General features: G+C 63.5%; 42 protein-coding genes and 2 pseudogenes (1 of these 44 running past the window's edge). 24 read left to right on the forward strand and 20 right to left on the reverse strand.

Annotated elements, in window-relative coordinates:
- Both A5782_RS11820 and A5782_RS11825 read left to right on the forward strand, forming a co-directional pair.
- Positions 1 to 1,189, forward strand: the 3' portion of a protein-coding gene (locus tag A5782_RS11820) for a M24 family metallopeptidase (RefSeq protein WP_067099742.1). 89 nt of this gene lie to the left of the window's left edge; the window shows 1,189 of its 1,278 coding nt (coding positions 90–1,278); its start codon lies off the left edge, out of view; it ends in the stop codon at positions 1,187 to 1,189.
- A gap of 169 nt (positions 1,190 to 1,358) precedes the next feature.
- Entirely contained in the window at positions 1,359 to 2,324 is a 966-nt protein-coding gene (locus tag A5782_RS11825) for an SDR family NAD(P)-dependent oxidoreductase (protein WP_197694197.1), read from the forward strand.
- Between the two features lie 238 nt (positions 2,325 to 2,562).
- On the opposite strand, the gene A5782_RS11830 is transcribed toward A5782_RS11825, so the two are convergent.
- From A5782_RS11830 to A5782_RS11850, 5 genes are all read right to left on the reverse strand, one after another.
- Positions 2,563 to 3,519: an NAD(P)/FAD-dependent oxidoreductase gene (locus A5782_RS11830; protein WP_067099616.1), complete on the reverse strand. Its 957-nt coding sequence runs from the start codon at positions 3,517 to 3,519 to the stop codon at positions 2,563 to 2,565.
- 132 nt (positions 3,520 to 3,651) lie between these two features.
- Positions 3,652 to 4,020: a YciI family protein gene (locus tag A5782_RS11835; RefSeq protein ID WP_067099618.1), complete on the reverse strand. Its 369-nt coding sequence runs from the start codon at positions 4,018 to 4,020 to the stop codon at positions 3,652 to 3,654.
- A 27-nt stretch (positions 4,021 to 4,047) separates the two neighbouring features.
- Complete coding sequence (locus A5782_RS11840; protein ID WP_082942886.1) at positions 4,048 to 4,593, reverse strand: DUF1772 domain-containing protein; 546 nt, start codon at positions 4,591 to 4,593, stop codon at positions 4,048 to 4,050.
- A complete protein-coding gene (locus A5782_RS11845; RefSeq protein ID WP_067099622.1) occupies positions 4,590 to 4,817 on the reverse strand; it encodes a hypothetical protein in 228 nt (75 codons plus the stop codon). The genes A5782_RS11840 and A5782_RS11845 overlap by 4 nt, the downstream gene beginning before the upstream one ends.
- Before the next feature lie 61 nt (positions 4,818 to 4,878).
- A complete protein-coding gene (locus A5782_RS11850) occupies positions 4,879 to 5,601 on the reverse strand; it encodes an NAD(P)-dependent oxidoreductase (protein WP_067099624.1) in 723 nt (240 codons plus the stop codon).
- A gap of 41 nt (positions 5,602 to 5,642) precedes the next feature.
- On the opposite strand from A5782_RS11850, the gene A5782_RS11855 reads away from it, so the two are divergent.
- The 3 genes from A5782_RS11855 (at position 5,643) to A5782_RS11865 (ending at position 7,696) form a co-directional block, all read left to right on the forward strand.
- Positions 5,643 to 6,167 (forward strand): MarR family winged helix-turn-helix transcriptional regulator, encoded by a 525-nt coding sequence (locus A5782_RS11855; protein WP_231986656.1) that lies wholly within the window; start codon positions 5,643 to 5,645, stop codon positions 6,165 to 6,167.
- 243 nt (positions 6,168 to 6,410) lie between these two features.
- A complete protein-coding gene (locus A5782_RS11860; protein ID WP_067099628.1) occupies positions 6,411 to 7,067 on the forward strand; it encodes a TetR/AcrR family transcriptional regulator in 657 nt (218 codons plus the stop codon).
- Positions 7,064 to 7,696, forward strand: a complete 633-nt coding sequence (locus tag A5782_RS11865) for an HXXEE domain-containing protein (protein WP_067099630.1) — start codon at positions 7,064 to 7,066, stop codon at positions 7,694 to 7,696. The genes A5782_RS11860 and A5782_RS11865 overlap by 4 nt, the downstream gene beginning before the upstream one ends.
- A gap of 183 nt (positions 7,697 to 7,879) precedes the next feature.
- On the opposite strand, the gene A5782_RS11870 is transcribed toward A5782_RS11865, so the two are convergent.
- A complete protein-coding gene (locus A5782_RS11870) occupies positions 7,880 to 8,584 on the reverse strand; it encodes a GAF and ANTAR domain-containing protein (protein WP_067099632.1) in 705 nt (234 codons plus the stop codon).
- 256 nt (positions 8,585 to 8,840) lie between these two features.
- Here A5782_RS11870 and A5782_RS11875 point away from each other — a divergent pair, with 256 nt between their 5' ends.
- Positions 8,841 to 9,581, forward strand: a complete 741-nt coding sequence (locus A5782_RS11875) for a cutinase family protein (protein ID WP_067099633.1) — start codon at positions 8,841 to 8,843, stop codon at positions 9,579 to 9,581.
- A gap of 143 nt (positions 9,582 to 9,724) precedes the next feature.
- Here A5782_RS11875 and A5782_RS11880 read toward each other — a convergent pair whose 3' ends face one another.
- Complete coding sequence (locus tag A5782_RS11880; protein ID WP_067099635.1) at positions 9,725 to 10,324, reverse strand: chemotaxis protein CheB; 600 nt, start codon at positions 10,322 to 10,324, stop codon at positions 9,725 to 9,727.
- Between the two features lie 417 nt (positions 10,325 to 10,741).
- Between A5782_RS11880 and A5782_RS11885 the strand changes: the two genes are divergently transcribed.
- From A5782_RS11885 to A5782_RS11895, 3 genes are all read left to right on the forward strand, one after another.
- Positions 10,742 to 11,527, forward strand: coding sequence for a 2OG-Fe dioxygenase family protein (locus A5782_RS11885; protein WP_082942887.1), 786 nt, complete (start codon positions 10,742 to 10,744; stop codon positions 11,525 to 11,527).
- 126 nt (positions 11,528 to 11,653) lie between these two features.
- Entirely contained in the window at positions 11,654 to 12,097 is a 444-nt protein-coding gene (locus A5782_RS25460) for a nitroreductase/quinone reductase family protein (protein ID WP_082942888.1), read from the forward strand.
- 412 nt (positions 12,098 to 12,509) lie between these two features.
- Positions 12,510 to 15,272 carry a LuxR family transcriptional regulator gene (locus A5782_RS11895; RefSeq protein WP_067099638.1) on the forward strand — a complete coding sequence of 921 codons (2,763 nt, stop codon included), beginning with the start codon at positions 12,510 to 12,512 and terminating at the stop codon, positions 15,270 to 15,272.
- 150 nt (positions 15,273 to 15,422) lie between these two features.
- Here the strand turns inward: A5782_RS11895 and A5782_RS11900 are convergent, their stop codons facing one another.
- The 4 genes from A5782_RS11900 to A5782_RS11915 all read right to left on the reverse strand — a co-directional run bounded on the left by A5782_RS11900 (position 15,423) and on the right by A5782_RS11915 (position 18,992).
- Positions 15,423 to 16,049, reverse strand: a complete 627-nt coding sequence (locus tag A5782_RS11900; protein WP_156623890.1) for a hypothetical protein — start codon at positions 16,047 to 16,049, stop codon at positions 15,423 to 15,425.
- 89 nt (positions 16,050 to 16,138) lie between these two features.
- The gene (locus A5782_RS11905) at positions 16,139 to 16,654 is read right to left on the reverse strand and encodes a hypothetical protein (protein WP_156623891.1); all 516 of its coding nucleotides are present in this window, start codon (positions 16,652 to 16,654) and stop codon (positions 16,139 to 16,141) included.
- 770 nt (positions 16,655 to 17,424) lie between these two features.
- Positions 17,425 to 17,997 carry a hypothetical protein gene (locus A5782_RS26145; RefSeq protein ID WP_156623892.1) on the reverse strand — a complete coding sequence of 191 codons (573 nt, stop codon included), beginning with the start codon at positions 17,995 to 17,997 and terminating at the stop codon, positions 17,425 to 17,427.
- Between the two features lie 77 nt (positions 17,998 to 18,074).
- Entirely contained in the window at positions 18,075 to 18,992 is a 918-nt protein-coding gene (locus A5782_RS11915; RefSeq protein WP_067099642.1) for an AraC family transcriptional regulator, read from the reverse strand.
- 89 nt (positions 18,993 to 19,081) lie between these two features.
- Between A5782_RS11915 and A5782_RS11920 the strand changes: the two genes are divergently transcribed.
- Both A5782_RS11920 and A5782_RS25465 read left to right on the forward strand, forming a co-directional pair.
- Positions 19,082 to 20,110 carry a saccharopine dehydrogenase NADP-binding domain-containing protein gene (locus A5782_RS11920; RefSeq protein ID WP_067099644.1) on the forward strand — a complete coding sequence of 343 codons (1,029 nt, stop codon included), beginning with the start codon at positions 19,082 to 19,084 and terminating at the stop codon, positions 20,108 to 20,110.
- Positions 20,111 to 20,127: 17 nt separating this feature from the next.
- Positions 20,128 to 20,322, forward strand: a complete 195-nt coding sequence (locus A5782_RS25465) for a PhzF family phenazine biosynthesis protein (RefSeq protein ID WP_231986665.1) — start codon at positions 20,128 to 20,130, stop codon at positions 20,320 to 20,322.
- A gap of 301 nt (positions 20,323 to 20,623) precedes the next feature.
- On the opposite strand, the gene A5782_RS11925 is transcribed toward A5782_RS25465, so the two are convergent.
- Both A5782_RS11925 and A5782_RS11930 read right to left on the reverse strand, forming a co-directional pair.
- A complete protein-coding gene (locus tag A5782_RS11925) occupies positions 20,624 to 21,079 on the reverse strand; it encodes a DUF1942 domain-containing protein (RefSeq protein ID WP_067099646.1) in 456 nt (151 codons plus the stop codon).
- A gap of 568 nt (positions 21,080 to 21,647) precedes the next feature.
- Positions 21,648 to 22,298, reverse strand: coding sequence for a TetR/AcrR family transcriptional regulator (locus A5782_RS11930; RefSeq protein WP_067099649.1), 651 nt, complete (start codon positions 22,296 to 22,298; stop codon positions 21,648 to 21,650).
- A 124-nt stretch (positions 22,299 to 22,422) separates the two neighbouring features.
- On the opposite strand from A5782_RS11930, the gene A5782_RS11935 reads away from it, so the two are divergent.
- Both A5782_RS11935 and A5782_RS11940 read left to right on the forward strand, forming a co-directional pair.
- The gene (locus A5782_RS11935; protein WP_067099750.1) at positions 22,423 to 23,157 is read left to right on the forward strand and encodes an SDR family NAD(P)-dependent oxidoreductase; all 735 of its coding nucleotides are present in this window, start codon (positions 22,423 to 22,425) and stop codon (positions 23,155 to 23,157) included.
- A gap of 80 nt (positions 23,158 to 23,237) precedes the next feature.
- Positions 23,238 to 23,663 (forward strand): nuclear transport factor 2 family protein, encoded by a 426-nt coding sequence (locus A5782_RS11940; protein WP_067099651.1) that lies wholly within the window; start codon positions 23,238 to 23,240, stop codon positions 23,661 to 23,663.
- 795 nt (positions 23,664 to 24,458) lie between these two features.
- Here the strand turns inward: A5782_RS11940 and A5782_RS25470 are convergent.
- Both A5782_RS25470 and A5782_RS11945 read right to left on the reverse strand, forming a co-directional pair.
- Positions 24,459 to 24,536, reverse strand: a pseudogene (locus A5782_RS25470) (metallopeptidase family protein); the annotation flags it as partial.
- 243 nt (positions 24,537 to 24,779) lie between these two features.
- The gene (locus A5782_RS11945; protein WP_067099752.1) at positions 24,780 to 25,346 is read right to left on the reverse strand and encodes a dihydrofolate reductase family protein; all 567 of its coding nucleotides are present in this window, start codon (positions 25,344 to 25,346) and stop codon (positions 24,780 to 24,782) included.
- A gap of 486 nt (positions 25,347 to 25,832) precedes the next feature.
- Between A5782_RS11945 and A5782_RS11950 the strand changes: the two genes are divergently transcribed.
- Both A5782_RS11950 and A5782_RS11955 read left to right on the forward strand, forming a co-directional pair.
- Positions 25,833 to 26,441, forward strand: a complete 609-nt coding sequence (locus A5782_RS11950) for an LGFP repeat-containing protein (protein ID WP_067099653.1) — start codon at positions 25,833 to 25,835, stop codon at positions 26,439 to 26,441.
- A gap of 363 nt (positions 26,442 to 26,804) precedes the next feature.
- Entirely contained in the window at positions 26,805 to 27,140 is a 336-nt protein-coding gene (locus A5782_RS11955; protein ID WP_231986658.1) for a hypothetical protein, read from the forward strand.
- A gap of 242 nt (positions 27,141 to 27,382) precedes the next feature.
- Here the strand turns inward: A5782_RS11955 and A5782_RS11960 are convergent, their stop codons facing one another.
- Positions 27,383 to 28,588: a cytochrome P450 gene (locus A5782_RS11960; RefSeq protein ID WP_067099655.1), complete on the reverse strand. Its 1,206-nt coding sequence runs from the start codon at positions 28,586 to 28,588 to the stop codon at positions 27,383 to 27,385.
- A pseudogene (locus tag A5782_RS11965) lies at positions 28,575 to 29,938 on the reverse strand (ABC1 kinase family protein). The gene A5782_RS11960 and the pseudogene A5782_RS11965 overlap by 14 nt, the downstream one beginning before the upstream one ends.
- A 120-nt stretch (positions 29,939 to 30,058) precedes the next feature.
- On the opposite strand from A5782_RS11965, the gene A5782_RS11970 reads away from it, so the two are divergent.
- The 3 genes from A5782_RS11970 to A5782_RS11980 all read left to right on the forward strand — a co-directional run bounded on the left by A5782_RS11970 (position 30,059) and on the right by A5782_RS11980 (position 33,874).
- Positions 30,059 to 30,658 carry a TetR/AcrR family transcriptional regulator gene (locus A5782_RS11970; protein WP_067099657.1) on the forward strand — a complete coding sequence of 200 codons (600 nt, stop codon included), beginning with the start codon at positions 30,059 to 30,061 and terminating at the stop codon, positions 30,656 to 30,658.
- A 344-nt stretch (positions 30,659 to 31,002) separates the two neighbouring features.
- Positions 31,003 to 31,962 (forward strand): MEDS domain-containing protein, encoded by a 960-nt coding sequence (locus tag A5782_RS26800; protein ID WP_067099659.1) that lies wholly within the window; start codon positions 31,003 to 31,005, stop codon positions 31,960 to 31,962.
- Positions 31,963 to 32,167: 205 nt separating this feature from the next.
- Positions 32,168 to 33,874, forward strand: a complete 1,707-nt coding sequence (locus tag A5782_RS11980) for an FAD-dependent monooxygenase (protein WP_197694198.1) — start codon at positions 32,168 to 32,170, stop codon at positions 33,872 to 33,874.
- Between the two features lie 1,061 nt (positions 33,875 to 34,935).
- Here A5782_RS11980 and A5782_RS11985 read toward each other — a convergent pair.
- From A5782_RS11985 to A5782_RS11995, 3 genes are all read right to left on the reverse strand, one after another.
- The gene (locus A5782_RS11985) at positions 34,936 to 35,166 is read right to left on the reverse strand and encodes a DUF6400 family protein (protein WP_231986659.1); all 231 of its coding nucleotides are present in this window, start codon (positions 35,164 to 35,166) and stop codon (positions 34,936 to 34,938) included.
- 304 nt (positions 35,167 to 35,470) lie between these two features.
- The gene (locus A5782_RS11990; protein ID WP_067099665.1) at positions 35,471 to 36,298 is read right to left on the reverse strand and encodes an acyl-CoA thioesterase II; all 828 of its coding nucleotides are present in this window, start codon (positions 36,296 to 36,298) and stop codon (positions 35,471 to 35,473) included.
- A gap of 26 nt (positions 36,299 to 36,324) precedes the next feature.
- Positions 36,325 to 37,332 (reverse strand): GTP-binding protein, encoded by a 1,008-nt coding sequence (locus A5782_RS11995; protein WP_067099756.1) that lies wholly within the window; start codon positions 37,330 to 37,332, stop codon positions 36,325 to 36,327.
- 421 nt (positions 37,333 to 37,753) lie between these two features.
- On the opposite strand from A5782_RS11995, the gene A5782_RS12000 reads away from it, so the two are divergent.
- The 6 genes from A5782_RS12000 to A5782_RS25480 form a co-directional block, all read left to right on the forward strand.
- On the forward strand, positions 37,754 to 39,400 hold the full coding sequence (locus A5782_RS12000; protein WP_067099667.1) for a PPE domain-containing protein: 1,647 nt from the start codon (positions 37,754 to 37,756) through the stop codon (positions 39,398 to 39,400).
- 81 nt (positions 39,401 to 39,481) lie between these two features.
- Positions 39,482 to 40,111 carry a TetR/AcrR family transcriptional regulator gene (locus A5782_RS12005; protein ID WP_067099669.1) on the forward strand — a complete coding sequence of 210 codons (630 nt, stop codon included), beginning with the start codon at positions 39,482 to 39,484 and terminating at the stop codon, positions 40,109 to 40,111.
- A gap of 43 nt (positions 40,112 to 40,154) precedes the next feature.
- Complete coding sequence (locus A5782_RS12010) at positions 40,155 to 40,826, forward strand: enoyl-CoA hydratase-related protein (protein ID WP_067099671.1); 672 nt, start codon at positions 40,155 to 40,157, stop codon at positions 40,824 to 40,826.
- A gap of 74 nt (positions 40,827 to 40,900) precedes the next feature.
- Entirely contained in the window at positions 40,901 to 41,827 is a 927-nt protein-coding gene (locus A5782_RS12015; protein ID WP_067099673.1) for an alpha/beta hydrolase, read from the forward strand.
- A 209-nt stretch (positions 41,828 to 42,036) separates the two neighbouring features.
- Positions 42,037 to 42,645: a TetR/AcrR family transcriptional regulator gene (locus A5782_RS12020; RefSeq protein WP_067099675.1), complete on the forward strand. Its 609-nt coding sequence runs from the start codon at positions 42,037 to 42,039 to the stop codon at positions 42,643 to 42,645.
- Between the two features lie 302 nt (positions 42,646 to 42,947).
- A partial coding sequence (locus A5782_RS25480; RefSeq protein ID WP_231986667.1) for an MmpS family transport accessory protein occupies positions 42,948 to 43,123 on the forward strand: 176 nt, incomplete at its 3' end.

Genomic DNA, 43,123 nt, shown 5'->3' on the forward strand with positions numbered 1-43,123 from the left:
TGATGCGCTGCTCGTCTTCGGTGAGCATGAAGACGCCGGCCCCGCGCCGTTCGCGTTCGACACCTGGTTCACCAACGCCAGGCCTGGCACGACGGTCGTTTTTCCCGGTGACGGCGAACCGCTGTCGCTGTTGCCGATGGAGATGTTCTGGAGGGACTATCTCGAATGCGGGCGCCGGGGTAACGCCCTTTGGATCTCGCCCAAGAACATCCGAGCGTCTCGCGACTCTGCAGCGATCGCTGACACGCTCATTGCACTTGGGCTGTCGACGGCAACGATCGGCGTCATTGGTCTGGAACCGTATGCGCCGTGGCACCCCGAAGGGGTGGTGCCCTATCGGCAGTGGAACAACGTGCTGAACAGGTTTCCGGACGTGGACTTCAAACCTGTCGCGCAGACGCTGTCACGTCTCATCATGCCGCTGAGCGGCGAGGAGATCGCCGTTGCACGCCGCGCGGCGAGCATCGGCGACGCCATGGTGGCGGCCATGGTAGGCACCGCCGCTGCCGGCGTCTCGGAGAGCGAGGTCTACGCAGCTGGGATGGCTGCCGGATATGCAAGCGGCACAACCCCAGCCGCCATGCATCTCTATTCGGGACCCGACCCACTGGCTCGAGCTTTGCCGCCATGGAGCTACCGACCGCAGGCACCCCGCATCCTGGCCGACGGTGACGTTGTGTCCGCGGAGGTGTTCTCCAACCTGGGCGGACGCCACACACAGCACCAGGCCACGATCACGGTCGGCGAGCCTCACCCGGATCTGGCGCGCGCCGCCGACGTTGCGCGCTCCACCTACGACGCGGGTCTGCAGGCTCTGCGCCCCGGCCGGACATTCGGGGACGTCGTCGATGTCATGCGCGAGGTGTTGGACGCCGCTGACGGCTGGGAGTTCGGCCCTTCGCTGCACGCGCTCAACCCGATGATCGCGTTGAGCGGCTTCCCAGCAGACGCCACGAAACGGATTCCCGGCGCCCAGGCCTACCCGCCCGAGCCCGACCATCCCACCATCGGTGCCGACATGGAACTGGTGCCTGGCATGACCTTCGCCATGGAACCCAATTACGTCTTCGGCCAGCACCTGGCCTACCTTGGCGGCACCGTCATCGTCGGCGACCCCGATCCGATCGAACTTAACCCGTACACAGCGCAAATCCTTCGCGCCCAAGGCAACACGACCATATCGAAGTAGTCGCTGCGTTCTTTATTCGTCCCACCGGGACCGGGTGAACCGAGATACACGACATCCCGCAACGAAGATAAAACGAAGTTTGGCGTCGGGATGGTCGCGCACAGCGACCACCGCCGGGACCCGGGCCGTGTTCAGCGCATATTCACGGGCTGTCAATCAAGGAGGAAGTGTGACAACGGTTTTCATCACTGGCGGTCATTCCGGCATCGGGCTCGAATGCTCCAGGCAGCTCGCCGCCAGGGAGGTCAATATCATTCTCGCGGGTCGTAGCCCGGCAAGGATGCAGTCAGTTGCCGACGAACTGCGAGCGGTGCGCAATATCGACGTGGCCACGGTCGAACTCGACATCTCCTCCCTGGCGTCGGTTCGCAGCGCGGCCGTCAGCTGCGGTGCGATGATCGCGCGCGGGGAGATCGAACCGCTGCAGGCGGTGATCTGCAACGCCGGTGGTCGTTTCGACTGGGCAAAGAAATACAGCCCGGAGGGCTACGAGCTGACGTTCGCGACGAACTGCCTTGGTCATTTCCTCCTCGTCGAGCTGCTCCTTCCGATGATGTCGCTCGACGGTCGTGTCGTGTTCACGGCGAGCGGCACGCACGACCCCGACACGATGGACGGCAAGATGGTCGGCGCCGCCGTTGAGCCGAACGCCATCGCGCTCGCAAACGACGGGAAGGACGGGGCGAAGCCGTTGTCGGCCGGCAGGCGATATTCGACGTCCAAGCTCTGCACCGTCATGTACGCCTACGAGCTCGCCAGGAGGCTCGACCGTGCGGGCAGCTCGATCGCGTCGATCGCGTTCGACCCCGGTTCTGTTCCCGAGACGGGCTTTCTGCGCGACATGCCGAAAGTGGTGCAGTGGTTGGCGAAAACTTCGTTGATGAATTGGGTTTCCAAGCGCCTCGGCGGCACGACGTCGACGCTCGCGTTTTCCGGCGCCGCACTCGCGGACCTGGCCGTCGACCCGCAGCACGCGGGCGGCTCTGGCGGCTACTTCCAAGCGAAGGAGGGAAAACTCTCGAAGGTACGGTCCTCGAAGGTTTCCTACGACGAGCAGCGCGCGCTGGCGTTGTGGAACGATTCGAAACGGCTCGTCGGGCTCCTCCCGGACGAGGAACCTGCGCAACTGCAATAACGACGGATGAGCACTGTAGTGATCAAAACCATTGGGGTCAGAGGCATTCGGTGGCGCGGCGCGAAGTCACGACATCGACCGCCACCGCACAAAGCTGTTCGCCTGGCCCGATCGCTCGCGTGTCTCGGCCCTCAGCGCTCGCGTGCAGAGGTAGGCGTGTGGCGGCTAACCCCAGTGGGCCAAATACATACGGGCCGCGGTTCGCTCGTGAAGGACACGACCTTGTCGCCGTCCATGATTAAGTGTGGACATCATGGCTCCATTCCGGCACCGGCAGGCCGACATCGTCGGCCAGCAGGCTCTGCACCACCGCGGTAGCCGCCAACGATCCGGATGCGATCGCGGCCGCCACTTGGGGCATCTGGGCGCTCGGGTCGCCCGCGACGAAAACGCCTGGCACGGAGGTGCGGCACAGGGCGTCGACACCGATCCGCTCCGCTGTGACCGACGTCGGCTCGGCAAACTCGACACCGAGCTGCTCGGCCAGTGACGAGCGCTGATGCATCGTCGTGCCCACCAGCAACCCATGACGTTCCAACCGCCCACCGTCGGAGAACGCGATCGCCGCCAATTCGCCGTCTGTGCTGACGATTTCGGTCACCGGCCGCTCGTCGATGCGAACACCGGCGGCGGCCAGCCGCGCGACATCGTCGGCGCCGAGATCGGCAGGCCCGTCTGTCAGCAGCACGATATCGCTGCTCCAGCCGCGCAACAACAACGACGCATGCACCGCCTGTTCTCCACGCGCCAACACCGCCAAAGGCTGATCGCGCACCTCCCATCCGTGGCAGAACGGGCAATGGAAAACCGACTTGCCCCACAGCGGCGCGAGCCCACGAATTGACGGCGGTCGATATTGCATACCGGTGGCCAGCAGTACTCGCCGGGTCCGCTCGCGCCGACCGTCGAGCAAGGTGAGTTCGAAAAGACCATTTGCGCGTAACCCGGCGACGACTTCGCCGGTGCGGTATTCGACGCTGGGATACGATGCGATTTCGCGCTTACCCGCAGCGTAGAGCTCGGCCGGAGGCCGGCCGTCATGTCCAAGCAGACCACCGATTCCGTGCGAGGCGAGGTTACTTTGTTCACCTGCGTCGACAAGCAGCGTGCGGCGACGGGCCCGGCCCAGCACCAAGCCCGCGCTCAGTCCGGCCGCGCCGCCGCCGACAATGACACAGTCCCAGATGTCGTCCATGCCTTCAGCTTGCCCAGGCCAGTCACCGATGCCAAACTTATTTGCTATACAGGCAAACAGCGGTCCGCGTCGACGATCGCAACCGTCGGCTACCGCGCAAGGACTTCAGAATGGCGCGTCCGCCGTCCGTTTTCAGGAAGACCACGGCCGCTCGCCTGGCCCGGGCAGCGTTGACCAGTCTTTCTTACGGTTCCAACGATTGACGCGCGGGATGCGGATTCCCGACTGGTGCAGGGGATCTCGGGCGACGATCTGCTCCGCAGCGGCCAGTGATTCTGCCCGCACCACGTAGATTCCGTTTCCTGAGTTCGCTCCTTCCGCCGTTTCCAGCGGCCCGCCCATGACAAGGATTCCGTCACTAGAAAGCTGGGACAAGAATTTCAGGTGATCGTCAAGGCGCGCGAAGATCGCGTCCGGCTCCTGGCCGGCGAGCTCACTGAAAACGAAGTACAGCACTTCGTGGCCGACGCCTAAGGCGGATTGATGTGCGCTGGTGGACATTTGGGCTCCTATGCGAAACAGTGGTCGTCAGGGGGCGATGGTTGCGGAGCGCTGTGACGGTCTTACCGCCATGAGCATGAGGAACGCCAGCAGGGCAGTGGTGGTACGTGCTGCGTGGGCCAGCTGCCAGCGGTCGCGGACGCCGGCCCAGTTGGCGGGTGGAGCTGCCGCAGACCATCCATGCTGCATCGTGTTGATCGGCAAGCTGATGGACACGCTGACCAGCACGGTCGCCAGCAGGAACAGCAGGGCGGTGACGGCCAACCACCGCCGGGCAGTGCCGCGGCGGAATGAGGTGATAGCCAGCACCGAGACGGCAAGGAGGGCAGGGATGAGCAGCGCAGTCGCGAGATCATCTAGGTGTTTGAGTTCGATGAGCCGGACCTGGGTGTAGACCGCGGCGTCCTCGCTTCGCAGGCTGAACTCCACGACCAGCACGGTAATTAGGAAGCCGGAGAACAGCCCGCTCAGCAGCAAGGCACAGTAGGCCGACGTCGTGTGTAGCGCAGGGCTCCGGCCCGCTCGTGCGGTGTCGCTGTGCGCGGGTGTGCTGGGGCGGGGTGTGATGGTCATCGGTGCCTCTCCAGTTGTGGCTCGTCCGAGGATGAGTGGGCGAGTCGCGGGTAGTCGGTGTTTCCGCGTTCGCCACGGCCGGAGAAGGTGCCGCGGCCGGGAACATTGAACGGGTCGCCGTTGGCCAGCCGTTGCGGGAGGTCGGGATTGGCGAGAAAGAGCGCGCCGTAGGAGACCATGTCGCCGGTCTCCCTCGAGTCGAACGGCTTGGCGTGAGATCTCATGGCTTACTTCCTTCGGTCATCGGCTGATCACTGGCCGACGGTTTCTGGCGACCGGGCATGCTCAGTGCGTGGGCACCGACTGGGTGCTGGAGTCGTTACCCGACCCCGCTTCGCGCCGGATCATCTGCCACAGGCTCGGAGTGTTGGCGGTGGTCGAGACGATCACGGTCTGGCGGACCGCGGCCGCATCAGCGGCTACCGCCACCAAATAGTCGGCGAGATCGACGCGCGCCGTGAAAGCGCCCACGGGATCGACATCTCCGCGCACGTAATCGGTCGGCACCGGCAGATCGAACAGCCCCGAGGGGCGAACGACCGTCCAATCCAGTCCGCTGCCACGCACGATCGTCTCCATCCGCCGGATGTCGTCATAGACGGTCTTGCCAATGGTGCGAGTCAGAATCGGTTCGATGAGCCGCAACGAGAACGGGACTCGCCGCCGACGCATCGGAAATGCGGCTGTCGAGCTGACCACCACGAGCCGGCGGGCGCCCGAGTCGTGCATGGCGGTCACGATGTTTCTGGTTCCGACCGAATACGTATCGACTGCATCCCTGGTGAACGTGACACCTAACGTCGACACCACGGCATCGACGCCCTCGACGAGCGGACGGACTACCGCCCCATCCCGCACGTCAGCCTCGGCGACCGTCAACCTTGGCCCTGCCAGCGGGAACTCACGGGGCCGGCGAGTCACCGCGACCACGTCATGGCCGGCGTCCAGGGCGATCGCAGTCGCCAGCCGACCGGTCTGGCCGTTGGCCCCGAAGATGACGAGCTTCATGTCTACTCCCAACTAGTCACTGGTAATGATCATCACTATAGGTGACTATCACCCCCGATGCTAGACTACTGTTTATGACTGAAGTCACAGACGGCATCGCGAGCCTCGATGAGCGCATTCCATTTCTGTTGTCGCAGTTGGGATCCCATATGGCCAGCGAATTTCAGCGCCAGCTGATCGACAGCAATGTGCAACCGCGCAGCTATGCGGTGCTGATGGCGCTTGCCACCCGAAATGGTCAGTCGCAGCGTCAGTTGTCGGCTCGGCTGGGCATCCACCGCAACGTCATGGTCAATATCATCGACACGCTCGAGGCCGACGGCCTCGTGCAACGTAAGCCGCACCCGGACGACCGTCGAGCATTCGCCATCACGCTCACCGGGCGGGCCCGCCGACTTTTGCCCCAGCTCGATCAGGCGGCCCGGGCACTCGAAGACGCTGTCACGGCTGAGCTTTCGGCAAGTGAACGCGAAGCCCTACGCAACTTGCTGCAGCGGATCGCTGGTGGCGCCGGTCTGATACCGGGTGTGCACCCGGGATTGGCCGATGACGATGCCGTCTGCTGAGTTGCCCGTCATGGCAACGAATGAAATGCAGATGCTACCCCGCCCCCGGATACCTTAGGCGCGAAAGACATTGGTGCACAGATGGATGTAGGCCGGGGGAGCGGAAGCGCAGGCTTCGACAACGCCTTGCGCCACGAACAGCCATAGTCCTGCGCATCCGCGAAGGGCCGACGAGCGCGCGACCTGGCCGAAGGTGCCGGCAATGGCTTGACAACTAAGTAAGTGCTCACTTAGTTTAATAAGATGACGAGCAAGCCGAAGGCGCGTATCGGTCGTCCCCCTGCTTCTGACGCTCAACCCACTGCGGAGCGCATCTTGTCGGCGGCGCTGCGGTTGTTCGCCGAGCAGGGGTTCGCAGCCACCTCGGTGCGCCAAATCGCCGCGGCGGTAGGAGTCACAGATGCCGCCCTCTACTCACACTTCCCGAGCAAGCAAAAGATATTCGACCGCCTAGTCGAGACGATGGGCCCACCCACCCCCACGCTTCTGGGTCTTGACTCAGCGGCGATGAGCGACGTCGCTCCAGAGGTTGCCGTTCCCGCCGCGGTCGAGATGCTCCTGGCTCACTGGAGCGACCCCGACGTGCGCATGTTCACGGCTGTGCTGTTGCGTGAAGGCAGTCGAGGAGACGCTGCCGCAGACTTGACGGCCGGCATCGAAGCCGCCCGCACCGCCCTGACACCAGTTTTTGAGGCGTGGCAGCAGAAGGGCCACCTGCGTGCGGACGTGTCCGCCCGACAGATCGTGTGGGAGCTGTTGGCCCCGCTCAACGTGATCCGCTTCCTCTACCTCGGCCACAACGCTGCCCCATCGGAACTCGCCCACGCCCGTCAAATGGCCGCCGAGCACCTCGACTACTTCCGCGCCTGCACATTCATCGCCGATGGGAGCACGACATGACGAGTCTGGAGTTCGGCATCGGAACCGCGATCGCCGTACTGATGGCCATCGGTTTCACCCGAATCAGTTCCGGCCGGTCGTTGATCGTCACGTTTGTGCCGGGCGTGGTCATCAGCTGGCTGGTCACATTGTGGATGTTCGTCCAACACGTCGCCCTGCCCGCGGCCGACCATTTCCTGCCCTACTTTTTCACCGCGTTGATCGTGCAGTTTCTGCACTTCGCAGAAGAATTCAGGACCGACTTCAAGACATTCTTTCCGGTCCTCTACGGCGGTACCGCGTATAGCGACAACCTGTTCGTCACATTCAACATGGCCGCCTACGCCGTCTTCACCACCTGCGCACTATCTGTGTTTTACCTCGACGCGCGTTACCTACTGATGCCGGCGCTGTTCTTCATCGTCTACGGTGCGATCGGCAATGCGATCTCACATACGGTATGGAGTGCGACCGCCCGCGCCTACCGTCCGGGTCTCATTACGGCCCAGGCGTACTGGATCATCGGGCCGTTGGCGTTGTACAAGCTGACGGGCAGCGCGGTCGCGACCGCAGTCACCTGCGTGGGCTTCGCCGTCGTCCTGCTGATCACCCTCAACATCCCCGTCAAACGGGTTCGGCGCCAGACATGAGCAGCTGCGGTCCAGTGGGGAGCCCTATGGATCCGCCACGGTGGTTGAGAGAGGGCCGATGCATCTGATGAAAACGACAGAGTTCATCGGTAATCCGCCATATTCGATCCCGGCATATTGCGGTAGAAGGAGCGAAAGGTATTGGCTGAGCCGGTTTCCCGGCGGCATTGGCCGCAGATGGTTTTAGCCTGGCGGTGGGTCCGCCGTGGTGCGGTCGACGAGTTCTTGGGCGATCTGCCGCACGGGTGCGTTGCGGTCTTGGGAGAGGCGGGTGAGTAGCTCGAAGGCGCGCACCGCATCAACATGGAATCGTTCCATGATGATGCCCTTGGCTTGGCCGATGACGTCGCGGCTGGTCAGCGCCGACTGGAACTGGTGTTCGCGGTTGGCGGAGATGATCAAAGCGGCCGCGTGGGTGGCTAGCATGGCACCGATCGTTTCTACTTCGGGATCAAAAGTTCCGGTGCCGCGGCTGAACAGATTCAGCGCCCCAGAACCTTTGGAGTAGGTGTAGAGCTGATACGACAGCACACGATGCACCCCGGCCTCGGCCGCCGCCGCGCCAAACCGCGGCCAGCGTGGGTCGTTTCTGATGTCAGGGCTGCGGATCACCGCATCCACGGACGCCGCCTCCAAACATGGACCTTCCTGAAGTTCGCATTGGGCGGTGTCGAGTTGGGTCATGATTGGTGAGGTCGGCTCCAGCGAGCGATACTGCCCGTCCTCGACCAACAACACGTCGGCGTAATCGACGCCCGCCATCAACTCCACCGCAGCGGTGGTCAGCCGGCCCAGCGCGTCGCCGACCGCATTTGGCTCGGCAAAACTGGCGGTCAACTCCCGCATTGTGGAGCTCAGCACCTCGTCATAGCTGATCGCGTCGTCCATCAGCGCCTCCTTTCTGGGCACCCCAGGGGTCGGCGCCAAAGCAACAGTTGTTAACACGGCTATACCCACAATGCATGGGGGATCACTGGCACGGTCAGGTTAATCGGCTGGCGATCGCCAGAGATACCAATAGCCGACTATTCGAACCCCGCCTCCTCCACACGAATGACAGCGCTTGCTAGGCATGCAGGAGCCGCTCAGGAAACGCCCTGTAAACACACAGATTGCCGGTGCGTGGCATGGGCACCACTGCGCCATGATCGCACCTCACTTCACTCGATTCCTTGCTCCTGCAGTTCTGGCAGCATCGGGCCTTAGCGCCTCGGTGCTTGCACCTGCAATCCCCTCCGCCTCGGCCCAATGCCCGGACGTGCAGGTGGTCTTTGCCCGCGGCACCGGGGAACCTCCCGGGGTCGGGGGCACCGGACAGGCATTCATCGATGACCTGCACTCACGGGTGGGCGCAAAGTCGTTCGACGTCTATCCGGTCAACTATCCAGCCAGCAATGACTGGGACACCGGCCTGGACGGCATCAGGGACGCCGGCGCTCATATCCGGTCCATGGCCAAGCAGTGCCCCAACACCAAGATGGTGCTCGGCGGTTACTCCCAGGGCGCGGCGGTGATGGGGTTTGTCACCTCGGCCGCGGTCCCCGACGGAATCGACCCCGCCACCGTGCCCAAACCGCTGGACCCCGCGGTGGCCAACCATGTTTCCTCGGTCGTGCTCTTCGGGATGCCCAACGTGCGGGCGATGAACTTCCTCGGCGAACCACCGGTCGTCATCGGCCCGGCCTATGAGGCCAAGACCATCAAGGTCTGCGCCACCGAGGACCCAGTCTGCTCGGACGGGCTGAACTTCGCCGCCCACAACACCTACGCCGACGACGCCAGCATGGTTGACAAGGGCGCAGCCTTTGCCGCCGGGCGCCTGGGCGGAAACTCCCAAGGGCCAGCCAGCATGGTCGATGCCCCGAGCGAAGGCTTTGGCGCCTGAAGTGGAGACTTACCTGGTCCCTGCGCAAGCCCACGAACACAGCAGCAATACTTGATCCGTACACCGATCACTGGCCGCGTGGGGTGAAACCGCATCCGGGACAAGGGTGTTGGTGCGCTGGCCTGGCGAGCAAGCGGATCGATTCATGCCTTGTGCCCGGTCAGGGCATCGACGTGGGCTTGGATCGCGTTCGCAATCTGATCCAGGGGCAGGACGGCGTGTACTACGCCGGTATCAATGGCTGCGCTGGGCATGCCGAAATACGCGGCGCTGATCTGATCCTGAGCGAATACGGTGCCTCCGCAATGGCGGATCGCGCGGATACCGGCTTGGGCATCAGTGCCCGTGCCGGTAAGGACAACGGCTAGCGCTCGCGGACCGCAGGTAACGGCAAGCGTGACCAACAGGAGGTCAGCGGAGGGTCGCGCCGGCGGGAATTCACCGGACTCGATGAGCCCGATCCTTGCTTCGGAAGTCACGAGCAAATGATGGGCTGCCGGTGCGATGAGCACTGTGCCCGCTGCGAGCGAGTCACCATCCCCGGCGGTGTGGACCGGCAGGGCGGTTCGTTGACCGAGGATGTGCGCCAGCGAGCTGGGACGCTCCGGCGAAATGTGCTGCACAATGAGGATCGCGGCGGACAAGTCGGCCGGTAGCGGAGTGAGCACCCGTGTCAGCGCGTTCAGGCCGCCAGCCGAAGCCACCAGTGCGATCACCGGAAACTTGATCGGCAGCGCGTCCACTTTGTCGATGCCATCGTCCTTGAGTGTCTGCCGGCCAGTTTGTCCGGCCTGCGGGAAATACTAGTGCAATCTAGGGACAAAAGATGGGGGAGTCCGGGGACGTCGCGCGCGATCGCCGAGTGCGACGCGATCCTGGCTGCGACTCTCCCGACTCGATCGCTTGCGCGAGAACGTAATTCGGAATTGCGGATAGGGTGCTCAACCCACAGCTCGAATTATGTTATGACACACCGCACTACGCATCTAGAGGCATTTACCAATGACGCCCCATATCCGATTCGGCCGAATCGGCGAATGACAGGAGAAAGATTAAACGCATGCGCGCCCCGTTCCGGGTTGAGTAGGACGACCAACGAACCAGATACCAACCGGCGACTCGTCCGCGTGGTGCCCGAGGCGCATCGGTAAAGCGGGGACATGTTTAGCGACACGCAATTGCGGTACTCCGGCGCGGTGACGGGGATTCTCTGCACGAAGCGGTCGGCCGCCGACCCGGTGGACGCCGCGCCCCAGGCGGTTGCCGCGACGGGCGTCGCGGTGCTCCCCTCGTTCGATGTGAGGCGAAGTCTGGGCGTGGGCCGAGAAGAGTGGATGCGGTTTGCCAGGCATTGGCGGCATTTGGCGCCTGACCCCTACGCGGCGCAGCTGGGGGTGCAGCGCCTGCGCCGTTACGGCCAATTCTCTTTTCGCGATGGGATCCTGCATCCGATGCCCAACGGCACGTTCCTGCAGCCGGAGGACTCCAATCCTCTCTACATCGGCAAGGGTCGTGACTTCGAGCCGCTGACCGACGCGTTCGCTGCAGATCCCTTGCTGCATAAGGTGATCAAACTGCTGGCACGGGTGGCCGCGGCCCTGGACGACATCACCGACTGGAACGTCAAGGTGCATCCGTTCCGCATCCGATCCTACGACTCCAAAGCCGGGGGCGGCCGGCCGACACCTGAGGGCATGCACCGTGACGGTGTCACCCTGGTCAGCTCACTTTTGGTGGGACGGCGCAATACCCTCGGCGGCCAGAGCTTGGTGTGCGACCTGGATGGCCGGCAGTTGCTGACGACGACGCTGACCGAGCCCGGCACGTTGCTGGTGGGCGACGATCGCCGCACTATCCACGGCGTTTCCTCGATCCGCCCGATCGACTGCTACGGACCGGCGCAGCGCGACGTCCTGGTGATCACTTTCGCGTCCCGCTGGCCTTGATCGCCTCGATCGTGGAAAGTGTTGTGGTAGAGCAGGAATAGGACGGGCCACCGCACAGGGCTGGCGCGTGGCGCGCCACGTCGAACAAACCCTCGTCGTGATGAATTCTGTTGCACACTAATTCACATGGCATCCCAAGGCTCAATTCAGCGTCGGTTAGAGAGATTGGTCTTCAATCCCTTGTTCAGGGCCGTGCTGCGACTCGGCATTGCGCCGCGCGCGTTTGCGCTCTTGGAGACCACTGGACGGCGCAGTGGTCAGCGGCGCCTGACTCCGGTCGGCAACGGACTCGACGATGATGTGTTCTGGTTGGTTTCCGAGCACGGAAGGGCCTGTGACTACGTGAAAAATCTCGTCGTGGATCCGAGTGTGCGTGTCAAAGTGGGCCGGCGCTGGTACAGCGGCTCTGCCACCGTTCTCGACGATGATGATGCTCATGCTCGGCGGCGACGACTTGATGAAGCCAACGGATTTAGTGGCCGTGCTGACGGCTTCATTTTCCGTGTCTCAGCCAGCGTTCCGGTCACTGTCCGAATCGACCTCGAGCGTGACTTACCTAGTGATGGCTAGGGCGTGGCGGCTCCGTCAGGTGATTGATCCGATATTTCCCGACACTGCGATGGATCACAGCGAGGCGATAGCGGCCGGCCTGGGGTGGGCCCGGTTGCATGCCAGCCGGTATCACCTAGGCCCATCGACCGGGTCGTAGGGAGAACGGCGGCGGATTTCGGCTTCCACGCGAAAGGGTCGGATTGCGGCCCCAAACTCGGCGCGCTGTCTTAGGCTGTTTAGACGACAATTGTGCCCGTGACGACGATCGACTTGAGTCCCCAACGCCCATGGCGGGGTTGCCGCGACGCGCGCCGGTAAGCAGAAGGATGCGAGGAATATGGGTGTCGAGCGGCTAGAACGACAGCCGTTGTCGCGACCTACCTGTGCCCGTACAGGCCTATCCGTCTAACAGCCGGACCGAGGACTCGATATGGCGGAGCAGTTCGTCAGCCGGCGACCGGAAAGGCAAGTCCTTGCTGAGTTTATTGACTCGGTGCCGCGACAGCCTTGTGCCCTGGTTCTCGAAGGAGAACCGGGCATCGGTAAGACGACGCTGTGGCTTGAGGCCCTGGACCAGGCCCGGGCACGTGGCTTTCGAGCGCTGAGCTGCCGGGCGGCCGCCGCCGAGTCGGTACTGGCTTACACCCTGTTGGCCGACCTGCTCAGCGAGGTCGATGACTCAATCTGGGCGGACCTGCCGACGCCGCAGCGGCGGGCCCTGGATGGCGCGCTGTTGCGGCACCGTGTCGACGCCCATGAGATCGATCCCAGGGCAGTGGCGGCGGGGTTTGTGGCCGTCGTCTCCCGGTTGGCCGCTGAAGGCCCGGTGCTGATCGCAATCGATGACCTGCAGTGGGTGGATACCTCCAGCGCCCACGTGGTGTCGTTCGCGGCGCGACGGCTTCCGGTCGGTGCGGCCTTGGTGTGCACAAGCCGTACCGCCGAGGCTGCATCGCGGCTGCAGCTGCCCACCCCAGATGAAGTGCGTCGAATTCGGTTGCAGCCGTTGAGCTTTGCCGAATTGCATCAGGTTCTGTTGACGCGACTGGGTAGGTCCGTCTCGCGTCCCACCCTCCTGCGTATTCATGAGATGGCGGGCGGGAACCCCTTTTTCGCGCTGGAATTGACCCGGGAACTCGGCGCCGAAGGCCGCGCCTCCGGATTGAGCCTGCCGAGTAGCCTCAATGACCTAGTCCGTTCGAGGATCAGCCGGGTCGGCGCCGAGGACGTCCTCCTTGCAATGGCCAGCCTTCCCGATCCGACGGTGTGGGTGGTTGCGCGGGCCACCGACTCGACTCCGGACCAGGTGGTGGAGTCGCTCGGAGATGCCGAGACCCAAGCGGTGGTGGCCATCGACGGAAACCAGCTGCGCTTCACCCACCCGATTCTGGCGCACGGCGTCTACAGCGCAGCGCCACCTCGCCGCCGCCGCGAAATGCACCGGCGTCTGGCCGAACTCGTCACCGAACCGGAGTTGCGCGCCCGACACCTCGCTCTGTCCGACGCGACAGGCGAGCCTCAGACTGTGGAAGCCCTTGATGCCGCAGCAGAGATGGCGCGGGCCAGGGGCGCGCCCGCCGCCGCCGCCGAGTTGCTCGAGCTGGCGATTGGCCTCGGCGGTGATACCGCGGAGCGCCGAATCAAGTCAGCGACCTACCACTTCAACGCCGGCGATGCCGGGCGCGCCCGGGCCGTACTGGAGCAAACCGTCGAACGGCCTGCGCCGGCACGACTTCGGGCGGCGGCATTGCGGCTGCTGGGGCAATGGAGTTTGCTCGATGGCAGTTCACGTGAGGCCGCCGACCTACTGGACCGCGCGCTCGCCGATGTGGGGAACGATCTCGCGTTACGTACCCTGATCTTGGTCCCGCTGTCATTCGCGCTACTCAACGTCGGCCAACGCACTCGTGCCGCACAAAGCGTTGACGACGCCGTCGCCAGTGCTGAGGCACACGGCCAACCAGGCCTTCTCAGCCAGGCTTTGGGCATGCAAGTGCTGGTGCAATTCCTGCTCGGCGGGGGCCTCGACGAATCCCGCCTGCAGCGCGCACTTGAGTTAGACGACTCCGAAGCGCCCGTCTCGGCGCAGCTGCGCCCTAGGATGCACAGCGCGATACTGGTGGCCGCAACAGGTCGTCTCGAGCAGGCGCGAGTGGAATTGCGCGCCATCAGGCGCAGCTACATCGAGCGCGGCGAGGAAAGCGAACTGATCCTGTTCGCATTCCACAGCGGTCTCAACGAGATTTGGCGCGGTGACTTCGCTGAGGCAACTCGGACCGCCGACGACGCCATGGAGCGTGCGCAACAACTGGGCCGGGACTTGCCGCTATCGGTGGCCCTCATGCTGCGTGCCGCGGCCGCGGCGTACACCGGTCTTGAGCACGACTCCCGGCGAGACGCCGGCCAAGCCCTCGCAGTCGGCGAGCGGTGTGACTCTCCGGGCTTGGTGATGGTGTGGCCGGTCACCACGTTGGCCTTTCTTGATGTCTCCGTGGGTAACTACGATGCCGCGCTGCACACACTCGAGCCTCTGTTGCGTGCCTTCAACGAGGCGTCGGACGGAACCGAGATCTTTGTCGCACCATTTCTTCCCGATGCCATCGAAGCGATGATCGGTCTCGGCCGCTTCGACGGGGCGGAGCCGCTGATCGAAGCCCTCGAGCGCAATGGCCGCCGGCTTGATCGCCCCTGGATGTTGGCCATCGGCGCACGCGGTCGAGCGATGTTGCAGGCCGGGCGCGGCGACCTGAGTGCCGCCACCATAACCGCCGATCTCGCCATGGCAGAACACCAACGCCTTCCGATGCCGTTCGAGCGCGCTCGCACGCAACTCCTGCTAGGCCAGCTGCAACGTCGACAGCGCCACCGCGACACAGCCAAGGCGACATTACGAGACGCCCTGCAGACCTTTGAACAGCTCGGCGCCAAGTTGTGGGTGGATCGCCTGAAAACCGAACTGACACGTGGCGTTTCGGGAAAACGGAGCTCCGACGGGCTCACCCCGCAGCAACAGCGCGTCGCCGAGCTGGCTGTCTCAGGAATGACCAACCGCGACATCGCCGCCACGCTGTTCATCAGCGTCAAAACCGTCGAAGTCAACCTCAGCCACATCTACCGCAAACTCAACATCCGCTCCCGAACGCAGCTCTATCAAGAACTTCAAGCCTCGAAATCAGAATCCGATACGGATTAAGGTCCCTTACGGGGACGACACCGGTAATGGGCCAATCACTGACACCGGACCCAGATCAGTCGCGGTAAACGGAACTGTCAGAAGGTCGTTGTGTTCAAAGTCGAGGTTGGCGACCGAGTAGGGTTGTGCGGCAGTCCGATTTGCGCGATCCTACAGATACGCGATTGTGGCGGCGGCGATTCCGATAGTGATGAGCAGCGGTATCAACCTCCACAGCTGTGTTCGCGGCAACGTATCCGCCGCGGTCACGACGTCGCTGTCGGCGTTGGCGCGCAACGACTCCACGTGTTGAGTCAGGTGGTCCCTCCGGTACCTGAGCCAAGCGTAGTAGGCCGCGATGTACAGCGCGCCCCCAACCCGGAACGTGGCTTGCCGAATGTCATTGCCTACAAAGGCCACAACCCCGGCCAGGAGCAATAGTGCAGGCACCAACCATGCGCTCGGCCTCGCCCTCCATCCGCGCAGCGCGCGGCGCACGTAGGCCAGCTTGAGCGTGCCTATCCTGACGGCAGCGGCAAGCACGCGCGGATCAGAAGGAATCTCACCGCGGTGCAATGCCATACCGATTTGGGCGCGCTGCTCGGCGCTGAGCCCCATCAGTGCCGCAGCGTAAGCCTGGCGCATCGGGCGCTGAACGAAAACCACCGACGCAGCAATGAGTAGGCCAAACCCCGCCACCGTGAGCAGTCCCCACAACGACCCAGTCACGGTGAAAAAGCTTGGGGACCGTAGCGCCGCGATCGCGGCGAGCGTGGCTGCGGCCAGCGCAGCACTCACCAGCCAGCTCACCCACCACGGCGCGAGAACACTTCGGGCCGATACAGGTTGAACGTCGGCTCTCTCAAAACCAGGTCGCGTCATTCTTCTCAGCTCTCGCTTACTCGGGGAAGCTCGCGCGCCGTCGGACTCAGCGCCTCGCGCCACTGCAGTCGCTCGCTCATCATCAAGAAGTCGTAGACCGCGAACCATGACTCGCGTTCGTAGTCTCGCGGCATGCCGAAGGACACGATCCACGGGGGCGACGAGGGTTCGCTGATCTCGAAGAGAGTCCCCGCGCCGAGCTTCGGCCACTTGATGTGGTACGCGCCGCGAGGAAATTCGAAAACCGTCACCTCCTCGCCGGCTTTGACGCGCTCCGCGAGATCGGGGATTTGCAGTCGCCGTGCCAGCCAACCGCCATGTTTCAATTTGTGTCCCCTCACCAGGGTGCAGCGCACCGTCCGGTCGGTGAGTTCCAGTCGCGCTAACGGGCGCTCAATCAGATCGCCGATGAAGAAGGGATTGAGACTCGCGAACACCCCAAGCCATGGGCCGCGACGCAGCAGAAAGAGCTCCGTTTGTGGGGGTGGAGTTGTCCGCAAGAACCATTCGTTTATACCCATGCCGTTCTCTCCTGTCGATGTAGGTGATGCGACGCGCGTCGCGCCCGATGGCTCGCAGTCGCACTCGGCTCAGGCGCCATCAACGGGCCGTGACCATCAGGTACGCCGACCGGCCGGGGGAGGTCGGGCAACCCGCCATCATAAGGGCGACCACTGCGACCGCCGCCAAGGAGGCCGACGATCGGCCGAGTTGCGCATTTGGTCGATGGGATGGCTGCTTCAGCTGCCGAACCCATGGTGGTCGTCGTCGGACCGCCCCAATCTTCGAAACGATTCGTCATGGGTCCCCTTTAGATTCGCAACCCGCGGTTTCACGGGCAGGACCGTCGCTTCCGACAGATCGACGCTAGCCGGGTGTAGAACCTCGACGAATCAGGGTTTTCCCTACATTTTTGGTGGAGCCTCACATCGACGACGAATTGACACCGAGCATGAGCCCTGGCCTCACCAGACGGCTGTGCGTCACCAATGAGACGGCCCGTTTCACATGTTTCACATGCGTACTTGGTTGACGAGACCAGTGCCGAACTTCTTGCTGGTCGGATACAAGTAGTCGGAGTCGACAGTGCAACAGTTATTGATCGAAAGTTGCACTAGGACAGACAATCTGACAGAACGCCCCACGGACCGAGTTGGTTGGATCGGGGCCGACCTGATTCATCAGATATAGACGGCGACTTCTACGGGTAACCCGCCGTATTCGATCCAGCCGTATTGATATCCCCGATGCGGCGCCGCGAGTCCGGCGGAGGGCCCTGCATGGGTCTGCCTCAAATCGCCCGATGGCCCGGTGGAGTCGCGTCCTCATTGAGGCCGACCCGTCGCACGCGATATCGCAGATCCGGGTGAGCCAGCAACGCGTCCACCAGCAGAACTGGCCCACCGACGCAGGTCCAGTCGTCGTCCCACAGTGTTGAGACCAGCCAGGACCGATCCGCAGGAAACATCAGGTCGGGCAACAGGTATGGACGAATTGGAGTGGCGCCGGTTCGACGCCAGCTGGCGGCTTCTTGGGGGCCGGCCTGCACTAGCACGTACGGCCATCCGGAGTACAAGCTAACCGGCGGGGCGTCGGGGAAGACGATGTCACTTCCGCCACGTTCGAGATACCCGAGCCACCATCGCTGATCCGGCGACTGGCTTTTGAGGACAGCCATGACGGCCCGATCATGGTGCGGCTGCTCTGCGGCGTTTTTGGGCAGCACGACAGTTGCGTAGTCATCGAAGACTGGCGGGATCGCTGAGATGATCGTCAAGCCGGCAGATGTCCCCGTATTGATCCAGTCGACGTCCGAAGCTATGCCGATCCGCCAGCCGTAACCGTCTCGAATGACTTCCTCCATGACTCAAGGATGAACCAACCGCGGTGGTGGGGCGCTGGTGTCAACCGGTGATGGCCGAGCACCTTCGTTCGGAACGCTCACAAGGCGCCCAACGCTGGCATCGATCTGCTGGACCGATATCGGCCAGGAGCGGTCCCGTACTCGCGCTTAAACGCGTTGGCGAAGGCGTATTCCGAGGTGTACCCGACTTGTTTGGCGATGCTTGCCAAAGGTGCGTCGCCACTCGTCAGCAGACGGGCGGCGGTGGTGAGACGCCACCAGGTCACGTACGCCATCGGGGGCTGCGCTACCAGCTCGGTGAACCGGCGGGCGAATGCGGCCCGTGACAATCCCGCCGTCACGCCTAGCTCTTGTACCGTCCATGGCCGCGCGGGATCGTCGTGGATGGCGCGTAACGCCGCACCGATCTGCGGATCGCCAAGCGCCTGCGCCCATCCCGAGGCGGGGTGCTCGTCATACCAGGCGCGCAGCAGGAACAGCAGCAGCGTATCCAGCAGAGCCGGCACCACCGCGTCGGTGCCGGGCCCCGGGTGTTCCATCTCGGCGGCGAGCAGGTCGATGGCGCCGCGCAGTGGCGCGCGTTGCCCGAGCCGGGCCGGCAAGTGGATGATGTCGGGCAACTCGTCCAGCATCGGATGTGACCGCGCGCCGTCCATGCGATACGCACCGCAGAGCATTACCGCCGACGCTTCCCCGTCTGCCTGTGCGGGTTTGATTTCATTCAACATGACCGTGTTGGACACCTCTAGCGGCGTCGACGGGCTGTCGGCCAGGCCGTGAGCGACGCCGCGGGCGGCGAACACCACATCACCGACCCCGAGCGGTATCGGATCCTTGCCCTGCGGGATCAGCCAGCCAGTCCCGGCCAGCATCACATGGAAGCCAGCGCCCGACGAGGCCTCGAACCACGCCCCCCAGGGCGCCCGCTTCGTGGTTCGCGAGGAATGCGGCCGTCCAGTGCGGACAGACGCGATAACGTCGCTCAGGACATCCATACGCCAAACCCTTTATATAAAGACGACCACGTATCTATCCAAGATCGTTAATTATTTGCCATCTTACCCAGCCGTCCTATGTTCGAGCGATGAAGATCGCAATCTACGGAGCGTATGGCTACCAGGGCAGGCTCGTCGTCGCGGAACTAGCCCGTCGCGACCTCGACCTGATCCTCGTCGGACGAGACCGGGACCGCCTCGACCTGATCACCGCGCGGCTGCCCGATGCCGAGGCTCGGGTCGCCGACGCCACCGACCACGACAGTCTGGTGAGGGCGTTCCGCGGCGCCTACGCGGTGATCAACTGCGCGGGCCCCTTCACTCCGCAGGGCGCGGCTGTCGCGAACGCGGCTATCGCGGCGGGCTGCCATTACACCGACACCTCGGGCGAGCAACTCCACATCAAGCACATCTACGACACTTGCGCCGCCGATGCCGAGCGAGCCGGTGTCGTGGTCACGCCCGCAATGACCGACAGCGGCGTGCCCGGCGATCTCCTAGCCCGAGTGCTTGCCGACCATCTGGGGGGCGGCCCCCTGTTGGAAGTGCTTTCAGGACATCGCATCACGGGGTCGGCAGGCATCTCGCGGGGCTCGATGCGGTCGCTCTTCGGCACCGTCGATGTCCTCAAGACCGGGGGACTCGCATACGAGAACGGATCATGGTGCGCCGACGTCAGGCCGCGCCTGGCCACGATGGCGTTCCCCGGGGACGACCCCTCGCCGGTGACCAGGTTCGCCCTGCAGGAACCCATTTCGGTGCCCCGCCACGTCCAGGTCGCCCATGTCCAGGGTTTTGTGGAATCCGAACTAGCCCAACGGTTCTCCGGAACGATCCCCGACGACGCGATCCGCGATATGCCCGAGGGCCCGTCCGACGGCGGTCGGCGCGACCAGCGCTGGGCGATCGTCGTGGAAGTTGCCACTGTTGACGGTCGACGTGCCCGCGCCAGCGCGCAGGGCCCCGACACGTACGGCACCACAGCCGTGATCGCCGCCGTGGGCACCCTCCAGATGGCCGCAGCGCCGGGCTGTCGCGCGCCGGCCGAGACCCTCCCGGCCGCCGATTTCCTCAACGGCCTCGCCGCCAACGGCATCACCTGGAAGATCGACGACTGAATCGCTCGCGGGCGACCATCGATGAGGACCCAGTCACGGCCTCAGCCCACTGCACACTTGGCGCCTACTGGGCAGTCAAGCTGAACAAGACCGCCCTGACCGGACACCAGGTATCAGCACGCGGTGGCTACGTAGACGTGCACCTGCACGGGAGCCGCGTCGACCTCACCGGAAGAGCTCTAACCGTCACGCGCGGCGAATTAACGGTCTGACCGCGCCTGCGGGGGAGCGGCGCTAAGGCATGGCGGCATACTGCGCCACGCGGGCACCACGCGTTGATTCATCTGATGACTCAGCAATATTGCTCGACCGATCGAGCTGGACTGAATCCTGCTGCACAGCAGCCTCATACGCGTATGCGTTAACTGCTGCCAGATCAGCATGTCCGAAACCATTGCAGCAGACATGTCCTGGGTAGTGATTCATCTGGTGCAAAACCCAGTAGTTACCGGAAATGTGGCATATTCGAATCGTGCGTATTCCCCGATGAGGCGGAGTGCATGAGTCGAGTTGCTAGCTCTTCCAGACGACTTTGTCCGCGCCTCCGGCGTCCCGGTAGACGACACTGTCGGGGTTCGTACCGTTGCGAACGTCGAAGTAAATGCGCCCAGTGACAGGGTTGCCTAAGGGGAGTGGCCCCTCAGGAAGGCCGTCGGTCTGGTTGCCCTTCATCACCGCGAACGTTGAGCTGTTGACGGCCCGAGCATTGAAGTCGGCAATGTTCGGAGTTGCGTTACCGCTCACTCCTTTGGCCGTGACGTCGGAATACCACACGCCGTCGTTGTGGCCGCTGGGCTGCAGGTTGCTCACGGTGTAGTCGATGGTGCCGCCCATACTGGAAATCTCTGCCATCTGGCCGAATTGCAGCACTTGAGGATCGGCGAATGCCGGTGTCGCCGCGAAGATTCCGGCCGCCACCAATACAGCTGTTGCTCCCGTTGTTTTCGATGCAATGCGTGAGAACGCCACGTCGGGCTCCCTTCGTGATGTGCCGGCTGTCCAAGAGCGGCAGCTGATTCACAGGTGACGATTATCCAAAGCTCGGAATTTCAAACCTGATGTTTGCTAACGCGCTTGTCGATCCTGGGCACCGAGTACTGGTTCGTCGCACAGGAACTCGGCTTCGGCAGCCTGATCTGTTTCTACCGCCCGCCCCGCACAACGAGTCGGTGCGACTGTTCGACGAGTACGCCGAGACGGTCGCGAAATATCTCTGCTAGCAAACCTTCTAAATCGCAGACATAAGTCAACCCAATTTGGTACCGACCGGTGTGCATAGCATGCATTGCGGCTAGCCATCAGTACATTACGCACTCAGATCGGTATACATAACAACGTTGGCTGCGCATCAGCAGCACGAAGCGGCCGTCAGAGGCGGATGGGCCGGATGCGGCGCTGCCTGACAAGAGGGCAGCGGTCCCAGCACGCCGGTGCCGACGCGCTGGGCCCGACGCGCGAAGAACGCGACACGGCGGAAGATCGAGATCAGGGGAGAGAGCACATCATGAGCAGCATCAGCGCCATCGGCTCGGGGGCGTCAACGTCGGCTGAGCTCGCCGCCGGACCCGGCACGCGGCTCCGTCCCGGCCGACAGGTTCCCGTCTGCGCCGGGCGGCACCGTTGGCGTGGGGATGGCGTTGTCGATGAGGACCGCTGCGATGGCGGCGGCGGTGGCGAAGGTTTCGGTGTTGAGGACTCGATTGCGGGCCGAGGCGCCATCCAGAAGTAGCGCCAGTTGTTCGCCGAGCTGTTCGGGGTTGGTGGCGCCGGCCTCGCGCGCGGTTTCGGTGAGCCGCGCGGCAAAGGCTTTCTTGTAGTCGCGGGCGTGCACGCGTGCCGGGTGGCCCGGGTCGTGGATTTCGACGGCCGCCGCGATGAACGGGCACAGGGGCCCGTGAATGTCGAAGGCGGCGAGGAGTCGTTCGCGGGGTGTGAGGTCGGTGCGGTCGAACACCTCGGGCAGGAGGTCGGGATCGAATCGGCGTAGGTGTTCGGCGATCAGCGCGTCCTTGCCGGTGAAGTGCTGGTAGAACGTGCGCTTGGACACCTGGGCCACCGCGCAGAGCTGGTCCAGGCCGGTGGAGTTGATGCCTTGATCGCGGAACAGTTGTCGTGAAGCGCCGAGGATGCGTTCTCGTGCGCCCCTGCCGCGGCGCAGGCCGCGCGGCCCCTTCCCTAACTCCGTCACGCACCAAGCGTAGCCCAGTTGGGTACCGACCGGTGTGCATAGCTTGCGTTTCGCATCCCCGTCCGATACGTTAAGCACGCCGGTCGGTGTACATAATCTGAATTACCTAAAGAATGGAGTGATCGTGGGAAAACTCGATGGCAAGGTCGCGGTGATCACCGGCGCGACAAGTGGTATGGCGCTGGCCGGTGCCAAGTTGTTCGTTGACGAAGGAGCACACGTTTTCATCTCGGGCCGACGCAAGGACGCGCTGGACCATGCCGTCGAAGTGATCGGCCGGAACGTGACCGGCGTGCAGGGCGATTCTGCCGACCTCGACGATCTGGACCGCTTGTTCGACACGGTCAAGCAGGAAAAGGGCGCGATCGACGTGTTGTGGGCAAGCGCCGGGACGGGTCAGCAGAGCAGTCTCGGCGAGATCACCGAGGAGCACTTCGACGCCGCTTTCGGGCTGAACGCGCGCGGCACGCTGTTCACGGTCCAGAAGGCGCTACCGCTGTTCAACGATGGCGGCTCGATCTTCATGACCGGGTCAAACGCTTCGCTCAAGGGCTACCCCGAGTGGAGCGTGTACGCAGCCAGCAAAGCCGTGCTGCCCGCCTACGCGCGGGTGTGGGTGTCCGAGTTGAAGGACAGGAAGATCCGGGTGAACGTGCTGACCCCCGGCCAGGTCGCGACGCCGAAGCAGGAGGAGTTGTTCGACGAGGAGATGAAGGCGCAGTTCGAATCCCTGATTCCGCGGGGAAAGATGGGCCGCCCTGAGGAGATCGCGTCGGTCGCCTTGTTCCTCGCCTCGGACGACTCGAGCTATGTCAACGGCATGGAGTTGGTTGTCGACGGCGGCACCTCAGCGATCTAGTCCTGGCACACCGACTCGAACGGGTGGGCGCACCGATCAGGTCTCCCACACTACGAGCGACTAAGACACAAGGAGTCACCATGACCACGTTCGCCCCGCACCGCGACGCCGTGGAATTTTTCGTCGACTGCATGCACGGCGGCGCAGACAAAGACGCTCTTTCGGAAATCCTCGCCGAGGACGTGGTGCTGTACGGCCCACTCGACGATGAGCCACTCACCGGCCGCGAGGCGGTCCTGGAAGCCATGCGGACCGTCGGCACAGTAGCGGCCGACCTCACCTACAAGGAAGTCCTCAGCGGCGCGACGCACCACGCCGCGTACTTCCGGCTGCAGATCGAAGACACGGTGGTCAACGGGATGGACTACATCCTGCTTGACGCGGACGGCAAGATCGCCGAGGTGACCATATGGTGGCGCCCGCTACCTTCGGGCGTCCAGATGCAGGGGCACCTGGCGGGTCTCCTCGGCATGCAGCCCTGGGAACTTCACACCGATATGGAGTAACGGTGAAGCCCGACCCCGAGGTGGGCGAGTGTTCACCGCACCGCTGGCGCTCTGGGGTACCGATGATTCATCACATGCAATACGCAGTACTTTGCTGACGATGGCCGAAAGCCAGTTCGCCCAAGCGCATAACCAAGCAAGACCCGTTCATGCCGACTTCCCGGTCGGTCGGCAACGATGACCGCCTAGCTTTCGTCGGCTCGGCGAACGCCAGAAATTTGTGGCACACCCGGTCATCGAAGGCCGCTGACCAAGGAGCTGCGCTCCGAAACTGGCGACAGATCGTCTACGTCGAGATCGCAGACCTCACGTATCGATCCAGGGCAAGCTCGCTTTTCTCTACCTCCCGGCGCCCGGCGTGAGGTTAATCGGACCGTTTTGCGTAACGCCGGGGGTGAGGTCAATCTGACCGGGACCAGTACCGAATGGGCTGTGGCCGTGGCCGCCGCCGCCGCCTCCGCGACCGCAGTAATCTACGTCCGTAACGTCGTTAGAACAGGGCAGGGCGTGTGCGACGCCGGTTCCGGCGCTGACTCCGGCAAATGCCAGGCCGCTGAACGCCAACACGGCAGCAGGTATAGCGATAAAGGTGCGCTTGATCATTGGGCTTCCTCTGTCGGGAGTGGGCATTTGCCACCACTCAACTCATCTCATTTCAGACTTGCAGGAGCCGACAGTATCGCGGTGACGCGGGCGGCTAAATAGGTGATTTCCCTATAGTTTCCGGAACCCCGGGCGGTCATTCACCGACCTATCAGCAAGGGCAAGACGCCGGGTGGAGCATCAGCAACCGCGTCAGTCGCGATCGAGCTCGATCAACCGCTCGCCGCTGATCCCGAAGTGATGTGCGATCTCGTGTAGCACGACGCGCTTGACCTCGCCGGCACCCGCCGAATGCTCAGGCTTGGCGCGGCGCTAATCGAATAGCCCGTCACCACCGCCATTATCGGCGGAGGGCAGAGCTCCTTGCTTCATTCGTTCTGCGAGTTCCCGGGCAGCAGTTCGCCGAACTGCTGGTGGATGTCGAACAGGTCGCCCTGCAGCAGGAGTAAGGGGTGCCGCTCAAGTCGTGTACGTCATAGTGCATCCGCAGGTCACCTGGTTATGTATGTCCGATCAGTCGTGTTTCGCCGCGTAGCGCAGCAGGACCGTGCCGCCGGGGAAGGTGCGGTTTTCCAACAGTCGCAGCGAGATCCATGACGGCAGTGTCGGGAAGAACGGGGTGCCGCCGCCCACCGCGGTGGGCGCGACCACGATCCGGTACTCGTCCACCAGCCCGGCCCGCACGATCGGTGCGGCCAGCGTCGCGCCGGCCACCTCCAGCCTGCCGTCGGTTTCGACTTTCAGCTTCGTCACCACCTCGACTGGGTCGCCCCGTTCCAGGCGCGAGTTCCAGTCGACGGACTCCAGGGTGCGCGAGAAGACGACCTTGGGCATATCGCGCCAGATGCGGGCGAAGTCGACGATCAGAGGGGTGGCGTCCGGGGCCGTGTCGGCGGTCGGCCAGTACGCGGACATCAGTTCGTAGAGCCGCCGCCCGTAGAGCGACAGGGCGGTCTCCCTCTCGAAGTCGTTCCAGTACTGGTGCAGTTCTTCGCTCGGATCGGACCAGTCGATGTTGCCTTGTGGATCGGCGATGTACCCGTCCACCGACACGTTGAAGCCATAGATGAGTTTGCCCATGGAGATCAGACTGTGCCGGAGGGCAAAACTCATCGCGACGCCACACGAGAAATTGTCAAATCTTTGTAGAAGGGGCGAGCGTCAGGCGGCCTCTGGCCAGCCCGCAACCCACGATCCCAGCGTGAGCACCATCGCCCCGGTCTCTCTGCACGCTGCGGGCTCGGGGACTCGGAAACGCTTACGCGCGAACGTCAATCGCCGAGTTATCGGACGAAGAGCTCGCTACGAAAGGCATTGCCGCACAGCATGCTAACGATTCGAGCGGGGGTTACTGGTAACTTGCATATTCAACTTCTGCATATTGCCGTGCCGGACATCGATGGATGTCATGGAACTCGCCCGCCGAGCCCATGGTGGATTTCATCGAGCACCGATGATCCTAATTCAGGTGCTCTGGCTCGCCGTCTATGACCGCGTTGTAAGTTCGTTCGGAGCTACGAAGGCCGCGACCGCCTGCGCCACTCAAGAAGACGCGAGAGGAAGCCGATGAGAACGATCGCATACCGCCACGCCGGAATCGTTGGCCTTGCCGCCGTCGCGCTGATCGCTGTGGGCTGCAGCAATGGCAAGAGCGTCGACGCGTCGGCACCGCCTCAGGTCGGGGTGAACGCCACCTCAACGTCTAAAGCCCCAGCGCCGCCCACCGAGGTGAAGCTCATCGGGGAGAGCGACGTCGAGGTGACTCTGACCGGCCCGATCGCTGCCAAGTACTCGTCGGCAACCGAGAATCAGAGGGAGGCTCTCGGCAAACCACTGACAGGTGACCGCAACGCGGGAAAGCGGGAGAGCGGCGTGGTATTCCAGCAGTTCCAGGGCGGCGTGATCACCGCCAAGAACGACGAGGCCGGCACGCCCGCATATATCACCCTGGGCAAGATCCGGGAGGCCTGGAATATCCCACGCGACCCGGACGGCGTGCCTGCGGTCACCGGCAATAACGGTTCGGCGGGTCCGCTGGGCTTCCCCGTCAGCGACCAGAACGCCGTCGGCGATCAGCTCGTGTCGAACTTCGAGCACGGCAGCATCGCGTACAACCCGAAGACCGACCAGGTCGAGGTGACGGTAAACGGCAAGGTCGTACCGTCCGGGCTGTAGCCCGAATCAGGCGTTCATCAAACTGCAAATATCGTGGATTTGATGCGCGATCCGATCACGCCGGTACTTGAGCGTCTGCGCGAACGATCATTTCGTAGGACGGCCAACGGAACGCCTTGGGCGCAAACGAAATCGGCGGGTGTGTCGGCGGTCGGCACGGTTTAAGAGTGCTGATGCGTCAGACGCAATATGCCGTGGTTTACCGGTAATCCTCCATATTCGATTCGTGCATATTCCTCCCGCGCGCTGGAGCCGGGGGAGGTCTTCCACCACGATGGCAGCTTGACGGCGGCTCACACGGCTCGCCGCGCAGTGCGGGAGCACGACTGTGTGCTGCGACCGTTAAGGATCGTTACCGCAATCGTGATCTCGCAGTCGTATCTTTGGATATACGAGAAGGCCGAAGCGTTCGACCTTTCCACTCACGCCTATCGGCGTCCGCAAGCCTGGGGGGCTGATATGACGACCACAATCGCCGCGCACGACCCAGTCGAGAAAGACGCGGGGCATGACGATGTCCTTTTGGCGGTCGCAAAAGTGAACGCACTTGCCTGTCGAGGGGACACCGTTCTCGTCGACTTGAAGCCGCGCTGGCGACTGACGGAAGAAGAGATCGTGCGCGCGGCGATCACGGTGATTTTGGTGGCCCTTGTGGCGGTGATTGGCGTCGCCGCGGGCGCGATCTTGACAATAGTTTAACAGCGGACCGCAGGGCTTTTTGAAGCTTGGCACCGCGATTCGGGACTCTGTAACGGACCCACAAACGTAACTACTGATACCCCTGTGTGACAGTGACTCGATTAAGACAGGATGCTCGCGTTTTGCGCGCGGCTCGCGTGCATATTACACCCACGCGCGGATATCGAGAATACTCGGGCCGTTGAATTATACTGTCTGCCAACAGGTTAACGGACAGGGACGTCGGTTTGGTCAGCTGCAGGTTAACGCTTCGATGGCGCTGGTGGGGTGGTGAAGACGCAGGGGAGCGTTTGGGGACCGCGGATGGCCGGGTTGTCGCGCCATGTCGTGGCGCCGCGCAGGGCGGGTCGGCGCGCCAGGACCTGCTGTAAAGCTAGGGCTGTTTCGAGGCGGGCCAATGCGGCTCCCAGACAGTAGTGGGCCCCGTGACCGAAGGCGAGCGGTGCGGGGCCGGCGCGGCCGGCCTGGAGTTGGTCGGGTTTGCTGAAGACGGTCGGGTCACGGTTGGCTGCGGCGAGTATGACGAGGGCAGGTTCGCCAGCGTGGATGGTGACATCGCCAAGGACGTGGTCGTGTGTGGCGGTGCGCGTCACGGCGTGTGCGGGGCCGTCGAGGCGCAGCAGTTCGGTAAGCACTCGGTCATCGATGGTGTCAATGGTCTCGATCGGCGGGATGCCGTTGTGCTCGGGGGTTAGGAGGCGAATCGTCGCGGCGCCCAACAAGTTAGCGGTGGTTTCGTGGCCGGCGATGGCGATGATGATGGCGGTGGTGACGACGTCGTCGAGTTCGAGCTCGGTGTCCGCGGCGATGAAGCTGACTAGGTCGTCGCCGGGGTGGCTGCGACGGTCGGCGGCCAGTGGCAGAAATTCGGTCAGCAGGGTGGCAAGGGAATCTGTGCCGTGTTCGATGGCGATGGTGTCACTAGCGTCGGTGAGCATTCGGGTGATGGCGGGGGACTCCTCGCGGAGTAGTCGTGCGGCGTTGATGTCGAGTCCCATCCAGGCTGCCGCGACCGCGATCGGTAGGGGTAGTGCGATGTCGGTCATGAAGTCGAACTCGACTCCGGCGGGAACGGCGTCAATTGTGTCCACAGCGATCGTGGCGATGCCGTCGCGCAGGCCGGCGATGAAGTTGCGGGTGAAGATGTCTCGAACTGTGTTGCGCAGCCGCAGGTGGTCTGCGCCGTCGGTGAATAAGATATTGCGACGCAAGATATCTGGGTCCGTCAGCCGCAAGGCGGCCGGGGTGTTGGGGTTGGCCAGTGGGTTGCTCGTCCAGCCGGGTCCGCCCAAGATTTGCCGCGCCGCGTCATAGCCGATGATCAACCACGCTGCGGCGGTGTCGTTCCAGACCACGTTGCCCTGCCGACGACATGCCTCATAGAACGGGTAGGGGTTTGCGGCATCCCATGGCAGGCGCACGTCGGCTTGGACGTCAGGGGTGGTCATGATGGTCCAAGGCCCCAGGCAGACCGCGTTCGCGCACCCAGGCGTGGTGCAGCTTGCCCAGCTCGGTGATGGGTTCGGCGACGCCGTTCATATCGGCCCAGATGGACCGGATCGGTAGGCAGGCTTGCAGACCAGCGAGGATGCTGTTGGTAGCGAGTGCGATCCGAGAGCTGAAGGCGAACTCTTGCGGCACTGTCGTCTGGGCGAGTGGGTGGTCCGAGTCGCGAATGTCGAGGGACCCGGCGATGGTGCGAGTAATGGTGTCGGGTGTGTAGGTCACCGGCTGAGGCATACCCATCTCATAGACAAGGGTCGACAGCCAGGGCTGCAGATCATCGGCGCTCAGTGGTGAATCGGCAGCGATGAAGCCCAATTGGGTCAACAATTCACGGCAGTCCTCGAGGCGCCCCTCGATGGCAGCCCACTGAAAGGCCACGTACAGCCAGCGCTGCTTCTCGGGAAAGGGCTCGCGCAACCGAAATCCAGGAATCCGACACTGCCATCGGCATTGAAGCGGTAATTGCCCGGATGGGGATCAGCATGTACCAGGTTGGCGTGTCGATAGCAGCTATTGGCGAACCGCGTGATCGCCTCGGCCCAAGTGTTTTTCAGATCCTGGTCGGCGCGTTGCGCGGCGGGGTAGTCCATGCCGTCCAGGTAGGTCATCGTCAGTACCTGGTCGCTGGAGGCGTCGGGTATGACGTCGGGGATGCGGATGAAGGGGTGGCCGCGGTAGAGCTGGTTGAACTCGGTGATGGTGGCCGCTTCGTGGCGGTAGTCGACCTCTTCGGCAATGCGTGCTGCAGCCTCGCGCGCCAGGGTCCGGATATCGAGCTTGATCCCTGATGCCGCGGTGACAAACCGCATGAAGGTTGCCAGCAGTTCGGTGTTGGCGAGGTCGTCGCGGATCGCCTGCGCGACACCGGGATACTGGATTTTCACGACCACCTCGCGGCCGTCCGAGAGCACCGCTCGGTGCACTTGGCCGACCGAGGCCGCGGCGATCGGCTCATCGGAGAATTCAGCGATATGCCGCACAGCCGAACCCAGCTCCCGCTTGAGGACCTGATGGACGAGCGTGGGGTGCATCGGCGGTGCCTCAGCCTGTAGGCGGGCTAAAGCCTTTTGATAGGGCCAGTATCCGCCAGTGCCGACGGCGCGGGCGTCGACCATCGACATGATTTGGCCGGCTTTCATCAACACGCCCTTGGAGTGGCCCAGCAGCTCGGTGTAGCGCTCAGCGGTGCGCTCGTGAAACCGCTCGACCGCGCCGTCATCACCGGTGCGCTCTCGCAATCCGGCGACCAACCGTCCCCCGGCGGCGCGGGCAGCGAAGCCCGCCAGCGGCATGGTGCGCCGGACACGCCCTTGCGGCACGGCTTTGTCGTGCTGTGCCATCTGATCCTCCCGCGGTACCCACCGTGTGTAGTAAACTCTTGCTAAATGTAAGTGATCACTTTGGAGAGGTCAATGACTGCACCCGTGTCGACGCGAGAACGGCTGGTTACCGAGGCGATGCGGCTGTTCAGCGCCAAGGGATTTGAAGCCACCAGCGTCTCGCAGATCGAAGCCGCTGCCGGCTTGGCCGCGGGTTCGGGCGCCCTGTATCGCCACTTCAAGTCAAAGGATGCCCTGCTGGACGCCGGGATCGACCGCCAACTGGACCGTCGCAGCGCGATGCGCGATATCCGTGCACTGTTCGCCGGGCTCGGCGATTTACGCGCCGAACTGACCGTGCTGGGGCGCTACCTGCTCAGCGTCGTCGACGAGGAAATCCAACTGCTCCAGATCGCCGCCCGCACACCCTCCGGCCATTCGGCCCGTCTCGAGACCGCCTACGCCGCGCTCATCGACGGACTCAACGCCGAACTGGACGACTGGATCGCCAGCTGGGCGCCGGCACTGGCCAACGACGACCGCGCTGTCCTGGCTGCGCTCGGAGTGAACGGGATCCTCGGGGTACGTTTTGCCTCCAGCCTGTTCCATCAACCCCACGTCCGTGTCCCCGACGATCGCTACCTCGCCGAATGGACAGCACTTCTCGCGACCCGAATCGAGGCTCTCCACTGACCAGCACATCGCGCGCACATGCGGCATAGCATCGGTCCCTGGTGGGAGTGCTAGGCCAGTAGCGCCGGATCGCGTTTGCGCAATTGGTCAACGGCGCTGAGTTGTCCGCGTGCGCGTTCGGTCAATTTGATATCGACGGCATTTACGTTGACGTAGAGGCCGCCTGCACTTCATGGCTGCGAGTACCCTTGATGTTCTCGCCAAGGCTCATCGAAGCCTGGCTGAAAAGGATGCAACATCCACATCGTTCGGTCAGCAGATGTGGTGAAACGTGTGTTAAGCCTGACCGACATGGGCTGGTTAGAAGGGCCTAGCCAGCCCTGCCTACAGAGCGGGTGAGCACAATGTCGCAACGCGGCCGGACCATCGATAAGCTGGGCGAACGATCGCCGCATGATCATGTGGTGCACGTCTACACCGATGACACCCATCTCCTGGAGACGCTGGCCGGTTTTATCTCGCACGGGTTGTCGCAGAGTGAAAGCGTCGTCGTTGTGGCTACCGCCCAGCACCTCGCGGCGATCTCGCGCATGCTCGACCCAGGTTCGCGGCTCGATGCGGAAACCTTGGTCCTCCTCGACGCCGCCGAAATTCTTCGAAAGTTCATGAGGGAAGGTGCCCCGGATCCGGCAGCGTTCGAGGCAACGATCGGTGGCATCGTGGATGCGGCCGTAAGTGGTGGGCGGCCGGTGCGGGTATATGGCGAAATGGTGGCCGTGCTGTGGGATCAGGGCAATGCCACCGGAGCGTTGGCACTTGAGGCGTTGTGGAACGACTTGGCCGCGACCCGGCAGTTCTATTTGATGTGCGCCTATCCCAGCACTTCATTTGATGATGGGTCGCTGCAGGCGCTGAATTCGATGTGTCAACTGCACTCCGAACTTAGCCTGCTCGGTGACGCCACTGACATGCCAGGAGATCGGTTCATGGGCCCAGATCCGGTCGCGCGCAAGCTGTTTATTCCGGTGGCCGCCGCTGTTGCGGCGGCACGTCACTTCACCATCGACACGCTGATGGACTGGAAGTTGTCGCACCTAGTCGACGATGCGGCACTCATTGTCACCGAGCTAGCCACCAACGCCATTGTGCATGCCAACAGCGCCTTCCGCGTGGTGATGTCGCCGGCCCCGGTGGGCGTGCGCTTTGCGGTCGAGGATGCCTCGCAGTCTCGACCGCAGGTGCGACACGCTGGTCCGTATGAGCCAGGGGGGCGCGGCATCGCGCTGATCGCCAAAATCGCCCATCAATGGGGCTGCGATGTGTCCCCGGTTGGCAAGACGGTCTGGGCCGACGTTCTTCCGTGATAACACCATCGTCCCGGACTTAGGGGTTGCATCCTTCAGTCGTTGTCTGCTGGCGAAATCACCACCTCGGGACAGCCCGGCGAGGCCGATCGGGCAATGATCGCCGACGCTGGGTTCGTGATTACCCGCCGCCGCGGCGCAGGCACCGCTATCTGCGCCAACACCTAGACCCCTGATGAATTTGGACAACGAGGTGAACTCAGCCATGCTCCATAAACCGGTGATCATCGTCGGGGGAGGCCCAGTCGGGCTGTCTGCTGCGCTAGAGCTCGCCCGCTTCAATGTTCCCAGCGTTGTTATTGAGCGACATGATTCGACGTCGTGGCATCCCAAGGCCCGCAATCTAAATGCGCGGACGATGGAGATCGCCCGTGGGTGGGGAAGTGCGGTGTATCAACAGCTACGCGGCATTGACACCCCGCCAGGCTGGAAGAGCCCGATGAGATATCTGGACACCATTGTCGGCCAGGAGGTGGGTCAGATCGAGACGCGAGGTTTCGAAGGTCCCGGGCCGACGATTAGCCCGGTGCTGCCGATCATGTCGTCACAGGACCTGACGGAAGCCATTCTGCGTGACGCCGCGGAGGCCACGGGAATCGTCGATCTTCGCTTCGGTCACCAGGTCACCGACGTGCTGTCCGGGTCAAGCGACCTCGACACCGAAGCGACCGTGGCGGTCCGAGTCAACGCGACGGACGACACCTACACTCTCGCCGGGGAAGCGCTGGTTGCCGCCGATGGTGTCGACAGTACGGTACGCACGCAGCTGGGCATCGCCTTGAACGGCGAACAGGGCCTTCATCATTTCGTCAACTGCTACTTCCGCGCCGATATCGAACACCATCTCGGAGAACGCCGGGGCGTAGTGTTTTTCGTCGCCAACCCGGACGCCGCCGGTCTGCTGCAACCACTCGACGCCCGCGGCCGCTGGTTGTGCCAAATCGGTGTATCGCCTGACCAGTGGATTGGCGAGCACTGGGACGTCGAGCGAGTAAGGCGGTGGGTCCGCGGCGCGGTCGGCGTGCCCGACCTCGACGTCGAGGTCAAAGGCGTTGGGCTGTGGCAGATGAACGCAACTATCGCCGATCGTTGGGTACAGGGCCGCGTGGTGTTAGTTGGCGATGCCGCCCACCAATTTCCCCCCACCGGGGGCCTAGGCGTCAATACCGGGCTGCAAGGCATGCACAACGCCATGTGGAAGTTGGCTTTGTGTATCCGTGGTATGGCCTGGTGGTCATTGCTCACAACCTATGAGGACGAACGTCGCCCAGCCGCGATCACAACGATCCAACAGTGTTTGCAGAATCACCGCAATCTCGCGCGGCTTGCCGCGGCCTATTACTACCCGGCGGGCAGTGACCTCAGTGCCGAGGAGGCCGAGCGGGAGAGCCGACGCTTCGGTAATCATTTCGGCGTCGAGTTCGGCACCGTGTATCACTCGGCCGCCGTCATCGACGACGGCACAACGCCTCCCGACGTCGAAGATAGCTATAGCGACTACGCGCCCTGCGCGACGCCGGGTTGCCGGGCACCACATGTATGGCTGGGCGATGAACGTGACCCGATATCGACACTCGACCTCTTCGGCGCCGGCTTCACTGTGCTTACAGGTCCCGGCGGAGAAATCTGGCGCAGGGCGGCGACTGATGCTGCGCGCCGACTCGGGGTGCCCATCGTCAGCTATGCCATCGACGAGCCCGGCCTGGCCGACCACGACAACGCGTTCTTCGATCACTACGAGATCAGCCACGACGGGGCGGTTCTCGTGCGCCCCGACGGATATGTCGCCTGGCGCAGTGCAACCGGATCCTCCGATGGCGCCCGGCTTACTCTGGCCGTGGAACAGATCCTGGATCGCCGCTCAGCGGGCTTGAGCGCTGGAGTCGACCCGGGGCTAGGGGAGTCGTCGTGACCGTCCGTGATGATGTCGAGACCAAGCGTTCAGCCCTAGCTGACTCACTCGCTGCCATGGACCCCCATGCACCAACCGCGCCTGCGGCAACTGGACAGCATTCGACCTTGCTGCACGTCGAACCTGCCGCGGCGTGTCAAGCCGGCGGTTGCACGCCACGTCCTGATTCGGCTACTCAAGATTCTCGAAACACGCGGTCAACCAGCATGTTTTTGATCGCCGGTCCGACGGGAGTGGGGAATCTGCGTTTGTGATGGAGCTGATTCAGCTGATGAACACGGCGAGCCTAAGTTGACATAATGTCGCTTATCGGCAAAAGCTAACGCCGAGTTCCAGCCATTGGCGGCGGCGACGTTGAGCCGACAGCAATGCCTAGGCCCCCAACCGCCTCGCACGCCGACAGTCCCGACGAAACGCCCGCGGTTCGGGCGCCGGGCGACAACTTGAGCGTCGCGCCACTGAACTGACAACTCAACGTCACGGCACTGGACGGTCAGTCGCGCGCAACGGGCCGATCGTTTGGCCCCACCCGGCCTTCCAGCGAGACTGGCATCAATTTGTCACTGTGACGAATTTCAGTGGACCGCAGACGCGTTCGGAATGTCACCCGGCCCCGGCCCCCGCGCCTAGCGCCGCCCGTACATCACGGCGAGCTTCACGATCCAATCGCTGACGAGACGACACTCCAAGGCAATGACCCGGCACCATGCTGCTGCATACCACGCCGCCTCCCGAACACCCATCCCCTGCTCCCCCGCCCCCTGCCGCCAATACGTCACTGTGACGAATGACTCTGCAGCGCAAGGCTATTGGGATAGGCGTTGGTTCGGGGTTAGTTCGGCTTGTGTCCCCACCGCGTCGGACGTGTGCGGCGATGCGTGTCGGTCGACCAGAGATGGCCGCAATCCGAGCACTGCAGGTGCACCAACGTGCCCCTGTTGCTCAGCAGATACTGCCAGTGCGTATCGCAGTTACGGCTGCTTCGGCAATCACCACATTTGGCCCGGTGATCGCAGCACGGGCAAGGCAACCATGCACGGCGGCCTCGGTCGGCGGTCGGATCAATCGGTAACACGGGCAATGGTCCGTTCGGGCAGAACGCCGGCGCGGACCAACCGGTCATAGACCCGCTGCTGCTCCTCATCCAGATTCGAGTACAGCATTTCGTAGGCCTTTTGTTCCTCGCCGAGCACGGCGATGGGGTCCCAGTCGTCACCCATCGCTTCGAGCATCGCGCTGCGTCTACGCGCCTCGTCGAGGGTCAGGTCATAGGCAAAGTCGAGGTCGGCCATCGCGCTCCCAGCCATTAGATACGCAAACGAAGAGGCCAGGATGACCCGATTGACGCCGATGGGTCTATGACCTACGTCACTGTTGCCGGTTGAGGTTCGTCACACTCGGCGCCGGCGGACGCGACGGCGATGACAAGGGTCGCCAGGCTGGCGCAAGCCCGGAACGGGCCCGCGAATCCACTGCTCCGCTTCCCCGCCTATCGCCGACAATACGTCACCGTGACGAATATCCTTGCAGGGCAGAAGCTTTTGACGACATCCGATGATTACCCACCCAGCCCGATGCGGCCATCGAGGCGGAGTTTCAGGCTGTGTGCGGCGGGAAGTACATCTCTTGTTTGACCGTGCACACCAGTTCAGCGTTGCGGTTGAACATCGTCCCACTCGCGAGCGCCAGCGAACCGGCGCTACTCGGCGACGACCGGTCGTAGAGAAGCCAACCCGACAACGCCGCCGGAGCGTGAAACCACACCGAATGGTCACGCTGAGCTGACGCCCCGACGCCACCGCGTGCTGCATATGCCGGCTCGGTCAACGTCACCGCCGACAGGTAGGCCACCAGGCTGGCGATCAGCGCCGGGTCATCGGGAACCTGCCCGTCGGGTCGCCACCACATCGGCGCCCGTGCGGGTGGAGCGACCTCGGTGTCGATGATGCGGCGCTCGAACCAGCGCAGGCTCGCCCACCGCCCCTGTGCACTCTCGTCGGACTCCGCCAAATGCGGCGCAACCCACGGCAGGGACTCTGGGCTGGAGGCCTCTGGCATGGGTGATTGGTAGACGACCTGAGCGGGTGCGGAATCGGCGACTTTGAACGATGACATCGCTTCCATCAGGATCTTGCCGTCTTGGCGCGCAGTGACCCGTCGCGCCGAAAACGTGCGGCCTTCTTGGAGGTCGACAACTTCGAAGTCAACCGGCCGACGCGAATCACCTGGCCGCAGGAAATACGTGTGGACGCTGTGCGGTGCGCGACCCGGCGCGGTGTGGCTTGCCGCCAACAAAGCCTGAGCGGAAATATGCCCGCCGAGAATATGGTTGGCGGGCGCAGGCAACTGCTGCCCGACGAAGAGCCACTCGTCGACCCTCTCGAGCTCCAAAGTGGCGAGCACGTCGCCGAGCGAAGATGACATCACGACGTATCTTGCCGGATCGTTTCTCACGCACCGAGTCGCCGGTACCGCTGCAGGCGCCGTAATCCCTGTGCCGACGCCGGCCCCGACGCAGGTTGCAGCGCCTTGTCGAGTCGCGCGCGTACGGCGGCAATGTCGAGATGCATCCCGATCGCCACCAGACAATTGGCCATGGCCCCTGGCGGCGCCGTCCCGATATGGATTGCGCTACCCACCAGGTTGACGACATAGTCACCGACGGTTGTGCGGTGCCGCACAGCCACGATGCCTTTCAGCCTGAACACCTGCGGCGGCGGCCGTTCGAGAAGGTCGATAAGGGCCTCGGGGTCGACGCAACCGGCGCTGCTGACGGTGACGGCGTCGGCATGGACGTGGTCATGGTCGTGCTCGGGCGCCAGATCCAGAAACGAGAGCTGCCCAACCCGTCGGGACGTGGCGGAGGCGTCGAAGAGGAGTTCTGGGTCTATCCGGCCACCCGTAGTGCCCACGACATGTATGCGCGGGTTACGTTCCGCCGCCCGCTGTGTGACACGTTGCACCACAACCGACCGCTCCTGCTCGGGCACCTGGTCAAGCTTGTTGACCACAATCAGCGACGCCGCGCCATAGCGCACCGGCGGCAGTGTGCCGCAGTCGACGGTGTCGAAGTGGTTCACGGCATCGACAACGTCGACAAGTCCGCCCGCCCGGACCCCACGTATCTCACTGAAGCCGATGATCCGCGCGATTGCCACAGGGTCGGCCAGACCGCTGGCCTCGACGACGATGGCATCGAGGCGTCGAGCCGGGTCGGCGAGTTTGATGAGTGCGTCATCGAGCCCACCGCCGTCGGGCAGGCAGCAGATGCATCCTCCGGCGATCGAGGCCGGCTCGTCGACCTGGCCGGCCACCAGACCGGCGTCGATGTTGATATCACCGAAATCGTTGACCACCACACCAATTCGCGAGCCAGGATGGCGTAACAGGTGGTTGAGCAGCGTTGTCTTGCCGGCTCCGAGATGACCAGTGAGCGCGATGACGGGTATCGCAGCCAAAGCCTTGTCCTCCACATCGACATCCGGACATCCGATGTTAACCGGGTAAGTGCCCCACCCACGACCCACCATCGTCCATAACTCGTCGCAGTAGCGAATTTCGTTGTGACGCATTAGATCTGATCTACATTTGCCCTGCTTTTTCGTCAGACCACGCGAGGATTATCCGCACCCGCGGCCCGGTCGCATCCCCGGCGCCACACGCACTATTTCCGTATATACAGGAAATTATCAGCATTTTATCCGTATCTGCGGCGGCTATCGGTCATAGACTCACGCCTGCGGCTCACCCTCAGCCCTGTGTCCGCTTTGGTCATGCAGCTTCGGCGTTGCGGGTGGGCTCCAGCCGAAAGGAGGCCGTGGTGATTCTCCTCCGTGACGAGGTTTGGGCCCGACACCGGCACGGCCGAACGGACCGGCGATGACCGCGCCGATCTGGATGGCGTTTCCGCCGGAGATACACTCGGCGCTGCTGTCCAGCGGGCCGGGACCCGGGACGCTACTGGCTGCCGCGAGCGCCTGGAATTCGTTGAGCACCGAATATGCCTCAACAGCAAGCGAACTCACTGCCCTTCTCGGCGGTGTGCAGGCTGGCGCCTGGGAGGGCCCGAGTTCCGCGCAATACAAAGCCGCACACGCGCCCTACGTCGCATGGTTACTGCAGGCCAGCACCGACAGCGCCGCAATGGCCGCCGCGCAGGAGACCGCGGCCGCTGCCTATACGACCGCACTGGCGGCGATGCCGACGTTGGGCGAACTGGCGGCCAACCACGCAATGCACACGGTACTGGTGTCCACGAACTTCTTCGGTGTCAACGCCATTCCGATCGCACTCAACGAGACCGACTACTCGCGCATGTGGGTGCAAGCTGCCACCACGATGAGCACATATCAAGCTGTCTCGACAGCGGCAGTCGCTGCCGCCCCGCAGACCACGGCGGCGCCGCAAATCCTGAAGACCGACATGAGTTCCCATGGCATGAACTCCGGCTCCGGGATGGGCGGTGGGTCCGGCATGAGCGGCGGATCGGGCATGGGCGGAAACCCCTACATCATGGGAACCTCATTGCCCCAAAATCTCCAGGAGTGGCTCGAAGCGCTGTTTCCGTTTAACCCGTTTTCCCCGCAGGGCTGGTCGATGCATCCAAGTTTGTCGATGTTCCTCTCACGCGTGGAGACCTTGATCCCGATGTACGCGCACAACCCCGTCCAACTGCTCGAGACGATAGTGATGCTCGCGCTCCAATTCGTGATTCACCGAACACTCGTATTCATCAACCTTCTTCTTTTCAACCCGATGGGACTGCTGAGCTTTTTCCTGAGCAATCCTCTTTACACCTTGGGGTTGGCTGCCCCACTTTTGGCGGTTCCCGCAGGAGCGGCGGGAGGATTGGCGGGGCTTGCAGGCCTGGCCGCAGCAGCACCGACACCCGCTGTCACGCCGGTTCCGCTGCCGGCAGGCACAATTCCCCTGACCGAAGTGCCCCCACTGACGGCTGCAACCACCGCACCGACGATTAGTACAGCGCCACTGCATGGCTCGGCTCCGGTGCCAGCCACGGCGCCAATGGCCGCGAACGTGTCCGGCGGTCCACCCGCGCCGCCACCAACGGTAGTGGGCCCCGAAAGTGCCATGCCCACACAGCATTTCATTTCGCCATACATGGTGGGGGTTTTTGGCGCGGCAACGGAGATGAGCACTGCCGGCAAAGCCCAAAAGTCCGCCGCAGACGCCGTCACGGCTGCTGCGGGCCGGGCGGCACCGGCGGCGATCAAGCAGGAGGCTCGGCGACACCGACGGAAAGCGCCGACTCGCACCGACCGGGGCTACCGCTACGAATTCCTGGACCCGGAATGGGACGCCCAATGGGCGGGTGGCTCGAACGTTGCAGGACAGGTGAATTCGGCGATTGAATCCGACCGGGGGGCTGCACAACTGGGGCACGCCGCCGCGACAACGGTCACTGAACAGCGTGCGGCGGGGTTGACCAGGTTGGCCGGCGACGCATACGGGGGCGCACCGACCGTGCCGATGATGCCTACCAATTGGCGGCCCGACTCCGACTGAAACGACAATGTAATCGCTGCACGGCGGGCCCCTTGCACCGCCGGTGACATAACAGAGCATTCGCTCTGTTATGCTGGCCGCATGCCACGCCCGCGTATGCACGACCCCGATGTCGTGCTCGACGCCGTCGAGGACCTGGTGGCGCGGTCGGGCCCAAACGCGGTGACCATCCGAGCAATCAGTGCGGCGGTAGGGGTGTCCAACGGCGCTGTGTACCACACGTTTACATCACGCGGCGGACTGATGGGCCAGGCTTGGCTGCGCGCGGGCAGGCGTTTCTTGGCGGTACAGACTTCGCTGGTCGACGAAGCGGTGGCCAGTGGCGACCCGGGCCGGCCCATCGAGGCCGTGGTGGCCGCTGCCGACGCGGCGGTGGTGTTCACCAAGCAGCATCCCGGCTCGTCAACTCTGTTGTTGCGCGTGCGCCGCGAGGACGTGCTCGCCGAGGATGTTCCCACCGATGTTGCCGATGAGCTGCGACGTCTCGACAAGCTTCTCGTCACATTGATGGTGCGGCTTGCCGTCGCGGTGTGGGACCGCAAGGACGCGGCAGCGGTGGACGCGATAACCAGCTGCATCGTGGATCTTCCAACTGCGCTGCTGCTGCGCCGAGACCGCCTCGGGAGTGCCACCGCCCGCGCGCATCTGCACGCGGCTGTGCGCGCGGTGCTGGCGGTAGGTCCCGCACCACCGCGGCAGCGACGCGGATGACGAATCTTCGGAAAAAACACAAGCGCAACTCAAGAGGAAACACATGACAGTGACATTGGACTACACCGACAAAATCGCCATCATTCGCCTAGGCGAAGACGAGAACCGTTTCTCCCCTGCGTTTCTGGATGACATCGACGCCGCGCTCGACCAGGCCATCTCGGACGGCGCCCAGGGGCTGGTCACGACCGCCGGGGGAAAGCTTTACTCCAACGGCCTCGATTTGGAATGGCTGAGCGCCCACCCCGACCAGGGGCTGTGGTACATCGGCCGCGTGCACCGCCTGCTGGCGCGCATGCTGACCTTGCCGCTGCCCACCGCGGCGGCTGTGGTGGGTCACGCGTTTGGTGCCGGAGCGATGCTGGCCATCGCGCACGACTTCCGCGTGATGCGCGCCGACCGCGGATACTTCTGTTTTCCCGAGGTGGACATCCGCATCCCGTTCAACCCCGGCATGGCCGCGCTCATCCAGGCCAAACTCACGCCGCGTGCCGCCGTCGCCTCGATGACCACCGGCCGACGCTTCGGCGGCCCCGAGGCGGAACAATTCGGCATAGTCGACGCCACCTGCCCGGAGGGCGAGGTCACCGACACCGCCCTCGACGTGCTGCGCCCACTACAGGGCAAGGATCCAGGCACGCTGGGCGCGATAAAACAGACCATGTTCGATCGCGCAGTGTGCGCACTGATCGATGACGGAGACGAGTCGCAGTAACCGCCCATGGACACTAAGCCGGTTCCTGTATGGTCAGCGATGTCTGCCGGCGCCAAGGGAACAGAGGGCATTCGATGGCAAATTGGCTCCCCGACAACGCCTTCACGTCCTCGCAGGTACTGGATCCCGGCCTTCGCAAGGTGGCGCGATTCGTGCCCCGCGGATACGCCTTGCATCGCGGTCTGAAGGTTCAGCGCACAATCATGAACCTGATGGGCAATGCGGGACGCATCCGCACCGTGCCTGTCGCCGCCGTCAACGAGCACGTCACCGTCCGTCTGCATCGCCCGGCAGGCCTTCCCGACCACGCGCCCGCACTGCTGTGGATCCACGGCGGCGGAACCATCATGGGTCATGCGGCCCAGGACGATAAGTACTTGCGCAACCTGTCTCAGCGCACCGGTTTCGCGATCGCGGCGGTAGAACACCGGTTGGCCCCCGAACACCCCTATCCCATCCCGGTCGAAGACTGTTACGCAGCCCTGCTGTGGCTGGCCCGCCAACCGTGGGTGGACCCGGATCGAGTCGCCATCGGAGGGGCCAGTGCCGGGGGGCATTTCGCCGCCGCGGTGGCCCAGCGAGCACACGACCGCAACGACATCGAACTCACCTTCCAGATGCTGGTCTATCCGATGCTCGACGATCGCACCGGCGCCAAGCGCGACGGTCCCAGGCGCATCATGTGGACCGAATCCGACAATCAACTGGCCTGGCAGTGGTACCTCAATGGGGCCGATCCCGAAGAGGCAGCGCCGGCTCGCCGAAAGGATTTGTCCGGCTTGCCGCCCGCCTGGATCGGGGTCGGAACGCTGGACCTCTTTTATCGAGAGAGCCTGGAGTACGCGCGACGCTTGCGCGAGGCGGGCGTGCCGGTACACGAGGAAATCGTTCCTGGCGCGTTTCACGCATTCGATCAGATCGCGGACAAGGCGCCCATATCGACGAGGTTCTTCGAAAGTCAATGCGATTATTTGCGGGGCGCGCTTGCGCCCAGCGGATAACGTCCGCCGTCCACCGCATCATTCCTCGCATGCAGCCGAATTATGTTGTATTGAAACGGCTATACGCGACATCGTTCTCACCTGCAATCGCGATCGTCGCTCTGATTGATCGAGCTATCTTTGCTGGAGGACGTGATGCAGCGGGCCCTCGACCCCGAACCTGCCACCTATTGACTGCAAAGTGTGCATAACGTGCAACTATATGAGGTATGGGCAATCCCGTGGGGCTACGAGAGCGCCGTCGCCGCCAGACAAGCGCCGACATCCGCGACGCCGCGGTGCGCCTCACGCTGGAACGCGGATTCGACAAGGTCACCGTCGACGAGATCTGTGCCGAAGCCGGAATCGCGACACGCACGTTCTTCAATTACTTCCCCAACAAAGAATCCGCGCTCGCCTACGGCCCGTCGGACATACCACCCGAACTGGTTGCGGATTTCGTCGCCGCCGGGCCCGCCCCCTACTCGGTGGTGCTGGCGGAGCTGATCACCTTGGCCGCGCACCACCTGCGCGACGTGCCGCCGCGACGCGAACACGCAGCCCACATGCTGGAACTCGCCAAGACCTCCCCCGCCGTGTTGGCTGCGTTCCTCGCCGACCTGGAGCGGTTTCAAAACCAGTTGACCCACATCATCGTGCGTCGTCAGGCGATGCGGCCGGACGACGAGATGGCGGCGCTGATTTCTGCGCTGGCGTTGACCGCGGTGCGGTCGGGCCTCGAGAAGTGGGCAAGCGGCGAGGCAAACGGAACGGCCGACACGCCGATGCCCTATGTTGAGCGTGCCGCCGCGCTGGTGAACAGCATCTTCACAAAGTGACCTGAAACACCGGTAGCAAACGTTGCATGCACTGCAAGATATGCACATCATGTACTATGCGCTGGTGGCGGTACCTGGGGAGGCTTCAGCAACAAGGCGAGCCGGGTGTCGGTGCCGGGGACGCCGGCCGGTGTGGGTGGGCAGCATTCACCGCGTCTGACGTTCCAGCGCGCGCGAACCGTAGCAATCGACGCAATTCGTTGTTGAGTAATGCGACTTGTGGGCACTCGCCTGTCCACGACCTCCGGTCGCGCAAACGCTGATCCACGTCACGACCGCGCGATGGGGAAGGGACCACCTAGGTGCAGATATCGAGACTTGTGCGCAACGCCTGGTTGCCGCTGTTGATCGTGGCTGTCGTGGTGGTCGGCGGCTTCGCGGTCGTCCGGGTCAAATCGTTTTTCGCCGCTCACGACACCGGCGTCATGACCAGCCCGCGCCTCGATGATTCGAAGCCGTTCAAGCCCAAGGTCGTCAA

Origin of the sequence: Mycobacterium sp. 852002-40037_SCH5390672, from assembly GCF_001665875.1 — a bacterium.
GTDB lineage: Bacteria > Actinomycetota > Actinomycetes > Mycobacteriales > Mycobacteriaceae > Mycobacterium.

Excerpts from the sequence above, each read along its gene's own strand:
- A5782_RS11950 (WP_067099653.1), top strand. The coding sequence starts at position 25,833 with ATGAGAACGATCGCATACCGCCACGCCGGAATCGTTGGCCTTGCCGCC.
- A5782_RS12000 (WP_067099667.1), top strand. The coding sequence starts at position 37,754 with ATGACCGCGCCGATCTGGATGGCGTTTCCGCCGGAGATACACTCGGCG.
- A5782_RS11850 (WP_067099624.1), bottom strand. The coding sequence starts at position 5,601 with ATGAAGCTCGTCATCTTCGGGGCCAACGGCCAGACCGGTCGGCTGGCG.
- A5782_RS11980 (WP_197694198.1), top strand. The coding sequence starts at position 32,168 with ATGCTCCATAAACCGGTGATCATCGTCGGGGGAGGCCCAGTCGGGCTG.
- A5782_RS11885 (WP_082942887.1), top strand. The coding sequence starts at position 10,742 with ATGTTTAGCGACACGCAATTGCGGTACTCCGGCGCGGTGACGGGGATT.
- A5782_RS11860 (WP_067099628.1), top strand. The coding sequence starts at position 6,411 with ATGACGAGCAAGCCGAAGGCGCGTATCGGTCGTCCCCCTGCTTCTGAC.
- A5782_RS11915 (WP_067099642.1), bottom strand. The coding sequence starts at position 18,992 with ATGGATGTCCTGAGCGACGTTATCGCGTCTGTCCGCACTGGACGGCCG.
- A5782_RS11990 (WP_067099665.1), bottom strand. The coding sequence starts at position 36,298 with ATGTCATCTTCGCTCGGCGACGTGCTCGCCACTTTGGAGCTCGAGAGG.
- A5782_RS11895 (WP_067099638.1), top strand. The coding sequence starts at position 12,510 with ATGGCGGAGCAGTTCGTCAGCCGGCGACCGGAAAGGCAAGTCCTTGCT.
- A5782_RS26145 (WP_156623892.1), bottom strand. The coding sequence starts at position 17,997 with ATGGAGGAAGTCATTCGAGACGGTTACGGCTGGCGGATCGGCATAGCT.
- A5782_RS12010 (WP_067099671.1), top strand. The coding sequence starts at position 40,155 with ATGACAGTGACATTGGACTACACCGACAAAATCGCCATCATTCGCCTA.
- A5782_RS11940 (WP_067099651.1), top strand. The coding sequence starts at position 23,238 with ATGACCACGTTCGCCCCGCACCGCGACGCCGTGGAATTTTTCGTCGAC.
- A5782_RS11875 (WP_067099633.1), top strand. The coding sequence starts at position 8,841 with ATGATCGCACCTCACTTCACTCGATTCCTTGCTCCTGCAGTTCTGGCA.
- A5782_RS11970 (WP_067099657.1), top strand. The coding sequence starts at position 30,059 with ATGACTGCACCCGTGTCGACGCGAGAACGGCTGGTTACCGAGGCGATG.
- A5782_RS12020 (WP_067099675.1), top strand. The coding sequence starts at position 42,037 with ATGGGCAATCCCGTGGGGCTACGAGAGCGCCGTCGCCGCCAGACAAGC.
- A5782_RS25460 (WP_082942888.1), top strand. The coding sequence starts at position 11,654 with ATGGCATCCCAAGGCTCAATTCAGCGTCGGTTAGAGAGATTGGTCTTC.
- A5782_RS11945 (WP_067099752.1), bottom strand. The coding sequence starts at position 25,346 with ATGGGCAAACTCATCTATGGCTTCAACGTGTCGGTGGACGGGTACATC.
- A5782_RS12015 (WP_067099673.1), top strand. The coding sequence starts at position 40,901 with ATGGCAAATTGGCTCCCCGACAACGCCTTCACGTCCTCGCAGGTACTG.
- A5782_RS12005 (WP_067099669.1), top strand. The coding sequence starts at position 39,482 with ATGCCACGCCCGCGTATGCACGACCCCGATGTCGTGCTCGACGCCGTC.
- A5782_RS11845 (WP_067099622.1), bottom strand. The coding sequence starts at position 4,817 with ATGAGATCTCACGCCAAGCCGTTCGACTCGAGGGAGACCGGCGACATG.
- A5782_RS11865 (WP_067099630.1), top strand. The coding sequence starts at position 7,064 with ATGACGAGTCTGGAGTTCGGCATCGGAACCGCGATCGCCGTACTGATG.
- A5782_RS11870 (WP_067099632.1), bottom strand. The coding sequence starts at position 8,584 with ATGGACGACGCGATCAGCTATGACGAGGTGCTGAGCTCCACAATGCGG.
- A5782_RS11960 (WP_067099655.1), bottom strand. The coding sequence starts at position 28,588 with ATGACCACCCCTGACGTCCAAGCCGACGTGCGCCTGCCATGGGATGCC.
- A5782_RS11920 (WP_067099644.1), top strand. The coding sequence starts at position 19,082 with ATGAAGATCGCAATCTACGGAGCGTATGGCTACCAGGGCAGGCTCGTC.
- A5782_RS11840 (WP_082942886.1), bottom strand. The coding sequence starts at position 4,593 with ATGACCATCACACCCCGCCCCAGCACACCCGCGCACAGCGACACCGCA.
- A5782_RS11905 (WP_156623891.1), bottom strand. The coding sequence starts at position 16,654 with ATGGGTATAAACGAATGGTTCTTGCGGACAACTCCACCCCCACAAACG.
- A5782_RS11835 (WP_067099618.1), bottom strand. The coding sequence starts at position 4,020 with ATGTCCACCAGCGCACATCAATCCGCCTTAGGCGTCGGCCACGAAGTG.
- A5782_RS26800 (WP_067099659.1), top strand. The coding sequence starts at position 31,003 with ATGTCGCAACGCGGCCGGACCATCGATAAGCTGGGCGAACGATCGCCG.
- A5782_RS11985 (WP_231986659.1), bottom strand. The coding sequence starts at position 35,166 with ATGGCCGACCTCGACTTTGCCTATGACCTGACCCTCGACGAGGCGCGT.
- A5782_RS11830 (WP_067099616.1), bottom strand. The coding sequence starts at position 3,519 with ATGGACGACATCTGGGACTGTGTCATTGTCGGCGGCGGCGCGGCCGGA.